At 67.1% G+C, this 55958-nt stretch carries 56 protein-coding genes (2 of these 56 cut by a window edge); 12 read left to right on the forward strand and 44 right to left on the reverse strand.

Annotation, left to right across the window (positions count from 1 at the left end):
- From OM960_RS04835 to OM960_RS04845, 3 genes are all read left to right on the forward strand, one after another.
- A protein-coding gene (locus OM960_RS04835) for an MOSC domain-containing protein (RefSeq protein WP_263333342.1) crosses the window boundary here: on the forward strand, positions 1-347 show its 3' portion. Its footprint begins 226 nt before the window's first position; 347 of the gene's 573 nt are visible here — the last part of the coding sequence; the start codon falls outside the window, past its left edge; the stop codon is at positions 345-347.
- A 110-nt stretch (positions 348-457) separates the two neighbouring features.
- Complete coding sequence (locus OM960_RS04840) at positions 458-1279, forward strand: universal stress protein (RefSeq protein WP_264771223.1); 822 nt, start codon at positions 458-460, stop codon at positions 1277-1279.
- A 41-nt stretch (positions 1280-1320) separates the two neighbouring features.
- Positions 1321-2925, forward strand: coding sequence for a peptide chain release factor 3 (locus tag OM960_RS04845; protein WP_264771224.1), 1605 nt, complete (start codon positions 1321-1323; stop codon positions 2923-2925).
- A gap of 9 nt (positions 2926-2934) precedes the next feature.
- On the opposite strand, the gene OM960_RS04850 is transcribed toward OM960_RS04845, so the two are convergent.
- Positions 2935-3732 carry a glycosyltransferase family 25 protein gene (locus OM960_RS04850; protein ID WP_263333348.1) on the reverse strand — a complete coding sequence of 266 codons (798 nt, stop codon included), beginning with the start codon at positions 3730-3732 and terminating at the stop codon, positions 2935-2937.
- A 222-nt stretch (positions 3733-3954) separates the two neighbouring features.
- Here OM960_RS04850 and OM960_RS04855 point away from each other — a divergent pair, with 222 nt between their 5' ends.
- Positions 3955-5532 (forward strand): DEAD/DEAH box helicase, encoded by a 1578-nt coding sequence (locus tag OM960_RS04855; RefSeq protein WP_264771225.1) that lies wholly within the window; start codon positions 3955-3957, stop codon positions 5530-5532.
- A gap of 28 nt (positions 5533-5560) precedes the next feature.
- Here the strand turns inward: OM960_RS04855 and OM960_RS04860 are convergent, their stop codons facing one another.
- From OM960_RS04860 to OM960_RS05010, 31 genes are all read right to left on the reverse strand, one after another.
- The gene (locus tag OM960_RS04860; RefSeq protein ID WP_264771226.1) at positions 5561-6142 is read right to left on the reverse strand and encodes a GNAT family N-acetyltransferase; all 582 of its coding nucleotides are present in this window, start codon (positions 6140-6142) and stop codon (positions 5561-5563) included.
- A 69-nt stretch (positions 6143-6211) separates the two neighbouring features.
- A complete protein-coding gene (locus OM960_RS04865; protein WP_264771227.1) occupies positions 6212-7894 on the reverse strand; it encodes a ribonuclease J in 1683 nt (560 codons plus the stop codon).
- Positions 7891-8664, reverse strand: coding sequence for a type III pantothenate kinase (locus OM960_RS04870; RefSeq protein WP_263333355.1), 774 nt, complete (start codon positions 8662-8664; stop codon positions 7891-7893). The genes OM960_RS04865 and OM960_RS04870 overlap by 4 nt, the downstream gene beginning before the upstream one ends.
- Positions 8665-8678: 14 nt before the next feature.
- The gene (locus OM960_RS04875; RefSeq protein ID WP_263333358.1) at positions 8679-9452 is read right to left on the reverse strand and encodes a biotin--[acetyl-CoA-carboxylase] ligase; all 774 of its coding nucleotides are present in this window, start codon (positions 9450-9452) and stop codon (positions 8679-8681) included.
- The gene (gene nuoN, locus OM960_RS04880; RefSeq protein ID WP_264771228.1) at positions 9442-10881 is read right to left on the reverse strand and encodes an NADH-quinone oxidoreductase subunit NuoN; all 1440 of its coding nucleotides are present in this window, start codon (positions 10879-10881) and stop codon (positions 9442-9444) included. The genes OM960_RS04875 and nuoN overlap by 11 nt, the downstream gene beginning before the upstream one ends.
- A 12-nt stretch (positions 10882-10893) precedes the next feature.
- Positions 10894-12432, reverse strand: coding sequence for an NADH-quinone oxidoreductase subunit M (locus tag OM960_RS04885; RefSeq protein WP_264771229.1), 1539 nt, complete (start codon positions 12430-12432; stop codon positions 10894-10896).
- Entirely contained in the window at positions 12432-14594 is a 2163-nt protein-coding gene (nuoL, locus tag OM960_RS04890) for an NADH-quinone oxidoreductase subunit L (protein WP_264771230.1), read from the reverse strand. The genes OM960_RS04885 and nuoL overlap by 1 nt, the downstream gene beginning before the upstream one ends.
- Positions 14595-14600: 6 nt before the next feature.
- On the reverse strand, positions 14601-14906 hold the full coding sequence (nuoK, locus tag OM960_RS04895) for an NADH-quinone oxidoreductase subunit NuoK (protein WP_263333366.1): 306 nt from the start codon (positions 14904-14906) through the stop codon (positions 14601-14603).
- Positions 14907-14973: 67 nt separating this feature from the next.
- Complete coding sequence (locus tag OM960_RS04900; protein WP_264771231.1) at positions 14974-15582, reverse strand: NADH-quinone oxidoreductase subunit J; 609 nt, start codon at positions 15580-15582, stop codon at positions 14974-14976.
- Complete coding sequence (locus OM960_RS04905; RefSeq protein ID WP_263333368.1) at positions 15579-15986, reverse strand: carboxymuconolactone decarboxylase family protein; 408 nt, start codon at positions 15984-15986, stop codon at positions 15579-15581. Before OM960_RS04905 ends, OM960_RS04900 begins: the two co-directional genes overlap by 4 nt.
- On the reverse strand, positions 15983-16477 hold the full coding sequence (nuoI, locus tag OM960_RS04910; protein WP_263333369.1) for an NADH-quinone oxidoreductase subunit NuoI: 495 nt from the start codon (positions 16475-16477) through the stop codon (positions 15983-15985). Before nuoI ends, OM960_RS04905 begins: the two co-directional genes overlap by 4 nt.
- A 1-nt stretch (position 16478) precedes the next feature.
- Positions 16479-17516, reverse strand: coding sequence for an NADH-quinone oxidoreductase subunit NuoH (gene nuoH, locus OM960_RS04915; RefSeq protein WP_263333371.1), 1038 nt, complete (start codon positions 17514-17516; stop codon positions 16479-16481).
- Positions 17517-17540: 24 nt separating this feature from the next.
- Complete coding sequence (locus OM960_RS04920; RefSeq protein ID WP_264771318.1) at positions 17541-17813, reverse strand: YNQ4 family lipoprotein; 273 nt, start codon at positions 17811-17813, stop codon at positions 17541-17543.
- A 2-nt stretch (positions 17814-17815) separates the two neighbouring features.
- Positions 17816-19834, reverse strand: coding sequence for an NADH-quinone oxidoreductase subunit NuoG (nuoG, locus tag OM960_RS04925; RefSeq protein ID WP_264771232.1), 2019 nt, complete (start codon positions 19832-19834; stop codon positions 17816-17818).
- Between the two features lie 2 nt (positions 19835-19836).
- Entirely contained in the window at positions 19837-20118 is a 282-nt protein-coding gene (locus OM960_RS04930) for a hypothetical protein (protein ID WP_263333375.1), read from the reverse strand.
- 131 nt (positions 20119-20249) lie between these two features.
- Positions 20250-21545, reverse strand: coding sequence for an NADH-quinone oxidoreductase subunit NuoF (gene nuoF / locus OM960_RS04935; RefSeq protein ID WP_263333377.1), 1296 nt, complete (start codon positions 21543-21545; stop codon positions 20250-20252).
- A 9-nt stretch (positions 21546-21554) separates the two neighbouring features.
- Positions 21555-21776 carry a DUF5337 domain-containing protein gene (locus OM960_RS04940; protein ID WP_264771233.1) on the reverse strand — a complete coding sequence of 74 codons (222 nt, stop codon included), beginning with the start codon at positions 21774-21776 and terminating at the stop codon, positions 21555-21557.
- Between the two features lie 5 nt (positions 21777-21781).
- The gene (locus tag OM960_RS04945; RefSeq protein ID WP_490372111.1) at positions 21782-22438 is read right to left on the reverse strand and encodes a helix-hairpin-helix domain-containing protein; all 657 of its coding nucleotides are present in this window, start codon (positions 22436-22438) and stop codon (positions 21782-21784) included.
- A 23-nt stretch (positions 22439-22461) separates the two neighbouring features.
- Positions 22462-23529, reverse strand: a complete 1068-nt coding sequence (gene nuoE / locus OM960_RS04950) for an NADH-quinone oxidoreductase subunit NuoE (RefSeq protein ID WP_264771235.1) — start codon at positions 23527-23529, stop codon at positions 22462-22464.
- Positions 23529-24749: an NADH-quinone oxidoreductase subunit D gene (locus OM960_RS04955; RefSeq protein ID WP_263333385.1), complete on the reverse strand. Its 1221-nt coding sequence runs from the start codon at positions 24747-24749 to the stop codon at positions 23529-23531. The genes nuoE and OM960_RS04955 overlap by 1 nt, the downstream gene beginning before the upstream one ends.
- Positions 24749-25354: an NADH-quinone oxidoreductase subunit C gene (locus OM960_RS04960; RefSeq protein WP_263333388.1), complete on the reverse strand. Its 606-nt coding sequence runs from the start codon at positions 25352-25354 to the stop codon at positions 24749-24751. The genes OM960_RS04955 and OM960_RS04960 overlap by 1 nt, the downstream gene beginning before the upstream one ends.
- 10 nt (positions 25355-25364) lie before the next feature.
- Positions 25365-25898 (reverse strand): NuoB/complex I 20 kDa subunit family protein, encoded by a 534-nt coding sequence (locus OM960_RS04965; protein WP_263333390.1) that lies wholly within the window; start codon positions 25896-25898, stop codon positions 25365-25367.
- Positions 25889-26254 carry an NADH-quinone oxidoreductase subunit A gene (locus OM960_RS04970; protein ID WP_263333392.1) on the reverse strand — a complete coding sequence of 122 codons (366 nt, stop codon included), beginning with the start codon at positions 26252-26254 and terminating at the stop codon, positions 25889-25891. The genes OM960_RS04965 and OM960_RS04970 overlap by 10 nt, the downstream gene beginning before the upstream one ends.
- 201 nt (positions 26255-26455) lie before the next feature.
- Positions 26456-27238, reverse strand: a complete 783-nt coding sequence (locus tag OM960_RS04975; protein ID WP_264771236.1) for a crotonase/enoyl-CoA hydratase family protein — start codon at positions 27236-27238, stop codon at positions 26456-26458.
- Positions 27239-27266: 28 nt separating this feature from the next.
- Complete coding sequence (locus tag OM960_RS04980) at positions 27267-28118, reverse strand: hydroxymethylglutaryl-CoA lyase (RefSeq protein ID WP_264771237.1); 852 nt, start codon at positions 28116-28118, stop codon at positions 27267-27269.
- On the reverse strand, positions 28111-28767 hold the full coding sequence (locus OM960_RS04985) for a glutathione S-transferase family protein (protein WP_263333397.1): 657 nt from the start codon (positions 28765-28767) through the stop codon (positions 28111-28113). The genes OM960_RS04980 and OM960_RS04985 overlap by 8 nt, the downstream gene beginning before the upstream one ends.
- The gene (locus OM960_RS04990; RefSeq protein ID WP_263333398.1) at positions 28764-30692 is read right to left on the reverse strand and encodes an acetyl-CoA carboxylase biotin carboxylase subunit; all 1929 of its coding nucleotides are present in this window, start codon (positions 30690-30692) and stop codon (positions 28764-28766) included. The genes OM960_RS04985 and OM960_RS04990 overlap by 4 nt, the downstream gene beginning before the upstream one ends.
- 85 nt (positions 30693-30777) lie before the next feature.
- Positions 30778-31215 (reverse strand): ASCH domain-containing protein, encoded by a 438-nt coding sequence (locus OM960_RS04995; protein WP_264771238.1) that lies wholly within the window; start codon positions 31213-31215, stop codon positions 30778-30780.
- The gene (locus tag OM960_RS05000; protein WP_264771239.1) at positions 31215-31778 is read right to left on the reverse strand and encodes a thermonuclease family protein; all 564 of its coding nucleotides are present in this window, start codon (positions 31776-31778) and stop codon (positions 31215-31217) included. Before OM960_RS05000 ends, OM960_RS04995 begins: the two co-directional genes overlap by 1 nt.
- 3 nt (positions 31779-31781) lie before the next feature.
- Positions 31782-33386, reverse strand: a complete 1605-nt coding sequence (locus OM960_RS05005; protein WP_264771240.1) for a carboxyl transferase domain-containing protein — start codon at positions 33384-33386, stop codon at positions 31782-31784.
- 45 nt (positions 33387-33431) lie between these two features.
- Positions 33432-34595 (reverse strand): isovaleryl-CoA dehydrogenase, encoded by a 1164-nt coding sequence (locus tag OM960_RS05010; RefSeq protein ID WP_264771241.1) that lies wholly within the window; start codon positions 34593-34595, stop codon positions 33432-33434.
- A gap of 288 nt (positions 34596-34883) precedes the next feature.
- Here OM960_RS05010 and OM960_RS05015 point away from each other — a divergent pair, with 288 nt between their 5' ends.
- Positions 34884-35588: a phytochelatin synthase family protein gene (locus OM960_RS05015; protein WP_263333408.1), complete on the forward strand. Its 705-nt coding sequence runs from the start codon at positions 34884-34886 to the stop codon at positions 35586-35588.
- A 134-nt stretch (positions 35589-35722) separates the two neighbouring features.
- Here the strand turns inward: OM960_RS05015 and OM960_RS05020 are convergent, their stop codons facing one another.
- Together OM960_RS05020 and OM960_RS05025 are read right to left on the reverse strand one after the other, a co-directional pair.
- On the reverse strand, positions 35723-36949 hold the full coding sequence (locus OM960_RS05020) for a DegT/DnrJ/EryC1/StrS family aminotransferase (RefSeq protein WP_264771242.1): 1227 nt from the start codon (positions 36947-36949) through the stop codon (positions 35723-35725).
- A gap of 119 nt (positions 36950-37068) precedes the next feature.
- Complete coding sequence (locus OM960_RS05025; RefSeq protein ID WP_263333412.1) at positions 37069-37731, reverse strand: HAD-IA family hydrolase; 663 nt, start codon at positions 37729-37731, stop codon at positions 37069-37071.
- Between the two features lie 110 nt (positions 37732-37841).
- On the opposite strand from OM960_RS05025, the gene glmU reads away from it, so the two are divergent.
- The 3 genes from glmU to OM960_RS05040 are packed head-to-tail and all read left to right on the forward strand — an operon-like array spanning position 37842 to position 41676.
- The gene (gene glmU / locus OM960_RS05030; protein WP_263333414.1) at positions 37842-39188 is read left to right on the forward strand and encodes a bifunctional UDP-N-acetylglucosamine diphosphorylase/glucosamine-1-phosphate N-acetyltransferase GlmU; all 1347 of its coding nucleotides are present in this window, start codon (positions 37842-37844) and stop codon (positions 39186-39188) included.
- Between the two features lie 2 nt (positions 39189-39190).
- A complete protein-coding gene (gene glmS, locus OM960_RS05035; RefSeq protein WP_263333416.1) occupies positions 39191-41005 on the forward strand; it encodes a glutamine--fructose-6-phosphate transaminase (isomerizing) in 1815 nt (604 codons plus the stop codon).
- Positions 41002-41676: a DNA alkylation repair protein gene (locus OM960_RS05040; RefSeq protein WP_264771243.1), complete on the forward strand. Its 675-nt coding sequence runs from the start codon at positions 41002-41004 to the stop codon at positions 41674-41676. Before glmS ends, OM960_RS05040 begins: the two co-directional genes overlap by 4 nt.
- A gap of 85 nt (positions 41677-41761) precedes the next feature.
- Here the strand turns inward: OM960_RS05040 and OM960_RS05045 are convergent, their stop codons facing one another.
- Positions 41762-43369: an AMP-binding protein gene (locus tag OM960_RS05045; RefSeq protein ID WP_264771244.1), complete on the reverse strand. Its 1608-nt coding sequence runs from the start codon at positions 43367-43369 to the stop codon at positions 41762-41764.
- A gap of 107 nt (positions 43370-43476) precedes the next feature.
- Here OM960_RS05045 and moaA point away from each other — a divergent pair, with 107 nt between their 5' ends.
- Positions 43477-44478, forward strand: a complete 1002-nt coding sequence (gene moaA, locus OM960_RS05050) for a GTP 3',8-cyclase MoaA (RefSeq protein WP_264771245.1) — start codon at positions 43477-43479, stop codon at positions 44476-44478.
- A gap of 5 nt (positions 44479-44483) precedes the next feature.
- Here the strand turns inward: moaA and OM960_RS05055 are convergent, their stop codons facing one another.
- Both OM960_RS05055 and OM960_RS05060 read right to left on the reverse strand, forming a co-directional pair.
- Entirely contained in the window at positions 44484-45605 is a 1122-nt protein-coding gene (locus OM960_RS05055; protein WP_263333422.1) for a DUF8173 domain-containing protein, read from the reverse strand.
- A 111-nt stretch (positions 45606-45716) separates the two neighbouring features.
- Entirely contained in the window at positions 45717-46703 is a 987-nt protein-coding gene (locus OM960_RS05060; RefSeq protein WP_263333424.1) for a GlxA family transcriptional regulator, read from the reverse strand.
- A gap of 147 nt (positions 46704-46850) precedes the next feature.
- Here OM960_RS05060 and OM960_RS05065 point away from each other — a divergent pair, with 147 nt between their 5' ends.
- Positions 46851-47858, forward strand: a complete 1008-nt coding sequence (locus OM960_RS05065; protein WP_264771246.1) for a GlxA family transcriptional regulator — start codon at positions 46851-46853, stop codon at positions 47856-47858.
- Between the two features lie 88 nt (positions 47859-47946).
- On the forward strand, positions 47947-48372 hold the full coding sequence (locus tag OM960_RS05070; RefSeq protein ID WP_264771247.1) for a DUF1810 domain-containing protein: 426 nt from the start codon (positions 47947-47949) through the stop codon (positions 48370-48372).
- A gap of 14 nt (positions 48373-48386) precedes the next feature.
- On the opposite strand, the gene OM960_RS05075 is transcribed toward OM960_RS05070, so the two are convergent.
- The 7 genes from OM960_RS05075 to OM960_RS05105 all read right to left on the reverse strand — a co-directional run bounded on the left by OM960_RS05075 (position 48387) and on the right by OM960_RS05105 (position 55770).
- A complete protein-coding gene (locus OM960_RS05075; protein WP_264771248.1) occupies positions 48387-49145 on the reverse strand; it encodes a glutamine amidotransferase in 759 nt (252 codons plus the stop codon).
- Entirely contained in the window at positions 49142-50305 is a 1164-nt protein-coding gene (locus OM960_RS05080) for a M20 aminoacylase family protein (RefSeq protein ID WP_264771249.1), read from the reverse strand. The genes OM960_RS05075 and OM960_RS05080 overlap by 4 nt, the downstream gene beginning before the upstream one ends.
- Before the next feature lie 106 nt (positions 50306-50411).
- Positions 50412-51743: an NAD(P)/FAD-dependent oxidoreductase gene (locus OM960_RS05085; protein ID WP_264771250.1), complete on the reverse strand. Its 1332-nt coding sequence runs from the start codon at positions 51741-51743 to the stop codon at positions 50412-50414.
- 14 nt (positions 51744-51757) lie between these two features.
- Positions 51758-52576: an ABC transporter permease subunit gene (locus OM960_RS05090; protein ID WP_263333435.1), complete on the reverse strand. Its 819-nt coding sequence runs from the start codon at positions 52574-52576 to the stop codon at positions 51758-51760.
- Positions 52573-53463 (reverse strand): ABC transporter permease subunit, encoded by an 891-nt coding sequence (locus OM960_RS05095; RefSeq protein ID WP_264771317.1) that lies wholly within the window; start codon positions 53461-53463, stop codon positions 52573-52575. Before OM960_RS05095 ends, OM960_RS05090 begins: the two co-directional genes overlap by 4 nt.
- Before the next feature lie 16 nt (positions 53464-53479).
- The gene (locus tag OM960_RS05100) at positions 53480-54622 is read right to left on the reverse strand and encodes an ABC transporter ATP-binding protein (RefSeq protein ID WP_264771251.1); all 1143 of its coding nucleotides are present in this window, start codon (positions 54620-54622) and stop codon (positions 53480-53482) included.
- Between the two features lie 65 nt (positions 54623-54687).
- Positions 54688-55770 carry a polyamine ABC transporter substrate-binding protein gene (locus tag OM960_RS05105; protein ID WP_264771252.1) on the reverse strand — a complete coding sequence of 361 codons (1083 nt, stop codon included), beginning with the start codon at positions 55768-55770 and terminating at the stop codon, positions 54688-54690.
- Positions 55771-55944: 174 nt separating this feature from the next.
- Here OM960_RS05105 and OM960_RS05110 point away from each other — a divergent pair, with 174 nt between their 5' ends.
- Positions 55945-55958, forward strand: partial view of a GntR family transcriptional regulator gene (locus tag OM960_RS05110; protein ID WP_263333440.1) — the start only. Its footprint extends 664 nt past the window's final position; 14 of the gene's 678 nt are visible here — the first part of the coding sequence; its start codon is at positions 55945-55947; the stop codon falls past the right edge of the window.

Consider the following 55958-nt stretch of genomic DNA (forward strand, 5'->3'; position numbering starts at 1 on the left):
AGCCCCATCCCGACGTCCAGATCTGCATGATGAACGCGCGCTGCATCGAGGCGATCGCGGGCGAGCCCGAAAACTGGGCGCCAGCAGGCGACAACCTCTTCATTGACATGGACCTTTCGCCGGCCAATCTGCCGCCCGGAACGCGGCTGGCGCTCGGGACCGTCGAACTCGTGACGACCGACAAGCTCCATGCAGGCTGCCAAGATTTCATCGACCGCTACGGCCGCGACGCCTGCCTGTTCGTGAACACGGGCGAGGGAAAGACGCACCGGCTGCGTGGCATCTACGCGCGGGTGACGAAGGACGGCACCGTGAAACGCGGCGACCGGATGCGCAAGATCGGCTGAACCGGCCAATCTCGCACGGTTGATCTGGCGCAGATCGTTTGGCGGCGGCTTCCGCTATGGTTCCACCGAACGGCCGCCCCACCCGGCGGCCCGGCACAACGGAGCACGCCATGCCGGTTTACCTCGTCGCCACCGACCTTTCCGCCCGCGGCGACCGCGCCGTGCGCCGCGCCTTCGCGCTCGCCCGCGCGCATCAGGCCCGCCTGATCGTGGCCAGCGCCGTCGACGACGACCTGCCACAGGCGCTAGCGGCCGAACTGGCGGCGGGTGCCGAGCGGACGCTCGCCGACGTCGTCGCAGTCGATCCCGACCGGGACGCGGTGGAGTACGAGACACGGATGCTGCGCGGCGATCCGAGCCTCGCCATCGCCACGCTGGCCGCGACGGAGGCGGTGGATCTCCTCATTCTTGGCGCTCACCGCGTGCGCCCGGTCGCCGACATCTTCCGCGACACCACGATGCTGCGGATCCTGCGCCAGGTCACCTGCCCGGTCCTTCTGGTCCGCAATCCGGTCGCCCATCCCTATCGCGGCATCCTCGCCGCGACGGATTTCTCGCCCGCTTCGGCGGCGGCGCTGCGTACGGCGGCCGCGCTTGTCCCGGACGCTTCCATCGCGGCGATCCATGCGTTCCACGTGCCGTTCAAGGGGCTGATGCCGCGCGAGACCGCCGCCCCCTTCCTCGCCGAGGCGCGCTCTCACGAGGCGGAGTGGCGCGGGCGCGAACGCCTGCCCGAGCGGCTCGGCCCGGTGACCTTCGAAGAAGGCCCGGCGACCGAGGTGATCTCCGAAGCTCTCGCCGCGACCGGCGCCGACCTGATCGCGGTCGGGGCGCACTCCCGCGCCGGGATGGCCGCGCGCCTGCTCGGCAGCTTCGCGACCATGCTCATCGAGGCCGCGCCGACCGACCTGATCGTGGCCCGCCCCGGCTAGCGCCATTGCGGCGGCCCCGCGCCGCCGCTATATCGCGCGCCATGATGGACCAGCCGAACCGCCCCGCCCTTCCCGCCGAAATCGCCCGGCGCCGCACCTTCGCGATCATCTCGCATCCGGATGCGGGCAAGACCACGCTGACAGAGAAGTTCCTCCTGTTCGGCGGCGCGATCCAGATGGCCGGCCAGGTCCGCGCCAAGGGCGAGGCGCGGCGCACGCGCTCGGACTTCATGAAGCTCGAACAGGACCGCGGCATCTCGGTCTCGGCCTCGGCGATGTCTTTCGACTTCGGCCCCTACCGCTTCAACCTCGTCGACACGCCAGGCCACTCGGACTTCTCCGAGGACACCTACCGCACGCTGACCGCCGTCGATGCCGCGATCATGGTGATCGACGGGGCGAAGGGCGTCGAAAGCCAGACGCGGAAGCTCTTCGAGGTCTGCCGCCTGCGCGACCTGCCGATCCTCACCTTCTGCAACAAGATGGACCGCGAGGCGCGCGACACGTTCGAGATCATCGACGAGATCCAGGAAAACCTCGCCATCGACGTGACGCCCGCAAGCTGGCCGATCGGCATGGGGCGCGACTTCCTCGGCTGCTACGACATTCTCAATGACCGGCTCGAACTGATGGACCGCGCCGACCGCAACCGGGTCGCGGAATCGATCCGGATCGCCGGGCTGGACGATCCGAAACTGGCCGAACACGTCCCCGCCGAGCAGTTGAAGAAGCTTCGTGAAGAGCTTGAAATGGCGAGGGAACTCCTGCCACCCTTCGACCGTCAGGCGTTCCTCGAAGGCCATCTGACACCGATCTGGTTCGGTTCGGCGATCAACTCCTTCGGCGTCAAGGAACTGATGTCCGGCATGGGCGATTACGGCCCCGAGCCGCAGCCGCAGAAGGCGACCGAGCGCCAGATCGCGCCCGAGGAGGGCAAGGTCGCGGGCTTCGTCTTCAAGGTTCAGGCCAACATGGACCCCAAGCACCGCGACCGGGTGGCCTTCGTGCGCCTCGCCTCGGGCCATTTCGAACGCGGCATGAAGCTTCTCCATGTCCGCTCGAAGAAGCCGATGGCGATCTCCAACCCTGTCCTGTTCCTCGCCGCCGACCGCGAGCTGGCCGAGGAGGCCTGGGCGGGCGACATCATCGGCATCCCGAACCACGGCCAGCTCCGCATCGGCGACGCGCTGACCGAGGGTGAGGCGCTGCGCTTCACCGGCATCCCCTCGTTCGCGCCCGAGCTTCTGCAAACCGTGCGCGCGGGCGATCCGCTGAAGGCCAAGCATCTCGAAAAGGCACTGATGCAGTTCGCCGAGGAAGGGGCCGCCAAGGTCTTCAAGCCCGCCATCGGCTCGGGCTTCATCGTCGGCGTCGTCGGTGCCCTCCAGTTCGACGTGCTCGCGAGCCGGATCGAGATTGAATACTCGCTCCCCGTGCGCTTCGAAAGCTCGCAGTTCACCTCGGCCCGCTGGGTCACCGGCCCGAAGGCGGACGTGGAGAAATTCGTCAACGCCAACAAGGGCCATATCGCCCACGACCATGACGGCGACATCGTCTACCTGACGCGGCTGCAATGGGATATCGACCGGATTACCCGCGACCATCCCACGCTGAAGCTGTCGGCGACGAAGGAAATGATGATCTGACGCAGGGGTTTACCCGGCGAAGTGCATCTCGACACGGACACTCTTGCCACGGCCAAGCTCGGCCTCCTGCCGCTTCCGGTGGCGGTGGTCCCTGAGCCGCCGGCGCCAGCCGCGCGGCCCGTTCATGCCCGCCTCGCGCTCGGCGCCGATATCGGAACCAAAGGTTTCCACGTCATGCAGGACCGGCGCGGGGTTGAGAAAACCCGGCCTGAGCAGCCGATATCCGCGCCCCGCCTCGGCGCCGAACAGGAAATGGTCGACCGGCACGCCGAGCCTCGGATAGCGCGTCAGCAGGCGCTCCGCCGCCTCGCGGGTCACGACATAGCCGCAAGTGCCGAGAAAGCTGCTCCGCATCCGGAAAAGCCCCGTCCCGCTTTCGACCGGGCCGAGCGCCTCGCCCAGGGGGAATCGGCGACTGCGCTGCGGGCCGGGCCAGAATTCGAGCTTCAGAGCCCCCATCCCGTTCCGCTCCATCAGCCCGGCGAGATCGCAGGCGGCGAGCGCCGCGAAGCCCGCCGCCAGCCGGGCATCGTCCTCGAGCACGATCGCGGCCTCGGCCTCGCCGCCGGCGATCTCGCCCCAAAGGCACTGATGGGTAAGCGAGCAGGCCATGTCGCCAAGCGTTGCCGGAAACATCCGCGCGAGAGGTCCCGCGCCGAACGCGCGGGCAAGCGTCGCAGGGTCGCTCTCTGCTGAGTCGATGGCCTCTACCCGCTGCCATGGTAGGCCGAGCCCGTCGAGTTCCGCGCCGATCCGCACCAGCCGGTCCGGCCGCCGGGCAAGGTTGATGACATGGATTGGCAGCATCCGCTCCGCCCTTTGCCGGCCCCGTTTTCCGCAGCCTAGACCGCGTCCGGACAAGTTGGAACTGGCATTTCAGAGCATGGGCCAGAAACGGCTTGCGCTGATTGACCTTTCGGCGGCTTTGCAGTAGGGCCATGAGGCCTGCATCCGGCGGGCACTCGCCGGGGCGCCCGGAAGTCGCGTCCCTTCACCCTTGCGGTGCCATACCGCATTCGATGGACGCTGATGACCAAGTTTTCCGATCTGAAGCTGGACCCCAAGGTCCTGCAAGCCATTGCCGAAGCCGGCTATGAGACCCCCACCCCGATCCAGGCGGGTGCCATTCCCCACGCGCTCGAAGGCCGCGACGTGCTCGGCATCGCCCAGACCGGGACCGGCAAGACCGCCTCGTTCACGCTACCGATGATCACGCTCCTCGGCCGCGGCCGGGCGCGGGCGCGGATGCCGCGCAGCCTCGTGCTGGCGCCGACGCGCGAACTCGCCGCCCAGGTGGCGGAGAACTTCGACACCTACTCGAAGCACACCAAGCTCACGAAGGCGCTCCTCATCGGTGGCGTCAGCTTCGCCGAGCAGGACAAGCTCATCGACCGCGGCGTCGACGTCCTGATCGCGACGCCGGGCCGCCTGCTCGATCATTTCGAGCGCGGCAAGCTCCTCCTCACCGGCGTGCAGATCATGGTGGTGGACGAGGCCGACCGGATGCTCGACATGGGCTTCATCCCGGATATCGAGCGGATCTTCCAGCTCACGCCCTTCACCCGCCAGACGCTCTTTTTCTCGGCCACGATGGCGCCCGAGATCGAGCGAATCACCAACACCTTCCTGCACAACCCGGCGAAGATCGAGGTCGCGCGCCAGGCGACGACCTCCGAGACGATCGAGCAGCGGCTGATCGAGCTCACGCCCACCCGCAAGGACCAGTCGGCCAAGCAGAAGCGCGAACTTCTGCGCGCGGTGATCGACGCCGAGGGTGAGGCCTGCACCAACGCGATCCTCTTCTGCAACCGCAAGACCGAAGTCGATATCCTCGCGAAATCGCTGAAGAAATACGGCTACAACGCGGCGCCGATCCACGGCGACCTCGACCAGAGCCAACGGATGAAGACGCTCGACGGCTTCCGCGACGGGAGCTTGCGCTTCCTCGTCGCCTCCGACGTCGCCGCGCGCGGGCTCGACATCCCGGCCGTCTCCCACGTCTTCAACTTCGACGTGCCCTCCCATGCCGAGGACTATGTCCACCGGATCGGCCGCACCGGCCGCGCCGGCCGCAAGGGCGTAGCCGTGACCATCGCCACTCCGGCCGATCAGAAATATCTCGACGCGATCGAATCGCTGGTGAAGAAACCGATCCCGCGCGGCGCGATCCCCGAGGGGTTCGAGATCAGCGAAGCCGCGCAGCGCCCCGCGCGCAAGGACGACGACAAGGGCAAGGGTCGCGGACGTGGCCGTGGTGGCCGCGAGGACCGCAAACCGCGTCCGGTGAAACCGCATGGCGAAGAAGCCTCGATGGCGCCGCTCGAACAGCCGGTGGCCGCCGCGAAAGCCGAGACCAGACCGGAACCCCGGCCCGAGCCGGCGGCCGAACCGCGGCCCGAGCCGGCGGCCGAACCGCGGCCCGAGCCGGCGGCCGAACCGCGGCCCGAACGTGCCGAGCGTCCCGAGCGTCGCGACGATCGCAAGTCTGACCGCAAGGGCAAGGGCGAGGGCCGCGGCCGCCGCGAGGACCGCGACGCGCCAGTGGTCGGCATGGGCGACCATGTGCCCGACTTCCTGATGCGCGGGCTGAAGAGCGAAAAGGCGTAACGCCGCTATTGCCGGTGGGCGGCGCGGGTCACCGCGCCGGTCGGCACATCGGATAGCGGCAGGGCGCGCCGTCGATCCGCACTTCGGCCAGAAGCTCGAACCCGTGGCGCTGGTAGATCGTGAGGTTCCTCCGGTTGGTCGATTCCAGGTAGACCGGCAACCCGTGCCGGTCGCAGGCCGCGAGACCGTGTGCCAGAAGCCGACTGCCGAGCCCCTTCCCACCCTGCACCGGATCGACTGCGACCAGCGACAGGTGCCAGTGCGGCTCGTCGAGGTGATAGGGCTCGCAAGCCTCAATCAGCGCCTGAAAGAGCGGCAGCCGATCCGGCTGGAAGGTGCGCGCCGCGTTCTCCGCCAACGCCTCAGCGTCGGGCACCACTCCCGGCGGGCGCCAGATCGCCATGCCGAGGCCGTCGCCGATAATATGGTTGGCGCCGTCGGCGAAGCCCGGTTCGGCATTGATCCGCGCGTAGCCGTAGTTCGACAGCGTGAACCGGTGCGGATCGGGCAGGATCCAGCGCGCGAAGGGGTCGCCCGCGAAGGCGACAGTCAGAAGCGCCCCCATCCGATCGAGATCGGCCGGTAAGGCGGCGCGAATATCGGCGTCCATCCCCTCGCTCCCTGCCGGTTTGCGAGGAAGAGTAACCCGGGATGCGCGCGGGAAGAAGCCGGACGCCGCCTATTCGGCGACAAGCCGGCTCGTCACCACGGTGACCTCGGGCTTCTTGCCGATCTCCTCAAGCGAGACCTGGCGGACGATGCGCTTGACCGCCTCCGCCAGCTTGTCGTCGTCCCTCAGCACCTTGTCGGCGGCCGAGCCGAGGTATTCGTTCACCTCCGCCTCGATCATGTCGGCAAGGTCGGCACCACGGCGCGTCGTCTCGGACAGACCCTTGAGCTCGACCCAGGCGTCGCCCAGAGGTTCGTCGTCCTCGTCGATGATCAGGCTCGCCATCACATGGCCGTTCAGCGCCATGCGGATCCGGTCCCGCACCACTCCGTCAAGCGCTCCGATCAGCACGCTGCCGTCGAGATAAGTCCGCCCGGTTTCGATGTATTCGACCACCTTGGGCTCATCGCCGGTCAGATCGACCACCGTGCCGTTCACCGCGAGCTCCGCTGCGATCCCCTTCTCGATGGCGATCCGGCAGTGCTCCCTCAGATGGCGGTGCTCGCCATGCATCGGCAGGAGTATCTTCGGCCTCAGGAGATCGTGCACCGCCTCGAGGTCCGGCCGGTTGGCATGGCCCGAGACGTGATAGAGCCCGCCGCGGTCATCGACCACGTCGACCCCCATCTCGGAAAACGCGTTCATCACCCGGATCACACCGCGTTCGTTGCCGGGAATGGTCTTGGAGGAGAAAAGGAACGTATCCCCCTCCTTCATCTCCAGCCCGAGATACTTGCCGCGCGCCAGCTGCGCCGAGGCCGCGCGCCGCTCGCCCTGGCTGCCGGTGACGATCAGCATCAGTTTGCGGCGCGGCATTTCCACGGCTTCCTCGGGCGGGATCACCGCCGGGAAGTCGGTCAGCACGCCGGTTTCCGCCGCCGCCGTGATCATCTTCTTCATCGCCCGGCCGAGCATGCAGACCGAGCGGCCCGCCGCCCGTCCCGCCTCGGCCAGCGTCTTCAGCCGCGCCACGTTCGAGGCGAAGGTGGTCGCGACCACCATCCCCTCCTGCGCCGCGATCAACTCGGACAAGGGCGCGGCCAGCGAGGCCTCGGACCGGCCCGGAAGCGGCGAGAAGACGTTGGTCGAGTCGCAGGTCAGCACCTTCACGCCCACGCCTTCGTTGGCGATCTCGTGCCACTGGTTGGGGTCGAAAGGCTCGCCCACAATGGGCGTGCCGTCGAGCTTGAAATCGCCCGAATGGACGATCCGCCCCGCCGGCGTGTCGATGACGAGTGCCGCACTTTCGGGGATCGAGTGGCTCACCGGCACGAACTGGACCTTGAACGGCCCGGCCTCGACCGTCTCGGGGCGGGGCTTGACGACGCGGATCACGTCAAGCGGGTTGCCCTGCTCCTCCATCTTCAGATTGGCGATGGCGGCGGTGAAGGCCCGGGCATAGACCGGGGCCTTGATCTGCGGCCACAGAAGCCCGAGCGCGCCGACATGGTCCTCGTGCGCGTGGGTGATGAAGATCGCCTCGATACGGTTCGCATTCTCGGCGAGCCAGGCGATGTCGGCCATGATCAGGTCGACACCCGGCGAGGTCTCCATGTCCGGGAAGGTCACGCCGAGGTCGACGACGATCAGCCGTTCCTTGCCCGATGGCCCGTAGCCATAGACATAGGCGTTCATGCCGATCTCGCCGGCGCCGCCGAGCGGCAGATAGATCAGGCGGTCTTTCGAGCTCATCCGTTTTCCTTGTTGAATGCGTGGATGACCGTCAGGCCATGCATGGTCAGGTCGTCCTCGACCCAGTCGAAAACATCGGTGGCCTGCGCGAACAGGGGCGTGAGCCCGCCGGTGCCGATGATCTTCATCGGCCGGCCGAACTCCGTTCGGATCCGTGCGCAGATCCCCTCGACGAGGCCGATGTAGCCCCAGAACACACCCGACTGCATGCAGGCGACGGTGTTCTTGCCGATCACCGCCTCTGGCATCGAGACATCGACATGCGGCAGGGCCGCCGCTGCCATGTGCAGGGCTTCGAGGCTGAGGTTGACACCCGGCGAGATCACCCCGCCGATATAGGCGCCGTCCGCATCGACCACGTCGAAGGTCGTCGCGGTGCCGAAGTCCACCACCACGAGATCGCCGCCGTGGCGGTCGAAGGCGCCGGCGGCGTTGACCAGCCGGTCGGGGCCGACCTGGGTGCCCTGATCGACCCTCGGCGGCGCCGGCAGGAGGCAGTCGGGCTTGCCGACGACGAGCGGCCGGCAGCCGAAATAGCGGTCGCAGAGGACGCGCAGGTTGAACACGACCCGCGGCACCGTCGAGGAGATGATGCAGGCGTCGATGTCAATGGCGATCTTGCGATGCGCCATCAGCGTCGAGAACCAGACGAAATACTGGTCCGCCGTGCGCTGATGCTCGGTCGCGGTCCTAAGCGTACAGAGGAAGGTCGTCCCGTCCCAGACCGAGAAGACGGTGTTGGTATTGCCGCAGTCGATGCACAGGAGCATGGGACCCTCCTTCCTCAGAAGAACACGTCGGCGGCCGGGATATTGCGCCGCCCCTGCGACGTGGCGATGACGAGCGCGCCGTCCTCGGCGATGGTCTCGAACGTGCCCTCGATGGTCTCGGACGCGGTCCGCGCGGTGATCCGCTGGCCGAGCTTGGCCGCGCGGGCAAGCCAGGCGGTGCGGATCGGTCCGAAGCCGTAGGTGGCAAGCTGCGCCTCCCAGCGGGCGAAGGCGTTGGCGAGATAGGCGAGGAACTCCTCGGGCGCGATCCTCACACCGGTCTCGCCGAGGACCGAGACCGGCAGCGTCGCCTCGGGCTCGACCGCCTCCCTCGGCGGCGCGGCCACGAGGTTGACGCCGATGCCGACGGCAAGATGACTCACATCGGCGCCGCGGCCCGCGCTTTCCAAGAGAATCCCCGCGACCTTGCCGCCGTTCAGGAGCACGTCGTTCGGCCATTTGAGCGACAACGTCGCACCGGGCCCGCAGACCGTCTCCAGGGCGTCGGCGAGCGCCAGCGCGGCGACGAAGCTTCTGAGCGCCGCCCGCGCGGGATCGCCCGTGGGCCGCATCACCAGCGTGGCAGCGAAATTGCCCTCGGGGCTGATCCACTCCCGGCCCCGCCGCCCGCGCGCCGCTGTCTGGCGGCGGGCGAGGATCCAGGTCGGCTGGGTCAGGCCGGGCGCGAGCCGCTGAGCCTCGGAATTGGTGCTGTCAACCTCGGCGAGGACGTGGCGCGCCACGCCCTCGGGCCAGGCCGAAGGGTCACCCGTCCGCTCAGCGGACAAGAACTTCGGCCGCCAGCGCCGCGGCCCCCTCGATGCCGAAGAGGTTGACGACGCCCACCACCATCACCACCGCCGAACCGACCAGCAGGAGCCACTGCGCCGGTACCATGCGGCTGTCGAGCGCGTCGGTCTCGGTGCCGAAGTACATGTAGTAGACGATGCGGATGTAGTAGAACGCGCCGATCACCGAGGCGACCGCGCCGGCCACCGCGAGCCAGACCATGCCGGCATTGACCGCGGCCAGCAGCACGCCGTACTTCGCGAAGAACCCGAGCATCGGCGGCACCCCGGCGAGCGAGAACAGGAGCACCAGCATGGCAAGTGCCTTCACCGGCTCGCGCTTCGAATAGAGGTTGAGCGCGTTGATGTCGGTCACCGGGGCGCCGTCGCGCTCCATCGACAGGATGAAGGCGAAGGTGCCGATGTTCATCGTCACATAGATCGCCATGTAGATCAGCATCGCCTGCACGCCGGCCTGCGTCCCCGAGGCGAGGCCCACCAGCGCGAAGCCCATGTGGGCGATCGAGGAATAGGCCATCAGCCGCTTGATGTTGCGCTGGCCGATCGCCGCGATCGCGCCGAGGAACATCGACAGCGCGGCGAGCAGCGCGATCACCTGGCTCCAGTCGGCGACGGCGGCGCCGAAGGCGTCATGGACAAGCCGCGCGAACAAGGCCATCGCCGCAACCTTGGGCGCGGTGGCAAAGAAGGCGGTGACCGGCGTCGGCGAGCCTTCGTAGACGTCGGGCGTCCACATGTGGAACGGCACGGCCGAGACCTTGAAGGCGAGGCCCGTGATCAGGAACACGAGGCCGAACAGCAGGCCGATGGAGACATGGCCGTCCTGAATCGTCTCTATGATGCCCGAGAAGAGCGTCGTACCGGTGAAGCCGTACGTCAGCGAAGCACCGTAGAGGAGAAGCCCCGAAGAGAGAGCGCCTAGGACGAAGTATTTCAGACCGGCTTCGGTCGACTTCACGCTGTCGCGGCGGAGCGCAGCGACGACATAGAGCGAGAGCGACTGCAGCTCGAGCCCCATGTAGAGCGACATGAGGTCCCCGGCCGAGACCATGACCATCATGCCCGTCACCGCGAAGGCGACGAGGATCGGGAACTCGAACCGCGCGAGGCCGCGGCGCGCCATGTAGTCCTGGCTCATGACGAGGACCGCGGCGGCGGACAGAAGCACCGTGACCTTGGCGAAGCGCGCAAAGGCGTCATCGGCGAAGGAGCCGGAGAAGGCCATCGCGTCGGCCGAAGACGAGAGCCCGATCCAGGAGGCGATCGCCACGAAGATCGCGGCGGTGGTCCATGTCAGGAGGCCGGTCAGTTCGTCCTTGCCGGAATAGACCGCGCCAATGAGCGCGGCCATGCCGTAGACGATCAGCACCACTTCGGGAAGGACGGCGGAGAAATCGGAAGCGATCATCGCGGGTTTTCCTCAGTGGCTGGCCAGCTGCACCGACGAGTCGGCGGGGATGGCGGCATGGTAGTCGGAGACGAGCGCCGCGACCGAAGGTCCGATCATGTCGGTCACGAGGCTCGGGTAGACGCCGAGGATCAGCGTCATCGCGACCAGCGGCGCGAAGATCGCCTTCTCGCGGCGGGTCATGTCGGTGATGGTCTTCAGGCTCTCCTTGATGAGATCCCCAAAGACGACCCGGCGGTAGAGCCAGAGCGCATAGGCGGCAGAGAGGATCACGCCCGAAGTCGCGACCGCGGCAGCCCAGGTGTTGACCTGGAAGATGCCCATGAGGGTCAGGAACTCGCCGACGAAGCCGGAGGTTCCCGGCAGGCCGACATTGGCGAGCGTGAAGAACATGAAGATCAGCGCATAGGCGGGCATCCGGTTCACGAGCCCGCCATAGGCGTCGATCTCGCGGGTATGCATCCGGTCGTAGATCACGCCGACGCAAAGGAAGAGCGCGCCGGAGATGAAGCCGTGGCTCAGCATCTGGAAGATCGCGCCGTCGATGCCCTGCTGGTTCGCCGCGAAGATGCCCATCGTGACGTAGCCCATGTGGGCGACCGAGGAATAGGCGATCAGCTTCTTCATGTCCGACTGCGCGAGCGCCACGAGCGAGGTGTAGACGATCGCGATCGCCGACATCCAGAAGATGAGCCCGGCGAGAAGGTCCGAGGCGATCGGGAACATCGGCAAGCTGAAGCGCAGGAAGCCGTAGCCGCCCATCTTCAGAAGGATCGCCGCCAGCACGACCGAGCCCGCCGTCGGCGCCTGGACGTGGGCGTCCGGCAGCCAGGTATGGACCGGCCACATCGGCATCTTCACCGCGAAGGAGGCGAAGAAGGCGAGCCACAGAAGCGTCTGCATGCCGCCGACGATGCGGAAACCAAGCACGTTCAGCGTCTCGGAGGCGAACTGGTGCGTGAGCAGCGTCGGGATGTCGGTCGTGCCGGCATCGACATACATCGCGATCATCGCGACCAGCATCAGGACCGAGCCGAGGAAGGTGTAGAGGAAGAACTTGAAGGCCGCGTAGATCCGGTCCTTGCCGCCCCAGATGCCGATGATCAGGAACATCGGGATGAGGCCCGCCTCGAAGAAGAGGTAGAAGAGCACGAGATCGAGCGCCACGAAGACGCCGATCATCAGCCCTTCGAGGACGAGGAAGGCGACCATGTATTCCTTTACCCGGGTCTCGACCTCCCAGCACGACAGGATCGTGATCGGCATCAGGAACGTGGTGAGCAGCACGAACAGGATCGAGATCCCGTCGACGCCGACCTTGTACTTGAAGCCCATGATCCATTCCCGCTCTTCCACGAACTGGAAGCCGGTGTCGTTCGGATTGAAGCCCGAGATGAGAAACAGCGAGACGAGGAACGTCACCGTGGTCGCGAGCAGCGCCACCCATTTGGCGTTCTTGCGCGCCGCGGCGTCGTCGCCCTTGAGGAACAGCGCCAGGATCGCTGCCGCGATCAGGGGCACGAAGGTGATGATGGAAAGCAGGTTTTCCATTAGTGCGCGCCCCCCGAGAGCGTCATCCAGGTGATCAGAAGCGCGATGCCGATGACCATCGCGAAGGCGTAGTGGAAGAGATATCCGGACTGCGCCCGGTTCACGATCCGCGTCAGCGTCGGGATGAAGCCCATCGCCACGCCGTTGATCGTGCCGTCGATGACATTGCCGTCACCGCGCTTCCACAGGAACGTGCCGAGCCGCTTCGCCGGATTCACGAAGATCGCGTCGAAGATCTCGTCGAAGTACCACTTGTTGAGCAGGAACCGGTAGAGGATCGGCTGCTGCGCCGCGAGGCGGCCGGGTATCGAGGGATCCTTGATGTAGAAGACCCAGGCGGTGAAGAACCCGATCAGCATCGCCACGAAGGGCGAGACCTTGACCCAGGCCGGTGCGTGGTGCGCCTCGTCGAGGACCGTGTTCGAGGCCTCCGACATGTAGATCGCCCCTTCCGGCGCATGGCCGGCGGCCGCAACGGCATGGCCCTCCTCGGCCGGTGCCTCGGCAGTGGCCGCGGCCTCGCCGTGACCCTCGGTCGCGGTCGCTTCCGCTGTCGTTGCCTCACCGTGGCCTTCGGTGGCCGTGGCCTCGGTCGCAGCCTCGCCGTGCCCGGCTTCGGCGCCGGCTTCGGCATGGGCGGGCATCGCGAAGAAGGTGACCATCCGGTCGTGATCGCCGAAAAATGGCTTGTACCAGAGCATGCCGGCGAAGACCGCGCCGAGCGCCAGCACGCCGAGCGGCGCGATCATCGTCATCGGGCTCTCATGGGCGTGGTCATGGGCGTGGTGATCGCCGCGCGCCTCGCCGTAGAAGGTCATGAAGATGAGCCGCCAGGAGTAGAAGCTCGTGAAGAGCGCCGCGATGACAAGCGCCCAGAAGGCGAAGGAATTGCCGCTCGCGAACGCGCTCTCGATGATCGCATCCTTCGACAGGAAGCCCGCGAAGCCGATCGAGGTGAGCGGGATGCCGACGCCGGTGATGGCGAGCGTCCCGATCATCATCGCCCAGTAGGTATAGGGGATCTTCGTGCGCAGGGCGCCGTAGTTCCGCATGTCCTGCTCGTGGTGCATCGCGTGGATGACCGAGCCGGCACCGAGAAACAGCATCGCCTTGAAGAAGGCATGCGTGAAGAGGTGGAACATCGCCGCGCCGTAGACGCCCGCGCCCGCGGCCACGAACATGTAGCCGAGCTGCGAACAGGTCGAATAGGCGATGACGCGCTTGATGTCGTTCTGAACGAGACCCACCGTCGCCGCGAAGAACGCCGTCGCCGCGCCGATATACATCACGAAGGTCTTGGCCTCCGGTGCGTATTCGAAGAGGGGCGACATGCGGCAGACGAGGAACACGCCCGCCGTCACCATGGTCGCGGCGTGGATGAGCGCGGAAACCGGCGTCGGGCCCTCCATCGCGTCCGGCAGCCAGGTGTGCAGGAAGAGCTGCGCCGACTTGCCCATCGCGCCGACGAAAAGAAGGAACGCGAGGAGGTTCGCGGCGTTCCACTCGGTCCAGAGGAAGGTGAGCTGCGTCTCGGCCAGCGTCGGCGCGGCGGCGAAGACATCGTCCATGTTGATACTGTCGACGAGGTAGAACAGACCGAAGATGCCGAGCGCGAAGCCGAAGTCACCGACCCGGTTGACCACGAAGGCCTTGATCGCGGCGGCGTTGGCCGAGGCCTTCCGGTAGTAGAAGCCGATCAGCAGGTAGGACGCGACGCCCACGCCCTCCCAGCCGAAGAACATCTGGACGAGGTTGTCAGAGGTCACGAGCGCGAGCATCGCGAAGGTGAAGAACGAGAGATAGGCGAAGAAGCGCGGTTTGTAGACCTCCCCCTCGCGCCAGTTCTCGTCATGGGCCATGTAGCCCCAGGAATAGAGGTGGACGAGCGCCGATACCGTCGTCACCACGATCAGCATGATCGCGGTCAGCCGGTCGAGCCGGATCGCCCAGGAGGTGTCGAGCGAGCCAGACCGGATGAAATCCAGCACATGGACGTGGCTCGTCGTGCCATCGAAGGTGAAGAACACGATCCAGCTGAGAAGACAGGCGAGGAACAGGAGGCCCGTCGTCACCGCCATCGCGCCGGTCTCGCCGATCACGCGCCAGCCGAAGCCGCCGATGATCGCGCCGACGAGGGGGGCAAGAAGGATGATCGTTTCCATTTGCCGTTACCCTTTCATCACGTTGACGTCTTCGACGTCGATGGTGCCGCGGTTGCGGAAGAAGCAGACGAGGATCGCGAGCCCGATCGCGGCCTCGGCGGCGGCGACGGTCAGGACGAACATCGTGAAGACCTGGCCGACGAGGTCGTGGAGGAACGACGAGAAGGCAACGAAGTTGATGTTGACGGCGAGCAGCATCAGCTCGATCGACATCAGGATGACGATGACGTTCTTCCGGTTGAGGAAGATTCCGAAGATGCCGATCACGAACAAGGCGGCGGCAACGCCGAGGTAGTGAGTGAGACCGATCATTTCATTGCCCCCGTCCGATTGCGATTCTTCGGCGAAAAATCGAGCAAATTTTCGCAGAAAATTTGTGTCACAGCCCCTGCCCCGGCTTCACGTCCTTGAGCTCCATCGCCTTGGCCGGATCGCGCCACATCTGGGCGAGCACGTTCTGGCGCTTGACGTCCTTGCGGTGCCGCAGCGTCAGCACGATCGCGCCGATCATCGCCACGAGCAGGATCACCCCGGCGAGCTGGAACAGGAGGATGTACTTGTCGTAGATCAGCAACCCGAGCGCGGCGGTGTTCTGCACTCCCTCAGGCGTCACCGCGCCGCGCATGGCCTCGGCCGTCTCGGCCGTTTCCCAGGCGCCGAAGGCGATGCCGAGCTGCATCAGGATCACCACGCCGATGAGAAGCCCGAGCGGCATGTAGCGCGCCATCTCACCCTTCAGCTCGGCGAAATCGACGTCGAGCATCATCACCACGAAGAGGAACAGCACCGCGACCGCGCCGACATAGACGATCATCAGGAGCATCGCCACAAACTCGGCCCCGAGGAGCACGAAGAGCCCCGCCGAGGAGAGGAAGGCGAGGATCAGCCACAGCACCGAATGGACCGGGTTGCGGGCCATGACCACCATCAGGCCCGCGGCCACCGCCGTGATGGCGAAGAGGTAGAAGGCGAAGACCAGAACGCTCATGCGTCATCTCCCATCTCATCGAAGACCCGCTGCGCGATCTCCAGCGCGCGGCTCATGGCGGGCACCCCGCCGAACATGCTCATCTGGTAGATCACTTCCGCGATCTCCCGCTTCGTCGCCCCGGCCTCAAGCGCGTGGCGGATCGTCAGTTTCATCTGCGGCTCGGCCTGCGCGCCGAGAACCGTGAGCGCCGCCACGGTGACCAGGAGCCGCGTCCGGGCGTCGAGCCCCTCGCGGTTGAAGGTCTTGCCGAACCACATCTCCATCATGTCCTTCGACATGGTGGGGAAGAGCTTGTCGAGATCGGCGCCCTTGAAATTCTCCAGCGCAGGATTGAAGGCGCGGGCCATTTCCTGGCCCTGCTCCATCATCTGCTGGAAGAGTTTACCGAAGGCGTCGGTCATCTGTAGGGTGCATCCAGTTCGAGGTTGCGGGCGATTTCGGCTTCCCAGCGCTCGCCATTGGAGAGGAGCTTGGCCTTGTCGTAGAACAGCTCTTCGCGCGTCTCGGTGGCGAACTCGAAGTTCGGCCCCTCGACGATGGCGTCGACCGGGCAGGCCTCCTGGCAGAAGCCACAGTAGATGCACTTCGTCATGTCGATGTCGTAGCGCGTGGTGCGGCGCGAGCCGTCCTCGCGCGGTTCGGCGTCGATGGTGATCGCCTGCGCCGGGCAGATCGCCTCGCAGAGCTTACAGGCGATGCAGCGCTCCTCGCCATTCGGATAGCGGCGGAGCGCATGTTCGCCGCGGAAGCGGGGCGAGAGCGGCCCTTTCTCGTGCGGGTAGTTCAGCGTCGCCTTCGGCGCGAAGAAGTACTTCAGCCCAAGCCCGAAGCCCTTGATGAAATCGGCGAGCAGAAAGTACTTCGCCGCGCGGTTGTAGTCGATATTCGCCATATCAGCCCCCAATCGCCCAGCGGGCCCAGAAGCCGCCCAGCACTTCGAATTTCGCGAGGAACGAGACGATCACCACCCAGCCGATCGACAGCGGCAGGAACACCTTCCAGCCGATCCGCATGAGCTGGTCGTAGCGGTAGCGCGGGACGATCGCCTTCACCATCGCGAACATGAAGAAGAAGACCCACATCTTCGCGACCATCCACCACCAGCCGTCCGGCAGGAACGGGATGGGCGAGAGCCAGCCGCCGAAGAAGAGAAGCGAGATCAGCGCACACATCAGGAAGATCGCGATGTATTCGCCGGCCATGAAGAGGAGGTAGGGAGTCGAGGAATACTCGACCATGAACCCGGCGACGAGTTCCGATTCCGCTTCCGGCAGGTCGAAGGGCGGGCGGTTTGTCTCGGCCAGTGCCGAGACGAAGAACAGCACCACCATCGGCAGATGCGGCAGCCAGTACCAGTTGAAGAGCCCGAGGTTGCCGTCCTGCGCGGCGACGATCGCCGAGAAGTTCATGCTGCCGGTCGAGATGATCACGCCGATGATGATGAGGCCGAGCGAGACCTCGTAGGAAATCATCTGTGCGGCGGAGCGGAGGCTCCCCAGGAACGGGTATTTCGAGTTCGACGCCCAGCCGCCCATGATCACGCCGTAGACCTCGAGCGACGACACCGCGAAGACGAAGAGGATCGCGACGTTGATGTCGGCCAGAACCCAGCCCGGATGGAACGGAATCACCGCCCAGGCGAGGACCGCGAGCACGAAGGAAAGCATCGGGGCGAGGAAGAAGACGAACTTGTCGGACCCGGCCGGGACGACGATCTCCTTGACCACGTATTTCAGCGCGTCGGCCACCGACTGCAAGAGGCCGAAGGCGCCGACGACGTTCGGGCCCTTGCGCATCTGCACCGCCGCCCAGATCTTCCGGTCGCCATAGACGAGGAAAAGCAGCGACAGCATGACGAAGGCGATGATGCCCAAGCCCTGCACCGCGATCAGCAGGAACGTGCCCAGTGGTGTTGCCAGAAATTCCGCCATTCTTTTTTCCTCAGCCCGTCCGATCTAGACCGTTGGTATGCCGCGTTCGGCGCAGTCGGCCACCGCCGTTTCGGCATCGGTGGTCGTCAGCCTCCGGGGCAGCGTCGGCGTGATGCTGTAAACAGCATCCGCGCTCCAAACGCCACCCTCTTCCTTCACTTTCCTGCGCATCTGCTGCGCGAATCTGCCGTACTTTTCCGCCGCGTAGCGGACGTGAGCATCCGCGGCCACGGCGCAGGCCAGGCGCCCGGCGGGACCGCCGGGAACATGTGCCTGACCGTGTGGCGGATGCGTCATGCTCACTCCGCCGCCAGCGGCCGCTCGGCCCGCGCTCTGGCCAGCGCCGAGAGTTCGGCCATGACCTCGGAGGCGCGCGCGATCGGGTTCGTCAGGTAGAAGTCCTTGACCGCGGTCAGGAACTCCGCCTTGCCCGGCGCCCGGAGCTCGAGCGGCTGCCATTCGTTCTGGGCCACCTCGTCGATCGCACCCAGATGCGGATGCGCCTCGACCAGCGCGCGGCGGAGCCCCGCGAGCGTGTCCCAGGGCAGCACCGCGTCCAGCTCGGCCGAGAGCGCGCGCAGGATCGCCCAGTTTTCCTTCGCCTCGCCGGCGCCGAAGCCCGCGCGCATCGCGAGTTGGGGCCGGCCCTCGGTGTTGACGAAGAGCCCGTTCTCCTCGGTATAGGCCGCCGCCGGCAGGATGATGTCGGCGCGGTGCGCGCCGCGGTCGCCGTGGCTGCCCTGGTAGATCACCGTGGCACCCTTGGCGATCTCCACCTCGTCGGCGCCGAGATTGTAGATGACCTCCGCGCCCTCGAGCGCCGCGACAAGCCCGCCCTCGGTCACCGCGCCCACGTCCATCGCACCAACGCGGGAGGCCGCGGTGTGCAGGACGAGGAGCTTCGACTCGGTCATCTCCGCGAACTTCATCGCATGGGCGAGCACCGCCTCGCCGTCGGCTTCGCGCAGCGCGCCCTGGCCGACGATGACCAGCGTCTCCTTGCCGAGCGCATCCTCATGCGGCTTCGAGGTCAGTTCCGTCAGCGCCTCGCGCCCGGTGCCGAGATGGAAATAGTCGTAGGTCAGATCCATCTTCGGCCCGATCACGCCGATCTTAGCGCCGTTGATCCAGGCCTTGCGGATGCGCGCGTTCAGCACCGGCGCCTCGATCCGCGGATCGGTGCCGATCAGCATGATCGCGCGGGCCGTGTCGATGTCCTCGATCTTCGCGGTGCCGACATAGGCCGAGCGGTTGCCGGCGGGCAGACGCGCGCCGTCGGTGCGGCATTCGACCGTGCCGCCCTGCCCCTCGACGATCGCCTTGAGCGAGAACGCCGCCTCGACCGGGGCGAGATCGCCCACGAGGCCCACGACCTTCCTGCCCTTCATCGCGGCGGCAGCAGCGGCAAGCGCCTCGCCCCACGACGCCTTGCGCAGCTTGCCGTTCTCTCGGACATAGGGCGTGTCGAGCCGCTGGCGGCGCAGGCCGTCCCAGACGAAGCGGGTCTTGTCGGAGATCCACTCCTCGTTCACGCCGTCATGGTTGCGCGGCAGGATGCGCTTCACTTCGCGGCCCTTGGTGTCGACCCGGATGTTCGAGCCGAGCGCGTCCATCACATCGATCGTCTCGGTCTTGGTCAGTTCCCACGGACGCGCGGTGAAGGCGTAGGGCTTCGAGGTCAGCGCGCCGACCGGGCAGAGGTCGATGATGTTGCCCTGAAGGTTCGAATCGAGCGTGGTGTTGAGATACGAGGTGATCTCCGAATCCTCGCCGCGCCCGGTCTGGCCCATCTGGGTGATGCCCGCGACCTCGGTCGTGAAGCGCACGCAGCGGGTGCAGGAGATGCAGCGGGTCATCGTCGTCGCGACCAGAGGCCCGAGATCGAGATCCTCCGAAGCCCGCTTAGGCTCCCGGTAGCGCGAGAAGTCCACGCCGTAAGCCATTGCCTGGTCTTGCAGATCGCACTCCCCGCCCTGGTCGCAGATCGGGCAGTCGAGCGGGTGGTTGATCAGGAGGAACTCCATCACTCCCTCGCGGGCCTTCTTGACCATCGGCGAATTGGTCTTGATCACCGAGGGTTCGCCGTTCGGCCCCGGCCGCAGGTCCTTGACCTGCATCGCGCAGGAGGCGGCGGGCTTCGGCGGGCCGCCGACCACTTCGACCAGACACATCCGGCAGTTGCCGGCGATGGAAAGACGCTCGTGATAGCAGAAGCGCGGGATCTCGACCCCAGCCTCCTCGCAGGCCTGGATCAGCGTCATCGAGGGATCCACCTCGACCTCGATATCGTCGATGATGATCTTGCGGAGGTTGGACATCGTTATTTCTCCGTGGAAGTTCGGTCGGCCGGTGCGCCCACCGGCGGCCAGGCCATGAAGGCCAGAACGAAAAGCGGCGCGAGCGACAGCGCCGTCGGAATCAGGAACGCGAAGACCATGCCGCCCTCCATGTGGAGCGTGCCGATCAACGCGCGAGAGAGCAGCAGGCCGAGCACGGGCGCCGCGCAGACCGAGAGGATCGGCCCGCGAAAGCCCGCCTTCTGGAAGACGACGACGTAGAGGACCGAGGCGACCAGCGGACCGAGGAAGGAGAGGACCATCATTCCGCCTTCTCCCCTCTGGTGCTGTGAAAACTAGACAGACCCATGGACACCACCGCGCGCGGATCATTCGGCAGGCGCCGGAGCTGCCCGCTGGTCGGTTCCGCGATATGGTGGCCGGTCGGGTGCATGGGTTATTCCGCCGCCATCGCGCCCGTGCGGCCCGTACGCTTCGCCTTGATCCGGTCCTCGATCTCGCCGCGGAAATGGCGGATGAGGCCCTGGATCGGCCAGGCGGCGGCATCGCCGAGGGCGCAGATCGTGTGGCCCTCGACCTGCTTGGTGACGTCGAGGAGCATGTCGATCTCCTCGACCTCTGCCTCGCCCTTCACCAGCCGGTCCATGACCCGCATCATCCAGCCGGTGCCTTCGCGGCAGGGCGTGCACTGGCCGCAGGACTCGTGCTTGTAGAACTTCGAGAGCCGCCAGATCGCCTTGATGACGTCGGTCGACTGATCCATCACGATCACGGCGGCGGTACCGAGGCCCGAGCGCTGCTCCCTGAGCCAGTCGAAGTCCATGATCGCGTCGTCGCACTGGGCCGCGGTCAGCATCGGCACCGAGGAACCGCCGGGGATCACCGCCTTGAGGTTCTTCCAGCCGCCCCGGACCCCGCCGCAGTGCTTCTCCAGAAGCTCCTTCAGCGGGATCGACATCGCCTCCTCGACGACACAAGGGTTGGCGACATGGCCGGAGATGCCGAAGAGCTTGGTGCCGGTGTTGTTCGGCCGCCCGAAGGAGGCGAACCAGTCCGCGCCGCGGCGCAGGATCGTCGGCACGACGGCGATCGATTCCACGTTGTTCACCGTGGTCGGGCAGCCGTAAAGCCCCGCGCCGGCCGGGAACGGCGGCTTCATCCGCGGCATGCCCTTCTTGCCTTCGAGGCTTTCCAGAAGTGCCGTTTCCTCGCCGCAGATATAGGCGCCGGCGCCGTGGTGGACGTAGATGTCGAAGTCGAAGCCCGACTTGCAGGCGTTCTTGCCGACGAGCCCGGCGTCATAGGCCTCGTCGATCGCCGCCTGCAGCGCCTCGCGCTCGCGGATGTATTCGCCGCGGATGTAGATGTAGCAGGCGTTCGCGCCCATCGCGAACGAGGCGATCAGGCAGCCCTCGATCAGCGTATGGGGATCATGGCGCATGATCTCCCGGTCCTTGCAGGTGCCGGGCTCGGATTCGTCGGCGTTGACGACGAGATAGGACGGGCGGCCATCCGACTGCTTCGGCATGAAGGACCACTTGAGGCCGGTGGGGAAGCCCGCCCCGCCCCGGCCGCGCAGGCCCGACGCCTTGATCTGGTCGATGATCCAGTCGCGGCCCTGCTTCAGGATGCCGGCGGTGCCGTCCCAGTGGCCGCGCTTCTTCGCGCCGGCCAGGGTCCGGTCATGCATCCCGTAGAGGTTGGTAAAGATCCGGTCCTGATCTTTCAGCATGTCAAATCCTCATTCCCCCTGGCGCTTTTGACGCCGCCAGATCCGCCAGGTTACAACCAGCGCCCAGAAGAACGCGGCCAAAGCTGCCAGGTCGAACAGAACGGCGTAACGGTCGCCCGGCCCGACCAGCCATTGCGCGCCGAGCCACAGAAGACCCGTGGCGGCGATCACCACCGCCACCCCCCGCGCTTCCCGCGCGAGCCCCTGGTCCTTCTGGTTCGGTGCGCCCATCGAACTCACTCACCGCGCGCCGCGCTCGCGGCGCGCTCTGAAAACTCGGTCTGGCCGCCACGGGCCAGGATCTTTGCCTGCTTCACCCACTCGTCGCGGGTGATGCGGCCGTGAAAGCCGACCATCAGGCTGTCGACGAAGGCGATATCCCGTGCCTTCCACGACGCGATCTGGTCGAAGTGCCAGATCCCGATCTCGTTCAGCTGCTCTTCAATCGCCGGCCCCACGCCCTTGATCAGCTGCAGATCGTCAGCCCGCCCGCGCCGCGGGGCCGCGAGCCGTTCCGGCGACGCGGCCGGCACCCGCTCCTTCGACTTGGCGAGCGCCGCATCGAGCCCCGTGCTCGCCGCGGAAACACCCTGCGCGACCTTCCGCAGATCGTTGGCCACCGGCCGGGTCTCAACGGGCTCGTCCTCTTTCGCGTCCTTCTCAGGCTCCGGCCTTGCGTGCGTGACCGGCACGGCCGCGACCTGCTCCGCGCGGCCGCAGAATGACCAGACGAAGACCAGACCGAGCGCGGCGAAGACAGCGAGCCCCGCAACGAGGGAACCGGCGACGGGAATCTGCGCCACATACACGAGCACCAGCGCCACGAGCACACCGCCCGCGGCCGCCACGGCCCATGTTGTGCGGCGGCAAGCCGCCCGTGCAGTCCCCGACATCGCTCCCAATCCCGTCACGATCCCTAGTAGACGTCGCCCTTCTCGACCCGCGCCGAGAACTCGGTATCACCGCCCGCGGCCAGAAGCTTCGCCTGCTCCACCCAGCCGTCGCGGCTCGCCCGCCCCTTGAAGCCCTCGAGGTTCTCGTCGACCCAGGCCAGTTCCTCGGCCGTCCAGGCGGCGATCTGGTCGAAATGGTAGAAGCCGAGGCTGTTCAGAAGCTCCTCGAGCTTCGGCCCGACGCCCTTGATCTTCTTGAGGTCGTCCGCCCCGCCCTCCCGCGCAACGTCGAGCGCCTGCGGCCGTTTCGCCGCGCCGGCAGCTTTCGCGGGCGCCGGTTTCGCTTCGGCCTTGGCGGCGGCCTTTGAGGCGGGCTTCGCTGCCTTGCCGAGCCACGGCGTCAGGAGCGGCACCTCGGTCCCGTCGATCCGCTTCAGCGTGTCGCCGATATCGGTCGCGAGCTGGACGGAGGCGTTGTGCTTCGCCTTGCCGGCCTCGTATTCGGTGAGGCTCGTCAGCCCCGAAAGCGGCTCGGAGGCGTAGCGGCCATTCTGCGGACCCGGCACCGGCACCTTGCCGGCGGCCATGTCGTCGAGGAGCTTCGCGAAGCTCTCCGCCGTCAGGTCCTCGTAATAGTCCTTGCCGATCTGGGCCATCGGCGCGTTGGTGCAGGCGCCAAGGCACTCGACCTCTTCCCAGGAGAACTTGCCGTCGGCCGAGAGCTGATGCGCCTGAGGCGCGATCTTCTCCTTGCAGACCTTGATCAGGTCCTCGGCCCCGCAGATCATGCAGGACGTGGTGCCGCAGATCTGGATATGGGCAACAGAGCCAACGGGTTGCAGCTGGAACATGAAGTAGAACGTGGCCACTTCCAGCGCCCGGATATGCGCCAGCCCCAGCATGTCGGCGACATGCTCGATGGCTGCGCGGGAAAGCCAGCCCTCCTGCTCCTGCGCGCGCCACAGGAGCGGGATGACCGCCGAGGCCTGCCGGCCCTCGGGGTATTTCGAAATCTGGCCCTCCGCCCAGGCGAGGTTCGCGGGCGTGAAGGCAAAGCTGTCCGGTTGAACCGGGTGAAGACGGCGCAACATCAGCGATCCACCTCTCCGAAAACGATATCCATGGTGCCGATGATCGCGGCGACGTCCGCCAGGAGATGGCCCGAGGCCATCCAGTCGATCGACTGCAGATGCAGGTAGCCCGGCGCGCGCAGCTTGGCGCGGTAGGGCTTGTTGGTGCCGTCGGCGACGAGGTAGACCCCGAACTCGCCTTTGGGCGCCTCGACGGCGGCATAGACCTCGCCCGCCGGCACGTGGAAGCCCTCGGTGTAGAGCTTGAAGTGGTGGATCAGCGCCTCCATCGAGCGCTTCATCTCGCCGCGCTTCGGCGGGCTGAGCTTGCCGCGGGCGAGCACGTCGCCCTTGCCCTCGGGGGCCCTGAGCTTGGCGATCGCCTGATGGATCATCGAGGTCGACTGGCGCATCTCCTCCATGCGGCAGAGATAGCGGTCATAGCAGTCGCCGTTCTTGCCGACGGGGATCTTGAAGTCGAACTCGTCGTAGCATTCGTAGGGCTGGGCGCGGCGCAGGTCCCAGGCCATTCCCGAACCGCGCACCATGACGCCGGAATAGCCCCATTTCAGCGCGTCTTCCTCGGTCACGATGCCGATATCGGCATTGCGCTGCTTGAAGATGCGGTTCTCGGTCAGAAGCCCGTCGAGATCGTCGATGACCTTCGGGAAGGCATGCGCCCATTCCTCGATGTCGTTCAGGAGATCGTCGGGCAGGTCCTGGTGCACGCCGCCGGGGCGGAAATAGGCGGCGTGGAGCCGCGCTCCGCACGCGCGCTCATAGAAGACCATGAGCTTCTCGCGCTCCTCGAAGCCCCAGAGGGGCGGCGTCAGCGCGCCGACGTCCATCGCCTGCGTGGTGACGTTGAGGAGGTGGTTCAGGATGCGGCCGATCTCGGAGTATAGCACCCGGATCAGCGAGCCCCGGCGCGGCACCTCGACCCCGGTCAGCTTCTCGATCGCGAGGCACCAGGCATGTTCCTGGTTCATCGGCGCGACATAGTCGAGCCGGTCGAGATAGGGCAGGTTCTGCAGGTAGGTGCGGCTCTCCATCAGCTTCTCGGTGCCGCGGTGGAGAAGGCCGATATGGGGATCGCACCGCTCCACCACCTCGCCGTCCAGCTCCAGCACAAGGCGCAGAACGCCGTGCGCCGCGGGGTGCTGCGGACCGAAGTTGATGTTGAAGTTGCGGATCCGCTGTTCGCCCGTCTGGGCGTCGTCATAGCCTCTGGAGCCGTCCATCATTTCGCCCCCTGTTTCTCGTCGCCCGGAAGGATGTATTCCGCGCCCTCCCAGGGGCTCATGAAATCGAACTGCCGGTAATCCTGGGTCAGCTTCACCGGCTCGTAGACCACACGCTTCAGCGCCTCGTCATAGCGCACCTCGGTATAGCCCGTGGTCGGGAAGTCCTTCCGAAGCGGATGGCCCCGGAAGCCGTAGTCAGTGAGGATGCGGCGCATGTCGGGATGGCCGGTGAAGATGACCCCGAACATGTCGTAGACTTCCCGCTCGAACCAGTTGGCGGACGGATGGATGCCGATGATCGAGGGCACCATCTCGTCCTCTCGGACCTGGACGCGGACGCGGATGCGGGCGTTCTGGTACATCGAGAGGAAGTGGTAGACGACGTCGAACCGCTGGGCGCGCTCGGGATAGTCCACCGCGGTGATGTCGACGAGCGTCGAGAAGCGGCAGTTGCGGTCGGCGCGGAGGAACTCGACGAAGTTGACGAGACCCGCGACGGTCACGGTGACGTTGAGTTCGCCATACGCGATCTCGGTCGCGACCACCTCGTCGGGGCGCTTGAGCTCGATATGGAGGCTGAGTTCCTGAAGGTCTTCGGTCATGGAACTCTCCTCAGCGAACGAGCGTGCCGGTGCGGCGGATGCGGCGCTGCAGTTGCAGGATGCCGTAGAGAAGCGCCTCGGCGGTCGGCGGGCAGCCCGGGACGTAGATGTCGACCGGCACGATGCGGTCGCAGCCGCGCACCACCGAGTAGCTGTAGTGGTAATAGCCCCCGCCATTTGCGCAGGAGCCCATCGAGATGACGTAGCGCGGTTCGGGCATCTGGTCGTAGACCTTGCGGAGCGCGGGCGCCATCTTGTTCGTCAGCGTACCGGCGACGATCATCAGGTCCGACTGGCGCGGGGAGGCGCGCGGTGCGGTGCCGAACCGCTCGAGGTCGTAACGCGGCATCGAGGTGTGCATCATCTCGACGGCGCAGCAGGCAAGGCCGAAGGTCATCCAGTGCAAGGAGCCGTTCCGCGCCCAGTTGATGATGTCCTCGGTCGTGGTCAGCAGAAAACCCTTGTCCTGCAGCTCGCGGTTCAGCGCCTGGGTCGCGACCTCGCGGTCGGCGCCGGCGGTGTTGGCACCCGTCATCACGCCCATTCCATCGCCCCCTTCTTCCACTCATAGGCAAAGCCGATCGTCAGCACGGCGAGGAACACCATCATCGACCAGAACCCGACCGTCGAGACGTCCTTGAACGCCACCGCCCAGGGGAAGAGGAAGGCCACTTCGAGGTCGAAGATGATGAACAGGATCGAGACGAGGTAGAAGCGCACGTCGAACTTCATCCGCGCGTCGTCGAAGGCGTTGAAGCCGCATTCGTAGGCCGAAACCTTCTCCGGATCCGGGTTGCGGAACGCGATCACCGCGGCCGCGAGGATCAGCACGAGGCCAAGGCCGATGGCCATGGCGAGGAAGATGAGGATGGGAAGGTATTCTCGCAGCAGCTCGTCCACCGTTGGCTCCTTCGTCTCGCGCGGGGATCACCGGCGCGTGATATGGCTCCGGCCCGTTTACTCCCCCGCCCTGACGGGGTCAACCGAAGGAGGCCGCCAATATGTCGCGGACGGTGCGGAAAATGTCGGACGTGATGGACAGTTACCGCTAGCTGGCCAAGTCATCGGCAGGCCTCCGACCGTCAATGCCCTTGTCGCCGTTCAACTCTTCCACGATGGCGCGCGCTTGTCGAAGAAGGCCGCGATTCCCTCCGCCGCCTCGGCGCTTTCCCAGCGCCGGACCAGCGCCTCGATCGTCTCGGCGATCACCGCCTCGTCGATCCGCGGCCCGAGCCTGCGGGCCAGCGCCTTGGCCTCCGCGACTGCGCCCGGAGCACAGGCGAGATAGGGCGCGACCTCGGCCTCGACGGCACCGTCCAGATCCTCCGGCGCGACCGCGCGGGCGAGAAGCCCGAGCGTCACCGCCTCTTCGGCGCCGAAAAGCCGCGCGGACATGAAGACGCGCCGCGCCATCGCCTCGCCCAACCGGGCCAGCACATAGGGCCCGATCGTCGCGGGAATCAGGCCGAGCTTCGTCTCGGTCAGGCCGAACCGCGCCTGCGCCGCGCCGATCGCGACGTCGCAGACCGCGGCCATGCCGACGCCGCCGCCGAAAGCGTTGCCCTGGATCCGGCCGATCACCGGCTTCGGGCAGGTGTTGAGCGTGTTCAGCATCATCGCGAGCTTGGTGGCCTCGCGCGCCCGAGTCGCACCGTCCGCTGCGATCTGCTCGCGCATCCAGCCAAGGTCGCCGCCCGCGCAGAAGGTCTCCCCGGCTCCGGTCAGGATGACCGCCCGCACCGCGGGATCGCGCCCGAGCTGCCCCGCGGCCTCGGTCAATTCAGCGATCATCTTGGCCGAGAGCGCGTTGTGCTTCTCGGGCCGGTCGAGCGTGAGCCGCGCCACTCCCCGGTCGTCACAGTTGAGGCTGATCGTCTCGTACATTGCCGTCTCCCGTTCCATGCCGCCCCAGTCACCCGCGCATCGCGCGCGCCATGGCCGCCGCCTTCGCGAGGCAGTCGCAGTCGAGCCCTGTCGCGTAGCCGAGCGCCCGAAGCCGCGCCTCGACCGCCTCGGTCGCGACATTGCCCGCAGCACCAGGCGCGTAGGGGCAGCCGCCCAGACCGCCGACGGCGGCGTCGAAGACCCTGAGGCCCCGCGCCAGCGACGCCTCGATATTGGCGAGCGCCCGGCCCGCCGTGTCGTGATAGTGCCCGGCAAGCCGCTCCGCTGGCAACTCCTCAAGCACCGCGGCCAGCATCGCGTCGATCGTCTCCGGGCGCCCCTGGCCGATCGTGTCGCCGAGGCTGAGTTCATAGCAGCCCATGTCGCGCAAGGCCCCGGCCACCTTCGCCACCGCGGCCGGCGCAATGGCGCCGTCATAGGGGCAATCGGTCACGACCGAGACATAGCCCCGGACCGGGATCCCGTCGGCCCGCGCCGCCTCGACCACCGGGCGGAAGCGATCGAGGCTCTCGGCGATGGTGCAGTTCAGGTTGGCTTTTGAAAAGCCTTCCGATGCCGAGGCGAAGATCGCCACCTCGTCGGCCCGGGCGGCCTTCGCCGCCTCGTAGCCCTTCATGTTCGGCGTCAGCGCCGCATAGGACACGCCCTTCGCCCGCGTGATCCCCGCCAGCACCGCGGCGCTGTCGGCCATTTGCGGCACCCATTTCGGGGAAACGAAGCTCGCCACCTCGATCCGCCGGAACCCGGCGCGGCTGAGGCAGTCGACGAGCGCGATCTTCTCCTCCGTCGGAATGATCCGCTTTTCGTTCTGGAGCCCGTCGCGCGGCCCCATTTCGACGATCTCGACGCGTTCAGCCATCCCATGCCTCGTAGAAGTCGCGCTTGTAGAGCAGTTCGGCCCGCTTCGGCGGCAATGCCTTCTTGAAGGCGGGCCGCGCCGTCACCCGGTCGTACCAGGCGGCGAGCGTCGGGAACGCCTCGAGCCGGGCGAAGTGGCGCGCCATGTAGAGCGCCTGACCCACGCCGATATCGGCGGCCGAGAAGCCGCGGTCCAGGAGATGCGTGCGCCCAAGCAGCCGCCGCTCCAGCGCGCCGTAGCATTTTTCCAGCCGCTTCGCCTCGATCCGCATCACCACAGGGCTGCGCATCGCGTCGTCATAAAGCGCGATATGCTGCTGCGTGAGCGCAGCCGTGTGCTGGCTGATCGTCTCGGCGAAATGCACCCAGATCAGCCAGTCGATCCGCTCCGGATCCCCCGGCGCGCGGCCGAGTTCGGGCTCCGGGAACCGTTCGCAGAGATATTCGGTGATGGCGCCGCTCTCCCAGATCACCCTTTCGTCGATCTCCAGCGCTGGCACCCTGCCGGCCGGGTTCACCGATAGATAGTCGAGCGAGCGCAGCGATCTATCGAATGGATGCAGCACCACGTGGAATTTCAGATCAAGCTCGTTGAGCAGCCAGAGCGAACGCATCGAGCGCGTCTGGTGGCAATGGTGGAGGCGGATCACGCCTCCTCCTCCTCGAGCCGCACCAGCGCGGCGCCGGCCTCGACCTGGGTTCCGGCCGCGACCAGCACCTCGGCCACCGTGCCGTCGCGGGCGGCGGTCAGGGTATGCTCCATCTTCATCGCCTCGAGCACCGCGAGCCGATCGCCAGCCGCGACCGCCTGCCCGGCGGTGACGAAGACCGCCTTCACGAGACCCGGCATCGGCGAGAGCGTGAGCCCACCACCGGCATCGGCGCTCTGCCGGTCGAGGGGATCGGTCAGGCCGAAATGCCAGGCGCCGGGACCGAAGATGCTGACGGTGCCCGGCGTCAGCACGATCCGCGCGCCGGCGGGACGGCCGTTCACCCACCAGGCGCCGGAATGCAGCGCGCAATCGGCGACGTCGCCTTCGATCGTCACCCGCGCCCGGCCGGGGCCGAGCGCCTCGACCACCGCGTCGAACCCGTCGAGGGTCACCGTCCGGCGCAAGGGTGCCCAGAGCGCGAAGCCCGCCATCGCGGCGCCGCCATCCGCGAGCCCGGCCGCGCCGAGCGCGGCCAGCGCCTGCACGGCAAGTCCCGGCGCGGCCGCAGCGGTCAGCGCGGCGAGGTCGCGGGCGATGAGGCCGGTATCGACGTCGCCCGCGCGGAAACCCTCGTGGCGCGCGAGCGCGGCAAGGAACGACAGGTTCGTCACCGACCCGGCGACCTCGGTATCCTCGAGCGCGGCGGTGAGTTTCGAGAGCGCTATGGCGCGGGTCGGCCCGTGGACGATGATCTTGGCAATCATCGGGTCGTACCAGGGGCTGATCGTGTCGCCGGGGCGCACGCCGGTATCGGCGCGCGCGCCGTCGGGGAAATGCAGGTGCGAGAGCGTCCCGGTCGCCGGCAGGAAGCCCGCCGGCACGTCCTCGGCATAGAGCCGCGCCTCGAAGGCATGGCCCGCAAGGCGGATATCCTCCTGCCGCGAGGTCAGCGGTTCGCCGGAGGCGACGCGGAGCTGCCATTCGACGAGGTCGATGCCGGTGATCGCCTCGGTCACCGGGTGTTCGACCTGCAACCGCGTGTTCATCTCCATGAACCAGAAGCGGTCGGGCCGCAGGCCTTCGGACCCGTCGACGATGAACTCGACCGTGCCCGCGCCCTTGTAGCCGATCGCCTCGGCCGCGCGCACCGCGGCCTGGCCCATCGCCTGGCGCATCTCCTCGGTCATGCCGGGCGCGGGCGCCTCCTCGATCACCTTCTGGTGGCGGCGCTGGAGCGAGCAGTCGCGCTCGAAGAGGTGGACGGCGCGGGTGCCGTCGCCGAAGACCTGCACCTCGATATGGCGCGGCTTCTCGATGTATTTCTCGATCAGCACGGCGGGATTGCCGAAGGCGGTCTGCGCCTCGCCTCGCGCGCTTTCGAGCGCGTCGGCGAAGTCCTTCGCCCGCTCCACGAGCCGCATCCCCTTGCCGCCGCCGCCCGCGACCGCCTTGATCAGCACCGGATAGCCGATCGCGTCGGCCGCGCCGGCAAGGTGCTCCGGATCCTGGTTGTCACCGTGGTAGCCGGGCACGACGGGCACGCCCGCCTTCTCCATCAGCGCCTTCGCGGCGTCCTTGAGACCCATCGCCCGGATCGCGGCCGAGGACGGGCCGATAAAGACCAGCCCCGCCTTCTCGACGGCGTCGACGAAGTCCGGGTTTTCCGAAAGAAACCCGTAGCCGGGGTGGATCGCCTCTGCACCCGTGGCCAGCGCCGCCGCGATGATCGCGTCGCCCCTGAGGTAACTGTCGGCCGGGCGGGGGCCACCGACATGCACCGCCTCGTCGGCCATCGCGACATGGCGCGCAGTGGCGTCGGCATCGGAATAGACCGCAACGGTGGCGACGCCGAGCTTGCGGCAGCTGTCAATGACGCGGGCGGCGATCTCGCCCCGGTTCGCGATCAGGATTTTCGAGAACATGCGTTCGTCCTTCTGGCACGGCCGGGGGTTTCACACCCCCGGACCCCCGTGGGGTATTTGGGCAATGAAGAAAGGCGGGAGGATGTCATGAGCCGAGATCCTCGATCAGCCGGAAGCGCTCGCAGACGAGATCCATATCCGTATCGAAGCCGCCATTGCGTTCGAAGAAGCGGCGATGGCCGGCGCGCCAGCCTTCGAGCGTGTCGTTCTCTCCCTCGGCGAGCGCGAAGTCCTCACCGATGTCGCGGAATCGCCGGATCGCGACCTCGCGGGTTTCGATCACCAGAGCGGGCGCGCCGTCCCAGTCGAGCGCGATATCGCGCCGACCGACGACCGGCATCGGGTCCGCTCCGGCTTCGAAGTCCCGAAGCGCGCCGCAGGTCGCGGTCTTGGCCCCCGAACGGACGAGCGCCAGGAGCCTATCGCAAAGCGCGCGGCTGTCGCCGAAGGTGAAGGTCTCGGCGCCCGGATACCGCGCTTTCGCGGCCTGAAGCGTGAGGATCGTGTTCGGTTTCGCCGCCATCACGCGCACCATCCGGCGCGCCGGCCGCCCGCATAGGGGCGGGCGTGGCCGTCCTCGATCATCCGCCGCTGGACCGGTTCGCCATCGACGATGAGCGCGACCAGCGCGCGGCCGTAGCGATCCTCGCCCTCGCGGACCAGTTCCACCGTTTCGGCCCGCCATATCGCCTGGCGCAGCGCCCATTTCGCGCGGATCGCGGCGGCGAGTTCGGAAGGGCAGGACGGCGAGAAGAGCTCGGGCGTGTCGTAGCCGGTGAGCCGCGCCGGCGTCTCTCCTCCGTCCGCGCACCACATCCGGACCGTATCGCCGTCGACGACGCGGTAGATGCGGCAGGCGCCGCCTGTCGAGGCGACCGGTCGCGTCACCGCGAGGGTCGCGTCGGCGACGCCCGGCAAGAGGATGAGCCCGACCGACGCGACCACGATCACCGCATTCAGGTAGACGCGCGGATCGGCGAGCCGCCGGGACCGGCTCTTCCGGTGCGGCGGCACACCCGCGCTCCGCCTGAGCGGCCGTCGGTAGTCCCGGCTGAAGCGGATCAGGTTATTGCGCCGTTTCGCCATCGCTCACATCCGGAAGACGCCGAAGCGGGTCGGCTCGATCGGCGCGTTCAGCGCCGCCGAAAGGCTGAGGCCCAGCACCTCGCGGGTCTTTCTCGGGTCGATGATGCCGTCGTCCCAGAGCCGGGCCGAGGCGTAGAGCGGATGCGACTGTTCCTCGAACATCTCGATGGTGGGGCGCTTGAACTCGGCCTCTTCCTCGGGACTCCATGTGCCCCCTGCCCGCTCGATCCCGTCGCGCTTGACGGTGGCCAAGACGCCCGCCGCCTGTTCGCCGCCCATCACCGAGATGCGGGAATTGGGCCAGGTCCAGAGGAAACGGGGGCTGTAGGCGCGCCCCGCCATGCCGTAGTTGCCGGCGCCGAAGGAGCCGCCGACCAGCATGGTGATCTTTGGCACATTGGTGGTGGCCACCGCCGTCACCATCTTGGCGCCGTGCCGGGCGATGCCCTCGTTCTCGTATTTGCGGCCGACCATGAAGCCGGTGATGTTCTGGAGGAACACCAGCGGGATGCCGCGCTGGCTGCACAGTTCCACGAAATGCGCGCCCTTGATCGCGGATTCGGAGAAGAGCACGCCGTTGTTGGCAACGATGCCGACGGGGCAGCCCTCGACATGGGCGAAGCCGGTCACCAGCGTCTCGCCGAAGCGCGGCTTGAACTCGTCGAAGCGCGAGCCGTCGACCACGCGCGCGATCACCTCGCGGATGTCGTAGGGGGTGCGCAGGTCGGCGGGGACGAGGCCGAGGATCTCCTCGGGATCGTAGGCCGGGGCTTCGGGGCTCTGCCACTGCACGGTTGCGGGCTTTGCCCGGTTGAGGTTGCCGATGGCGCGGCGGGCGAGCGCCAGCGCATGGGCGTCGTCCTCCGCGAGGTAGTCGGCGACGCCGGAGAGTCGGGTGTGGACATCGCCGCCGCCGAGATCCTCAGCGCTGACCACCTCGCCGGTCGCGGCCTTCACGAGGGGCGGCCCGGCGAGGAAGATCGTCCCCTGCTCCTTCACGATGATCGAGACGTCCGACATGGCCGGGACGTAGGCGCCGCCGGCGGTGCAGGAGCCCATGACAACCGCGATCTGGGGGATACCCTTGGAGGACATCCGGGCCTGGTTGTAGAAGATCCGGCCGAAATGGTCGCGGTCGGGGAAGACCTCGTCCTGGTTCGGAAGGTTGGCGCCGCCCGAATCCACGAGGTAGACGCAGGGCAGACGGTTCTCCTCGGCGATCTCCTGCGCGCGGAGGTGTTTCTTCACGGTCATCGGGTAGTAGGTGCCGCCCTTCACGGTGGCGTCGTTGGCCACCACCATGACCTCCTGGCCATGCACCCTGCCGATCCCGGCGATGACCCCGGCGGCGGGGGCGTCGCCATCGTACATGCCGTGGGCGGCGGTGGCACCGACTTCGAGGAAAGGCGAACCGGCATCGAGCAGGTTCGCCACCCGCTCGCGCGGCGGCATCTTGCCGCGAGCGACGTGGCGGGCGAGAGACTTCTCGCCGCCGCCGGCGGCGGCACGCTGGGCGGCCTCGGCAATGGTCGCCAGCATCGCCTCATGCGCCGCCCGGTTGGCGCGGAAGGTGTCGGAGGTGGAGAGGACGGAGGAAGTCAGACGCATCGGTCAGGCCTCGAAAGTAGGTTGCAGGGCGCAGCGGGGCTTGGCTCAGGCCATCGCCCCCATCAGCTCGCGGCCGATCAGCATTCGGCGGATTTCGGATGTTCCGGCGCCGATCTCCATCAGCTTCGCATCGCGGAAGATGCGGGCGACGGGAGTCTCGTTCATGAAGCCCATGCCGCCCATCGCCTGCACCGCCTGGTGGGCGACGACCATCGCCTCCTCGGAGGCGTAGAGCACGCAGGCCGCCGCGTCCTGGCGGGTGACCTCGCCGCGGTCGCAGGCCTTGGCGACCTCGTAGATATAGGCGCGGGCCGAGTTCATCTTGGTGTACATGTCGGCGATCTTGCCCTGCATGAGCTGGAAGTTCCCGATCGGCTGGCCGAACTGCTTGCGCTGCGCGAGGTAGGGCATGACCTCGTCTAGGCAGGCCGCCATGATGCCGGTGCCGATGGCCGAGAGCACGACGCGCTCGTAGTCGAGCCCGGACATGAGGACGCGGACGCCCCTGCCCTCCTCGCCGAGGATGTTCTCGAACGGCACCTCGACATCGTCGAAGATCAGTTCGGCGGTGTTGGAGCCGCGCATGCCGAGCTTGTCGAAGTGCTTCGAGGTCGAGAAACCCTTCATTTCCTTCTCGATCAGGAAGGCGGTGATGCCCTTCGATCCGGCCTCTGGGTCGGTCTTGGCATAGACGACGAGGGTATCGGCGTCCGGCCCGTTGGTGATCCAGAACTTGGTGCCGTTCAGCACGTAGCGGTCGTTCTTCTTCTCGGCTCGGAGCTTCATCGAGACGACGTCGGACCCTGCCCCGGCCTCGGACATCGCGAGCGCGCCGACATGCTCGCCGGAGATCAGGCGCGGCAGGTACCTGCGCTTCTGCTCGTCGGTGCCGTTGAGCTTGATCTGGTTGACGCAGAGGTTGGAATGCGCGCCGTAGGAGAGGCTTACCGAGGCCGAGGCGCGCGCGATCTCCTCGACCGCGACGCAGTGGGCGAGATAGCCCATCCCCGCACCGCCGTATTCCTCCGGCACCGTGATGCCGAGAAGGCCAAGCTCACCCATCTCTTTCCAGAGTTCGGCGGGAAACTCGTTCGACCGATCGATCTCCGCGGCCATCGGCTTGACGCGCTCCTGCGCCCAGCGGTGGACCATGTCGCGGAGCGCCTCGATCTCCTCGCCAAGGTGGAACTTCATGGATGCGGTGAACATCGGCGCCTCCGTGTAAATGAACGTGCGTTCAATTCATAGATCGAAAGGGTGAGTCGGGTCAATGGGGTGCTGCGGCAAGGGACGCGCAGCGGCGTTGGGAATCGGCTCCGCTCTGCATCCAGGGGAAAAGACCTCGATGGATCGCCGAACATCTGCGGTCGGCATGACAGGAATGTTCGATCGGAGCGAAGGCCGAAGACGGTGCGACCCGCCGGATCCCCCCGGTCATTGGTCCACATGGAACTTCATGGCATTCTGTATCCCTACGGATCAATATCGGGGGATCGAATGCGACAGACACTCTTCGGCCTTCTATGCCTTGGCCTCTGCGGTCAGGCGACCGCCGAGACCCTCCCCCTCCCGGAAAGCCTGATCGCCCTGAACAGCGACAACGGTCAGGCGTTGCTGATCGAGGCAGAGGCCCGGGCCGATTACTTCGACCTTGCCATCCATTTCACCAACCAGGTGCATCCGGCCTTCTGCGGTCCGGCTTCAATCGCGATGGTCCTCAATGCTCTCGACGTCCCGCGTCCGGCGTCTGACATGACCCTCGGACTCGGTATGTTCGATCAGGAGAATGTCTTCACGCCTGCCACGGAGGCCGTGAAGCCCCGGGCCCGGATCGAGAGGGCCGGCCTCACGCTCGACGAGCTCGGCAGGATGTTCGAAGCCCATTCCGTGGCGGCGAGCGTGCATCATGCCGCCGACTCCTCGCTCGAGGAGTTCAGGCGCGCCGCGATCGACAGCATCGGGGACGCGGAGAGCTTCGTTCTGGTCAACTATCTCCGCTCCAGTCTCGGACAGGAACGCGGCGGTCACATCTCGCCGCTCGGCGCCTATGATGCGGAGACCGACAGATTCCTCATACTCGACGTGACCCGCTACAAGTACCCGCCTGTCTGGGTCGATGCTGCGGCGTTGTTCGATGCGATGAACACGCCGGATTCCGACAACGACGATCGCTCGCGAGGATACCTGCTCGTCGTTCGATGACCCGGTCTGCCATGGACGCGCCGATGCGATGCCCCGAGCAGCGGACGGCTTTGCGCATTTGCGCCGTCCCGTGACGCGGAAGCGTCCGCTTCAGGATGAAGTGACCGCCGAACCGTAACCGCGCGATGGCAGGGTCAGTCCGCCGCCGGAACAGCTTCGACCGGCCCCGCCTCGCCCTGGTGGACTGCCAGGACTTCGGCCCGGATGATCCGCGCGATGAGGGCTGCGTCGTCGGTGGAGAAGGTCAGGGGCAGGCGCATGTCGATGAGGCCCGCGAGGATGCGGTCGGTGTTCGGCAGCGACTGGGCCTCTGCGTAGCGCCAGCTGTCGTGGCGCGAGGTAAACCCTGTCGGCTCGGCATGGCCGAACCATTTCAGCTCGACCCCGCGGGCGGCGGCGCGGGCGATCAGGGCGCGGACCCTGTCGCCGGACCAGCCCGGCAGCAGGAACTGGAACGAGGAGGCCACGTAATGCTCCTCGGCGGGGCGCGGGATGAGCCGGAGGCCGGGCGTATCGGCCAGCCCCGCCTCCAGCACCTGGTAGAGCGCGTTCCAGCGGGCGCATTGGGCCGGCAGGTCGGCGAGCTGCGGCCTGAGAATCGCCGCGCGCAGGTTGTCCATCCGGCCCGAGACATTGGGGGTGACGTATTTCACCTTTTCGAAGGCCTCGGGTCCGGGCGCGGCGCGGTGACGGGTGTAGAGCATGTAGCTGCCCGAGAGGATGGTCGCGCGGGCCATCAGGTCGGGATCGTCCGAGACGAGGAGCCCGCCCTCGCCCGAGTTCATGTGCTTGTAGGTCTGGGTCGAGTAGCAGCCGGCGATCCCGTGCCGGCCCGAGGGCGTCTGCCGCCAGGCCGCCCCCATCGTGTGGGCGCAATCCTCGATCACCGGGACGCCGGCCGCGTCGCAAAGCGCCATCAGCCGGTCCATGTCGCAGATATGGCCGCGCATGTGGCTGAGGACGAGCGCCTTAGCACCCGGCAGCTTGGCCGCGAGATCATCGATGTCGATTGTCAGGTTCTCGGTCGTCTCGACGAAGGCCGGCGCCGAGCCGACGGCGGCGATGGCGCCCGGCACCGGCGCCAGCGTGAAGGCGTTGGTCAGGACCCGGTCGCCCGGCCCGACGCCGATCGCCCGCAGCGCGCAGCCGATCGCATAGCCGCCCGAGGCTACCGCGAGGCAGTATTTCGCGCCGGTGAAGGCCGCGAATTCCTCCTCGAGGAGCGCGGTTTCGGCGATCTCGTCGGGCGCGGTGTTGTAGCGGTGCAGCCGCCCGTGGCGCAGGACCTTCAGCGCCGCCTCGATCCCTGCCTCGGGGATCGGCTCCTGTTGGGTGAAGCTTCCGGTAAAACGCTCGCTCATCGCATCCTCGTCGGCGGGGCCATGCGAGGGTTGTCCTTCGCCCGGCGCGCGGCGTCAATCCGGCGGGCGGGGTTTCGGTTTCGCGAAATCGGCGGTTCGGGCGCGCGAAACCGCCGGTCTCAGCCGATCAGCGCTTGGACGATCCCGGGAAGCGCATAGAAATCGTCGACGAGCGCCTCGGGGGCGAGCGCCTCGACTCCGCGTCCGGCCGGACCGAAGGTCACAAGCGCGACCGGCACGCCGGCGGCCGTACCGGTGCGCCGGTCGGTTTCGGTGTCGCCGATCAGGAGCGAGCGGCCGACCTCGCCGCCGGCGCGGTCGACCGAGAGGAAATAGGGCGCCGGGTCGGGCTTGCGAACCGGCAGCGTGTCGGCACCGACGAGCGAGCCGAAGAGCCCGCGGACCCCAAGTCGCGTCACCAGGAGCTCGGCCAGCCGCTCTGGCTTGTTGGTGCAGATGCCGGTCGCGTAACCGGCGGACCGCAGCGCCTCGACCGCCTCGGCGGCGCCGGGATAGAGCCGGGTTTCGCGGTCGATCCCCTCCTCGTAGGCGGCGAGAAGCCTGGGGTATTCCAGATCGACCTCGGCCTCGCCGCCGGTGCCGAGCCGCGTAAAGCCGAGCCTGAGCATCGCTCGGCCGCCGTGGAACGCCGTCAGCGCATCGGCGGCCGGATCGAGAAGATCGCCCACGCCGAGCCCGCGAAAACAGGCATTCGCGGCGGCGATCAAATCGGCGGATGTGTCCGCGAGCGTCCCGTCAAGATCGAAGATGACCGTGCGCATGGCTGCATTCCGCCTCTGTAACGCGCAGAAAGGAGTTGTGATCCCCAGCCCCCCTTGCGACCCTCGGGGCCTTGGTTAAAACGGACGGCACCCGAAGGAAAGCACCATTCATGGCCACAGCTCTCATCATTCTCGCCGCCGGACAGGGCACAAGGATGAATTCCGACCTGCCGAAGGTCCTGCACCGGCTCGCCGGCGCGCCGGTCCTCGTCCACGCGATGACCGTCGGCGCGAGCCTTGAGCCCGAGCGCACCGTGATCGTCGCCGGCCACGAGGCCGAAGCGGTGACCAGGGCAGCCAAGGCCCATGACGAGACTGCAGAGGTCGTGATCCAGGCCGAGCAGCTCGGCACCGGCCACGCCGTGGCCCAAGCCCTGCCGGCGCTCAAGGGGTTCACCGGCAAGGTCATCGTGCTTTACGGCGACACGCCGCTGATCCGGCCGGAGACGCTCGACGCGCTCGCCAAGAGCCCGGCCGGCATCACCGTGCTCGGTTTCACCGCGTCGGACCCGCGCCGCTACGGGCGGCTGATCGTGGCCGGCGACCGGCTTGAACGGATCGTCGAGTACAAGGGCGCGACCGAGGCCGAGCGCGCGGTGCGGCTCTGCAACAGCGGCGTCGTGGCCGTCGAGTCCGCGCTTCTGAACGAGCTCGTCGCGGGCCTCACGAACGACAACGCGGCCGGTGAATACTATCTGACCGACATCGTCGCCGCTGCCCGCAAACGCGGCATCACCGCCGACATCGTGATCTGCGACGAGGCCGAGACGCTCGGCGTCGACACCCGCGCCCAGCTCGCACAGGCCGAGGCCGCCTTCCAGGCCCGCGCCCGCGCCGAGGCGCAGGAGAACGGGGTGACGCTGACCGCGCCCGAGACCGTGTTCTTCGCCTTCGATACTGTCGTCGGCCGCGACACGGTGATCAGCCCCAACGTCGTCTTCGGCCCCGGCGTCACCGTGGAATCGGGCGCCGAGATCCTGCCCTTCTGCCATCTCGAAGGCTGCCATATCTCGCGCGGCGCCCGCGTCGGTCCCTTCGCGCGGCTGCGGCCCGGCGCCGAGCTCGCCGAGGATGTCCATGTCGGCAACTTCGTCGAGATCAAGAACGCGATCCTCGACGAGGGCGTGAAGGTCGGCCATCTCACGTATCTCGGCGACGCCCATGTCGGCGAGCACACGAACATCGGCGCGGGCACCGTGACCTGCAATTACGACGGCGTCTCGAAACACCGGACCGAGATCGGCGCGCATGCCTTCATCGGCTCCGACACGATGCTGGTCGCGCCGGTCAAGGTCGGCGCAGGGGCGCTGACCGCGACGGGTTCGGTCATCACCGAGGACGTTCCCGACGACGCGCTGGCCGTGGCACGCAGCCGGCAGGTCACGAAATCCGGCCTCGCCCGCAAATTATTTGATAAAATGAAAGCCGCGAAGGCGAAGCGGCAGAAAGAGATTTAGTAATGTGTGGAATTGTTGGGGTGCTAGGCCACAATGAAGTGGCGCCAATTCTCGTCGAGGCCCTGAAACGCCTGGAATATCGCGGCTACGATTCGGCCGGGATCGCGACAGTGAACCGGGGGCGGCTCGACCGTCGCCGCGCCGTGGGCAAACTCGTCAACCTCTCCGATCTCCTCGTGCACGAGCCGCTCGCGGGCAAGGCCGGCATCGGCCATACCCGCTGGGCGACCCACGGCGCGGCAACGGTGATCAACGCCCATCCCCACCGCTCCGGCCCGGTCGCCGTGGTCCACAACGGCATCATCGAGAATTTCCGCGAACTGCGCGCCGAGCTTGCCGAAAAGGGCCTCGCCTGCGAGACCGAGACTGACACGGAAACGGTCGCGCTCCTCGTCCGCCATCACATGGACCAGGGCCTCTCGCCCCGCGACGCCGCGCGCGAGACCCTGAAGCAGCTCGACGGCGCCTTCGCGCTCCTCTTCCTCTTCGATGGCGAGGAGGACTTGATGATCGCCGCCCGCAAGGGTTCGCCGCTGGCGATTGGCCACGGTCAGGGCGAGATGTTCGTCGGATCCGATGCGATCGCGCTGGCGCCGATGACCGACCGCATCACCTACCTGGAGGAGGGCGACTACGCCTTCGTCACCCGCGCCGGCGTCGAGATCTTCGACGCGGCAGGCCGCCGCGCCAACCGCGACGTCCAGAAGATCCAGCTCGACGCGACCCGGATCGAGAAGGCGGGCTACAAGCACTTCATGGCCAAGGAGATCGCCGAGCAGCCGATCGTTCTGGCCGACGCGATCAAGCATTACTGCCGGGGCGGGAAGATCAACCTGCCCGAGGAGCTCGACTTTGCCACGCTGGACCGGCTGACGCTGGTGGCCTGCGGCACCGCCTCCTATGCCTGCATGACGGCGAAGTACTGGTTCGAAAGCCTGGCAGGCCTGAATTGCGAGGTCGATATCGCCTCGGAGTTCCGCTACCGCGAACCGCCCCTGCCGCAGAACTCCTTCGCCATCTTCGTTAGCCAGTCGGGCGAGACCGCCGACACGCTCGCCGCCCTCCGCTACGCCCGCGACAAGGTCGCGAAGATCGTCTCGGTGGTGAACGTCGCGACCTCGTCGATCGCGCGGGAAAGCGACATCGCGCTTCCGATCCTCGCCGGGGTCGAGGTCGGCGTCGCCTCGACGAAGGCCTTCACCTGCCAGCTCGCGGTGCTCCTGCTCCTGGCGCTCGAAGCCGGCCGCCAGCGCGGCCGGATCGACGACGCGGCGCTCGCCGAACACCTCAAGGCGCTCGCCTCCCTGCCCGGCCTGATGAACCAGACGCTGACCCGCGAGCCGACGATCGCCGCGACCGCCGCCGCCATCGCCGAGGCGCAGGACGTCCTCTTCCTCGGCCGCGGCGCGATGTTCCCGCTGGCGCTCGAAGGTGCGCTGAAACTCAAGGAAATCAGCTATATCCACGCCGAGGGCTATGCTTCGGGCGAACTCAAGCACGGCCCGATCGCCTTGATCGACAAAGCGGTGCCGGTCATCGTCCTCGCCCCGCGCGACGCGCTCTTCGACAAGACCGTGTCGAACATGCAGGAGGTGATGGCGCGGCACGGCAAGGTGGTCCTGATCACCGACGCTAAGGGCGCCGACGAGGCGAGCTACGGCACCTGGAAGACGCTTACCCTGCCCGAACTGCCCGCACTCCTCGCGCCGATCCTCTACGCGCTGCCTGCCCAGCTTCTGGCCTATCACGCGGCCGTCGCGAAGGGCACCGACGTCGACCAGCCGCGAAACCTCGCCAAGTCCGTGACCGTGGAATGACGCTCGATGAGGCCTTGGCCGAGCTCCGGGCCGGGATCGAACCCGGCCGGGCGGCGCAGATGGCGGCCTATCACAAGCAGACCCGCGAGGTTCTCGGCATCCCGAACCCGGTGCTGAACGACCTCGCGAAAACCTGGCGGCAGGCCCTTTCCGTCCCGGACCGGGTCGCGCTCGCCGACCGGCTCTGGCGGACAGACATCTTCGAGGCCCGCATTGCGGCGGCGAAACTGCTCGCGCAGGCGCGGCTGCGGCCGGACGAGGATGCCTGGCGCCTCATCGCCTCCTGGGTGCCCGAATTCGACGGCTGGGCCATCGCCGACCATGCCTGCGACGCCGGCGCGCGCCGGCTCGTGGCCGACTCCTCCCGCATCGACGAGGTCGAGGCCTGGACCCGCTCCGACCACATGTGGGCCCGACGCGCGGCACTCGTCATCACCCTGCCCTGGACCAAGCAGAACCATCCGGGCGAGGAGGACATCGCGATCCGCGACCGCGTGCTCGGCTGGGCTGCGTCCTACGCCGATGACCGGGAATGGTTCATCCAGAAGGCCGTCGCCTGGTGGCTGCGGGACCTCTCGAAACACGACCCCGACCGCGCCCGCGCCTTTCTGGCCACCCACGGCGGCCGGCTCAAGCCCTTTGCCCGCAAGGAAGCCGGTAAATACCTTTGAGCTTCTTCATTGCCGAAGTACCCCGGGGCGCCGGCAGGTTCGCCACCGGTTCAAGAACCGGCCGGCGCGGGCAGCGCCCCGGGTATTACCCCCCGCGGAGCGCCCGCCGCATGATCTTGCCGGTCGCCGTCATCGGCAGATCCTCGCGCCGCTCGACGTAGCGGGGGGCGACATGCGGGCTCACGCGCTCCCGCACCCTCGCAATCAGCGCCTCGGGAAGCCCGTCCCAGACCGCCCCCTTGCGCAGCACGACGTAGGCCTTCACCACCTCGCCCCGGACCGGGTCCGGCACGCCCACGCAGGCCGCCATCACCACATCGGGATGCCCGGTCAGGCAGTTCTCGATCTCCGACGGCCCGATCCGGTAGCCGGCCGACGAGATGATGTCGTCGTCGCGCGCCACGAAGGCGAAATAGCCCTCGCCGTCGCGGGTCCCGAGGTCGCCGGTCCTGAGCCAGTCGCCCGCGTACTTCGCCGCCGTCGCCTCGGGTTTGCCGAGATATTCGAGGAACATCACCGGATGGCCGCGCCTGACTGCGATCTCGCCGGTCTCGCCATCCGGCACCGTCCGCCCCTCGCCGTCGATCACCGCGACCTCCGCGCCGGGCACCGCGCGGCCCATCGCGCCCGGCTTCGTCGGAAACACGCCTTCCGCCGAGCAGACAACGAGGTTGCACTCGGTCTGGCCATAGATCTCGTTGATCGGCGCCCCCAGCGCCGAACGGCCCCAGTCGAGCATATCGGCGCCAAGGCTCTCGCCGCCCGACGACACCGCCCGCACGCCAAGCCCCTCCGGCACGGACGCGCCCCGCATCAGCTTCAGCGCCGTCGGCGGCAGGAAGAGGTTCGTCACGGCATGGTCGCGCATGATCGCGAAGGCTTCGTCGGGGTCGAACCTGCGCATTCGCCGGCAGACGAGCGGCACGCCGTAGTAAAGACAGGGCATCGCCATATCCATGAGCCCGCCGATCCAGGCCCAGTCCGCCGGTGTCCAGCCGACCGCGCCCGGCCGGGGGAAAAAGCCCTGGCTCAACTCGACATTCGGCAGATGGCCGAGCAAGAAGCGATGGGCATGCACGACGCCCTTCGGCGCGCCGGTCGTGCCCGAGGTGTAGATCAGCACCGCCGGATCCTCCGCCGCGACAGGCACCGGCATCAGCCGCTCCGATCCCGCCGTGATCTCGGCCCAGAGATCCCGCTCCGCCGAGGGCTCGATGCAATAGACCTCGCGCAGGTCGGGAAGTGCCGCGCGAATGGGGTCGAGCCGGTCGAGACTGGTCCGGTCCGTCACCACGATCCGCGCCCGCGCATCGGCAAGCCGGTACTGCAGCGCATCCGGCCCGAAGAGCGTGAACAGCGGCAGCACCACCGCCCCGAGCTTCAGCGCCGCGAAATGCGCGACCAGCACCGCCGGCCCCTGCGGAAGAAGCACCGCCACCCGCTCGCCGCGCTTCAGGCCGCGCGCGGCGAAGGCATTGGCGAGCCGGTCCGAGGCCCGCTTCAGCTCGCCATAGGTCCAGCGCCGAACCGCGCTGGCCTCGCCCAGCTCGATCAGCGCAAGCCGCTCCGGCTCCGCCCGCGCCCAGCTGTCGCAACAGGCCTCGGCAATCGAAAACCGCTCCGGCACCCGCCAGCGAAACCCCTGCCTCAGCGCCTGCCAGTCCCGGCCTTCGCCGAGCATCCTGCGGTCCATCCCGGCCCTGTCCCATCCTCGCTCTTGCACGCCCCGAGAGGAGGCGCTTCGCCCTGCCCTGTCAAGTCGCGCTTGTACCCCCTCCTGCCCGGCAGTAAGTTCGACCAATGACCCCGCTCATAGACCCCTTCGCCCGTCCGATCTCCTACCTGCGTGTCTCGGTGACGGACCGCTGCGACTTCCGCTGCACCTATTGCATGGCCGAGCACATGCAGTTCCTGCCGAAGAAGGACCTCCTGACGCTGGAGGAACTCGACCGGCTCTGCACCACCTTCATCCACCTCGGGGTGGAGAAGCTGCGCATCACCGGCGGCGAGCCTTTGGTGCGGCGCGACATCATGACCTTCTTCAAGTCGATCTCCCGGCATCTGGAGACCGGCGCCCTGAAGGAGCTGACGCTGACCACGAACGGCTCACAGCTCGCCCGCTTCGCCGCCGATCTCGCCGCGCTCGGGATGCGCCGCGTCAATGTCTCGCTCGACACGCTCGATCCGGCGAAGTTCCAGGAAATCACCCGCTGGGGCCGCCTGCCGCAGGTCATGGACGGCATCCGCGCCGCGACCGCCGCCGGGCTCCGGGTCAAGATCAACACCGTGGCGCTCAAGGGCTTCAACGAGGACGAGCTGTTCCCGCTTCTCGACTGGTGCGCGAACGAGGGCCACGACCTCACCTTCATCGAGGTGATGCCGATGGGCGAGATGGGCGAGGAGATGCGGCTCGACCAGTACTGGCCGCTGAAGGACCTGCGCATCCGTCTCGCCGAACGCTTCACGCTCACCGAGCTTGCCGAGCGCACCGGCGGTCCCGCCCGCTACGTGCGGATCGAGGAGACGGGCCAGAAGATCGGCTTCATCACGCCGCTCACCCATAATTTCTGCGAAAGCTGCAACCGCGTCCGCGTGACCTGTACGGGCGAGCTCTTCATGTGCCTCGGGCAGGAGGACAATGCCGACCTCCGCGCGCCCTTGCGCGCGAGTTCCGACGACGCACCGCTCGAAACCGCGATCCGCGCGGCGATCGCTCGCAAGCCCAAGGGCCATGACTTCGACTATTCGCGCCAGAAGGTGAAGGGCCAGGTCTCGCGCCACATGAGCCATACCGGCGGCTGATCGGGTCAGGCAGGCGCCAGGAACCGCGGCCGGAACAAGCGTTGTACGACCGCGCCAAGGCCGGTCAGCGTCAGCGCCAGCACGAAGAGCCAGCCGAGGATCGGAACGAGTGCAATGATCCCGGCCGCGAGCGCGCCGACGCCCCCGCAAATTGCCCGCTCGCCGACGCTTTGCGGCTCGGGGCGGCCCACCGCCTGAACGAGCGCCACGCCGAAGGCGTAGACCGCGAGGATGTAGCCCACGAAGCCGCCCGCCAGCGCGACGAGAACCACCGCGGGAACCAGCAGGGCGCCGATCAGCGTCATCGCGAAGAGTACCGCCGAGCCGATCACCGCCGACTGCGCGAGAAAGCCGATCCAGAGGTTCCGCAGCGGCCGCTCAAGAATGCTGCGCCGCATCGCGGCCAGTGTCCGCGGCATCACTGCCGCGACCAGCGCGGCCAGCGCTGCGACTATGATGACGCCAGTCAGGAACCGCCCCACCGCGCGCGTCCAGCTCCAGCCTGTCAGGGGCCGGGCCGCCGCCTCCCATTCCGCGAGGTCACGGCGCTCGATCCGGTCCTCGGACGCGACACTCGTGGGGATCGTCAGCGTGCCCGGCGCTTCCTCGAAGAGGGTGAGCTTCCCGTCGATCCGGGCGCCGTCCGCGAATTCAACCGTGCGCGCGGTGAGGTTGACGTCTCCCTTGATTGCCGCGCCGATCCGCACATCGTCACCGGCGATCAAAGCGTAGCCCGCCACCGGCCCCCCGACCGCCAGCTTGGCGCCGGAGAGCCTCAGGTCGCCGCCGACGGCACCGACCCGGACGTCGTAGCCGGCCAGCGTCGCATCGCCCGCCACCGGCCCCTCCAGCACCACGTCCATCCCGGCCAGGTAGGCATCGCCGCCGACCGCGCCCGTCATCGTCACCCTTCGCCCGGCCAGATGCGCCGAACCTGAGATATCGGCCTCGCCGCGCACGGTTTCGCCGGCCATGAAGAGATCGTCGGTGCCGGCCGCATCCAGGACCACGGTGGCCCCCGCCCGGAAGCTGTCGCCTCCGAAGTCGAAGGTCTGCGCCTTCTCCTCCGCGCTTCCCGGCGCGGCGGTCAGTACAAGCACGGTCATGGCGCGGATGAAGTTTCGCATGACATCCTCCCGGCAAATCCGCCGCCCAGCATAGCCGCAGATCCGCCCGCGGCCCTGCGCAGGATCAATGCGACTTGCCGCCCTCGGTCCCGCTGCGGCCGGGAGTCCCGGTCATCCGCTCCGCTCGCGCCGCCAGGCCTCGGGTGTCACGCCCTCGGCCTCGCGGAAGACGCGGATCAGGTGCGAGACGTCGCAGAACCCGGTCTCGGCGGCGATCTCGGTAACCGATTTCTCGCCCCGCTCGAGCAGCGCCCGCACCTGCGCGAGCCGGATCCGCCGCCCCGCCTCGGCCGGCGTCAGCCCGAGCGCCGCACCGAAATGGCGTTCGAGCTTGCGGCGGCTCACGCCGAGCTGATCGGCGAGCCGCGAGACCGGCAGCGGCGTCTCGGGCATCTGCTGCATCCAAAGAAGCGCCCGCTTCACCAAGGGATCGGAGGCGTTCAGCTCCATCGGCAGGCCGGGCTGCGGCCGTTCGGCGGCAAGCGCCTCGTCCACGATCATGATCGACAGGCTCTTGCGCGCCGCCGCCCGGCCGATGTGGCGGTCGACGAGGAACGCGGCGAGATGCGCGGTCGCGGAGCCGCCGGAACAGGTCAGCCGGTCACGGTCGACGACGAAGATCTGGTCGGTGACCGGAATGAGCCCCTCGAACTCCTCGAGGAAGTCGTCGCGGTGGAACCAGTTCACGCAGCACCGGTAGCCCTGCATCAGCCCTGCCCGGTGCAGCACGAACGCCCCGGTGCAAAGCCCGATCAGCGGCACCTTCGCCGCCGCCGCGCGCTGCAGGTAGGCGATCACGTCGGGATGAAGCCGCTGCGCCTCGCCGATCAGCCCGCCGACGACGGCGATATAGTCGAACCGCGCCGGATCGCCGAGCTTCTCGTCAGGCTGCACCGCGAGCCCGCAGCTGCTGTCCACCGGCTCCAGCGTCGGCGCGATCACCCGCCAGCTGCACAGAATCGGCCGCGAGCGGTCGCCCTCATCGGCCGCGAGACGCAGCACGTCGATGAAATTCGCAAGCGCCGCGAGCGTGAAGCGGCGGGCCGGGATGATGCCCACGCGCAACCTTGGCGACAGATGAGGGGCGGCAGAAACCATCACAGGAAGCCTTTCACGAGGACGCGACGCAAAGATGATGTCTCATTGCCGCATTTATCCAACGAAAACGCGACGAAATCGACAACAAACCATCCACTTTGCGACACTGGCCCGGTCCCGGGCACATTCCTGCCGAGGAGGTCCGCCATGTCCCACCAGTCTCCGATCCGCGCGCTCCACAGGGTTCCGGCCGCCGCGCCCGCGCCGACCCCGGCGAAGTCCAGCTTCGTCTTCCTCTTGCTCGACGGCTTCACCCACATCGCCCTCGCCTCCGCGATCGAGCCGCTGCGGCTGGCGCGCGAGATCCTCGGCCGCGACTCCTATTCCTGGCGGCTGGTGTCGCTTACCGGGGCGCCTGCCACCTGTTCGAACGGAATGACGGTCCTCGTCGAAAGCGGCTTCGCGCCCCTGGCCCGCGGCGAGACGCTGATCGTCGTCGGCGGCCCAGAGACGCGGCGCCAGAACGACGCGCGGCTCAGCGCGCAGCTCCGCCGCGAGGCGGCGCATGGCGTCAAGATCGGTTCGCTCTGCATGGGCGTCTACGCGCTGGCCCGCTCGGGGCTTCTCGACGGCGAGGAATGCGCGGTTCACTGGGACGCGATCGAGGGCTTCGGCGAGGAATTCCCCGAGATCCGGATCAGCCGCAACGCCTTCGTGCTCGGTCGCCGGCCCACGGCACCGGGCGGCGCGGTTGCGGCCGACATGATGATGCACCTTATCGCCGAGACGCACGGCACCGATGTCGCGACCCGGATCGCCGACCAGATGGTCTGCAACGGCGTGCGCAGCCCAAAGTCGCAGCAGAAGGTCTCGATCCAGTCGCGCTACGGGATGCGCAACCCGCGTCTCGTGAAGGTGCTGAACTGCATGGAGCAGAACCTCGAGACGCCGCTCACCGCGCAGGAGATCGCCGATATCGCGGCGATGTCGGTGCGCCAGACCGAACGGCTCTTCGCGCGCTACCTCAACACCACGCCGATGAACTTCTACATGCAGATGCGGCTTGAGAAGGCGCATTCGTTGCTCTTGCAGACCGAGCTTTCGGTCACCGAGATCGCGGTCGCCTGCGGCTACAAGTCGACCTCGCATTTCACCAAGAACTTCCGCGCCGCCTATGACGTGACGCCAAAGAAGATGCGCGCCGTCAGCGCCTGATCCGGGCACCCGACGTTCCCACCGCCCCGCTCCTCCGCTATCCTTCGCCCCGACCCCGACCCTGCATGGCCGGGCAGGAGGAACCGGGATGCCCGATCTGAGCCGCTTTCACGACGCCCAGGGTGAAGCCTACGAAACGGCGCTGGCCGAGCTGCGCGCGGGCGCCAAGCTAAGCCACTGGATGTGGTTCATCTTCCCCCAGCTCAGGGGCCTCGGCCGCTCGCCCACCGCGCAGTATTTCGGCATCGAGGATCTGGCCGAGGCACGCGCCTATCTCGCCGACCCGGAGCTCTTAGCCCGCCTCACGGCCTGCGCCGAGGCGCTCCTTTTGCACGACGACCGCCCTGCCGAGGCGATCCTCGGCCCGATCGACGCGCTGAAACTGCGGTCCTCCGCCACGCTCTTTCGTGAAGCCGCGACGGGGAAGACGGCGCTCCTGATGCAAAGCCTTCTCGACCGCTTCCACGGCGGCCATCCCTGCAGGCGAACGCTTGAGGCGCTGGCGGAACAGTAGGACGCGATTGCCGCTTACGCGGGATCGGCGTCCCGCCGGTAGGTCTCAACGAAGCGGCGCAGGATGATCTCCGGCATGTGCACGTCGCTTTGCCGGCACATCTCGATCAGCCGGTCGGCATCCTCGGGAGGAAAATAGCCCTTGTTGCGGTAAATCCGGATGCGCAGCTCGAACCCGTCGCTGTCGGCCTCGGGGTGGAACTGGGTGGCATAGACGTTCCGCCCGTAACGGATCATCTGGAACGGGCACGGATCGGAGGCCAGCAGGTGAACGGCGCCCTCGGGCAGTTCCTGAAGTGCCTCCTTGTGGCCGACGAAGGCGAGGAACAGCTCCGGCAGCCCCGCGATCAGCGGATCGGCCGCCCCCTCGGGCGTGACCCGGCAGAGCGTGGCCCCGACCGGCTCGCCATAGCGCGCCTTGCTCACCCGGCCGCCGAGGTGGTGGCCGAGCACGCCGATCCCGTAGCAGCAGCCGAGGAACGGAACATCGCGAGCCGTGATCTCGGGCATGATGCCGAGGACCGCCGCCTCGATCCGCGCCTCGACCGGGGATTTCTCCTCCGGCGCGTCGCTGACGCAGCCGGGGCCGCCGCCGACGATGACGCCGGAATAGTCGGACAGATCAAGCCCCTCCGGCAGCGGCTCGAGATCGAGCCGGATCCGGTGCGTCTCCTCCGCGCCAAGCCCGCCCTTGCGCAGGAACGCAGCGAACTCGTCGTCGGCGGCCTCGGTCTCGGGGCGGAGCTGCAGGACGAGGAACGGTTTCGCCGTCATGCCGCCGGCATCCGCTCCTCGATGATGCCCGCCCACCAGGAGCATCCGGCGGGGATCGCCTCGTCGTTGAAGTTGTATTCCGGGTGGTGGACCATCGCGGTATCGCCGTTGCCGACGAGGATATAGGCGCCCGGCCGCTCCTCGAGCATGAAGGCGAAATCCTCGCCGCCCATGATCAGCGGGGCCTTTCCGCAGCTGCCCGAGATCTTCGAGGCCACCTGCGCGGCGAAGCCGGTCTGCTCCTCGGAATTCACCATCACGGGATAGCCGCGCATGTAGTTCACATGCGCCTTGGCGCCATAGGCATCCGCCGTGGCCTCGGCGATCTTGACGAGCCGGGTCTCGGCGAGCTTGCGCACCGCCTTGTCGAGCGTCCGCACGGTCCCCTTCAGCGTCACCTTCTGTGGAATCACGTTGAAGGCCTTGGATTCGGTTTCGAAGCTCGTGACCGAGACGACGACCTGGCTGACCGGATCGACGTTGCGGCTGGCGATGGTCTGGAAGGCGATGACGATCTGGCTCGCCACCACGGTCGTGTCGATCGTCTGATGCGGCTTTGCGGCATGGCCGCCCTTCCCTTCGACGACAATCTCGAACTGGTCGGTCGCGGCGAAGAAAGCGCCGGGGCGGATCGCGAAGGAGCCGACGGGCTGGCCCGGCCAGTTGTGCATCCCGTAGACCTCCTGGATGCGGAACCGCTCCATCATCCCGTCCTCGCACATCTCGCGGCCGCCGCCGCCGCCCTCCTCGGCGGGCTGGAAGATCACGATGGCAGTGCCGTCGAAGTTGCGGGTCTCGGCGAGGTACTTCGCCGCGCCGAGCAACATCGCGCTATGGCCGTCATGGCCGCAGGCATGCATCCTGCCCTTGGTCCTGGAGGCATAGGGCAGCCCCGTCGCCTCGATGATCGGCAGCGCGTCCATGTCGGCGCGAAGCCCGATCACTTTGCCCTTGGTGTCGGTCCGGCCCTTGATCACGCCGACGACGCCGGTGCGGCCGATTCCCTCGACCACCTCGTCACAGCCGAACCCCTTCAGAAGCTCGGCGACCCGTGCGGCGGTGCGGTGGGTGTCGAACAGAAGCTCGGGATGTTCGTGGAAATCGCGCCTCCAGCCGGTGATTTCCGGCAGGAGTTCGGCGAAGCGGTTCTTGACGGGCATGGATGGGCTCCCTCGGGTTCTTCTTGGCGCCTTGCGCTTTGGCCGGCGCGGATCGCGGGCGATCCTCTGCCAAATCGCCGCGCCCCGCAAGGTCTGGGGGGTGTCATCACCTGTCCAGGAAACCGTACCAGGCGTAGGCCGGCGTTAGGAGCGCACGGCGGAACCGGCCGAGCGGAAACCGCGCGGGCGGCCTTGCCATCACCGCGGGCGCGGCACCCCTCCCGGTCGCAAGCCGCGCGAGCAGATGTCCCGCATAGGTTCCCATCGCCACGCCGTTACCGTGATAGGCGAAACCAGCCCAGGCATTTGGCCAATCGCCGATGGGACCTGCATAGGGGGTCAGATACCAGCTCAGGCAGACGAAGCCCGACCAGTAATGCGGCGTCTCGATACCGGCCCAGGCGGGGAACATCGCCTCGAAATCGGCCCGGATCTTGCGGTGCATCGCGTCCTGAGCCACGGCATCGGCACGGATGCCGCCGCGCATCCCGAACAGGAAACGCCGGTTCGGCATCAACCGGAAATAGTGCAGGAGCCGGCGCGTGTCATAGGCCATGAGATCGCTCGACCAGCCCTGCCCGGCAATCTCCTCCGGTGTCAGGGGGCGTGACACCAGCACCGCCGACTGCGTCGGCAGGTAGCGCCCGGCCATCCAGCCCGGCAGATCGTCGCTTGAATAGCCGTTGGTGGCGACGATCAGCTTCTTGGCCTCCAGGACGCCATCGGGCGTGTGAAGCCGATAGCCATCGCCCAAGGGCTCGATCCGTATGACGGGCGAATTCTCATAGAGCCGTGCCCCCGCCTCGCGCGCGGCGTGGGCAAGGCCCAGCACATATTTCAGCGGGTTGAGCGCGAAGCCGAGCGGCAAGCGCAGCGCGCCGTGAAACCCCGGCCCCGAGAGCCCCTCGCCCGCCAGCTCGCCGGGGCCGATGAGCTCGGTCCGAACCCCGTAAGCCCGCTCCAGCTCTGGCGCCTCGGCCCGGAGCGCGGCAAGATCGCGCGGCCGATGCGCGAGCACGACCTCCCCGCCCTTCGAATGAACGTCGGCCGCGATCCCGTGCCGGTCGATGAGATCGCCGACGAGCGCCACCGCCTCCTTCTGCGCGCCATGCCATTCGGCAAGCCCCGCGTCACCGAAGCGGCGGCGGAGCGTCGCCTCGCTGGCCTTGGTACCGCCGATACAGGCGAACCCGCCATTGCGCCCCGAAGCCCCCCAGCCGATCGCCTCGGCTTCGAGGACCGCGACATCGGCGCCCGCGTCGCGAGCGAGGTGCAGGGCCGCCGACAACCCGGTATAGCCGCCGCCGATGACCGCGATCTCGGCCCGTTCGGCACCGACGAGCGCCGGACCTGGACCCGGCCGCTCGACTGTCGTGCCCCAGTAGCAACCCGCAACCGGGCCGCCGCCGTAGCCGTGATCCTCGTAAATGCGCCGCATCGCCAAGGCGCCGTTCAGGTCCGCACCGCCGCCAGTTCTTCGGCACGCTGTCGGGCGATCGACCGCTTGGAGATCAGCGAGGCGCTGATCACTCCGACCGTCACGATCGAGATCAGGATCGTCGAGAGCGCGTTAATCTGCGGATTCACCCCAAGCCGCACCGAGGAGAAGATCTTCATCGGCAGCGTCGTCGCCGAGGGCCCCGCCACGAACTGCGAGATGACAAGGTCGTCGAGCGAGAGCGTGAAGGCGAGAAGCCAGCCCGAGACCACCGCCGGCGCGATGATCGGCAGGGTGACCGACTTGAACGCGTCGAACGGCGTGCAGCCGAGATCGAGCGCCGCCTCCTCCAGCGACCGGTCGAAGGTCGCGAGGCGAGAGGAGACCACGACCGAAACGAAGCACATCGTGAAGGTGATGTGCGCGAGGATGATGGTGAAGACCCCGCGGTCGAGCCCGATGGTGATGAAGAGCAGAAGCATGGCGAGACCGGTGATCACCTCCGGCATGACGAGCGGCGCGTAGATCATGCCGGAAAACATCGTGCGCCCGGGAAAGCGCCCGGCCCGGACGATCACGTAAGCCGCCATCGTGCCGAGGACGGTCGCCACCGTCGAGGAGATGACGGCGACCTTCAGCGTCACCCAGGCCGCGTTCAGGAAGGCCTGATCGCGAAAGAGCTCACCATACCACTTGGTGGAAAACCCGGCCCAGACCGTGACCAGCTTCGACTCGTTGAACGAGAAGGTCACGAGGATGATCATCGGCAGGTAGAGGAACGCGAAGCCGAGCGTGATCGAGGTCGCGTTGAACCAGGAAAAACGGCGGTTCATTGGTCAGCCTCCCTCTGCTTCTGCTCGTTGCGCTGAAAGAGCACGATCGGGATGATCAGGATGAGGAGCAGCACGACGGCCACGGCCGAGGCGACCGGCCAGTCGCGGTTGTTGAAGAACTCCTCGAACAGCACCTTGCCGATCATCAGGGTCGAGGATCCGCCAAGGAGCGAGGGAATGACGAACTCGCCGAGCGCCGGGATGAAGACGAGGAAGCTGCCGGCGATGACGCCGGGGCGCGACAGCGGGAAAGTCACGAGCCAGAAGGCCTGGATCCGCGAGCAGCCGAGATCCTCGGCCGCCTCGATCAGTGATCCGTCGAGCTTTTCCAGCGCCGAGTAGATCGGCAGCACCATGAACGGCAGATAGGTGTAGACGATGCCGATGTAGACGGCCGTATTGGTGTTGAGGATCTGGATGGAGCTGTCGGTCAGCCCGGTCCACATCAGGAGCTGGTTGAGGAAGCCCTCGTTCGACAGGATCGACATCCAGGAATAGACGCGGATCAGGAACGAGGTCCAGAACGGCAGGATCACCAGCATCATCAGCGTCGGACGCCATTCGTCGGGTGCTTGCGCCATCCCGTAGGCGATCGGATAGCCAACGAGCAGCGTAAGGAAGGTCGAGATGATCGCGATCTTCAGGCTCGAGAGATACGCGGTGTAGTAAAGCGCGTCCTCGGCGAGGAAGGTGAAGTTCTCGAAATCGAGCGCGCTCAGGAAGGACTTGAATCCATCCCAGCCCGCCGAAAGATCGAGCACCGGCGTATAGGGCGGAATCGAGATCGCATAGTCCGACAGCGCGATCTTCAGAACGATCGCGAACGGAATGAGGAAGAAGACCAGAAGCCACGCATAGGGTGCGAGGATCAGGAACAGCCGGCGGATATTCATGACGCCCCCCTCAGCTCAGCAGCACGACGCCGGCGGTGTCGGTGAAGGACAGCCACACCCGGTCGTCCCAGCTGATGTCGCGGCGCGAGATGCGGCGGTCGTTGGCGACCTGCGCCTTGATCATCCGCCCGCCCGCAACCTCGACCTTGTAGGTCGAGATATTGCCGAGATAGGCGATGTCGTGGACGGCCCCCTCGATCGCGTTGGCGCGGCCCTCGGGTTTCTCGGTGGTGATCGCCACCTTCTCGGGCCGGATCGCGAAATGCACCCGTGCCCCCTTGGCGACCTGCCCCGCCGGGGTGGCCGCGATCTCCGGCTGACCCTCGGCCCAGGCGATGGCAACCATGCCCTCGCCCTTCGGCGCGGCAGTGCCCTCGATGATGTTCACGTCGCCGATGAAGTCCGCGACATAGACCGAGTTCGGGGTCTCGTAGATTCGGTCGGGCGTGTCGACCTGGATCATCCTTCCGTGGTCCATGACCGCGACGCGGCTGGCGACCGTCATCGCCTCCTCCTGGTCGTGGGTCACGATCACGAAGGTAGTTCCGGTTTTCTCCTGGATGTCCATCAGCTCGAACTGGGTGTCCTGACGCAGCTTCTTGTCGAGCGCGCCGAGGGGCTCATCCAGCAGCAGGAGCTTCGGCGCCTTGGCCAGCGACCGCGCAAGCGCCACGCGCTGGCGCTGACCGCCCGAGATCTGATGCGGCTTGCGCTTGGCGAACTTTTCCAGCCGGACGAGGCGCAGCATCTCCTCGACCCGGGCGCCGATCTTGTCGGCGGGCATGTCCGACCGTTTCAGCCCGAAGGCAATGTTGTCCCAGACCGACAGATGCGGAAACAGCGCGTAGCTCTGGAACATCATATTCGTCGCGCGCCGGTTCGGCGGGATCGGGGCGATGTCCTGACCGTCGAGCAGGATCGTACCCGTCGTCGGCTTCTCGAAGCCCGCAAGCATCCGCATCAGCGTGGTCTTGCCGCAACCCGACGGCCCGAGGAGCGCGAAGAATTCGCGCCGGTAGATGTCCAATGTCAGATCGTCAATTGCGATGAATTCGCCGAATTTCTTCGTCACGTTCTGGAACCGGATCAACGGCTTCTCGTTCGGATCGTTCCAGGGGGCGAAGACCGGGCGGTTGGCGGACTGCTGATCCATTATGTCCTCGTGTGATATGCGAAGCCCCGCGCCGGAAGGGCGCGGGGCAGGATTGGGAGGTGCGCTCAGGTACCCGACTTGACCTTGGTCCAGAGCCGCGTCACGTCGCGGTTGACCTTCGGATCCCAGGTCGTCGTGGTGTAGAGGTTGTTCATCGTCTCCTCGTCCGGATAGATCGCCGGATCGCCGATCACCTCCGGATCAAGGAACTCCTGCGACGCCTTGTTGCCGTTCGGATAGTAGACATAGTTCGAAGCGGCGGCCGCGTTGTTCGCATCGAGGATGAAGTCGATGAACTTGTGGGCGGCGTCCGGGTTCGGCGCGTCGACCGGGATCGCCAGCTGGTCGAACCACATCAGCGCGCCTTCCTTCGGGATGTGATACTCGATCTCGACCCCGTTATCGGCCTCGATGGCGCGGGCCTGTGCCTGGAAGACGTCGCCCGACCAGCCGAAGGCCACGCAGATGTCGCCGTTGGCGAGCGCGTTGATGTATTCGGACGAGTGGAACTTCTGCACGAAGGGCGCGATCGCCGTCAACACCGGCTCGGCCTTGGAGATCGTCTCGAAATCCTGCGCATCCGGGTCTTCGCCGATATACTTCAGCGCCGCCGGGATGATCTCGACCGGCGCGTCGAGCATGTGGATGCCGCAGGACGCGAGCTTTTCCGCGTTCGCGGGATCGAAGACCAGCGCCAGCGAGTTGACCGGCGCATCCTCGCCGAGCACCTCCTTGACCTTCTGGACGTTGATACCGATCCCGGTCGATCCCCACATGTAGTTGATCGAGTACTCGTTGCCCGGGTCGTACTTCTCGGTCCGCTCGGCGATCGCGTCCCAGACGTTGCCGATGTTCGAGAGCTTCGACTTGTCGAGCTTCTGGAACGCGCCGGCCTGGATCTGACGCGACAGGAACGTGCCCGAGGGGACCACGACATCGTAGCCCGAACCACCCGCGAGCAGCTTGGTCTCGAGGATCTCGTTCGAATCGAACACGTCGTAGATCAGGTCGATCCCGGTTTCTTCCTTGAACTTCGCCAGGAGCGCTTCGTCGATATAATCCGACCAGTTGTAGACATGGACCTCCTCGGCCCCCGCCGCGCCGGCCACCGCGATCGCGGCCGCCATCGTCATCCCCGTAAGCTTCATAGTACCTCCTAAGGTCTGTTGGAGTGGACAGCCCAAGGGCCATCCGCAGGGTCTTCGCCTCTTGTTGCGCCATTTTGATCAAATTTTTCGACTCAAATCAACATGGCATTTCCGCAAAGCGCAATCTATTATGGCAGAAACAAAATATCGCACAGCCCCTGTCGAGAAACCCGAATGAAAAACATGAT

The organism is Defluviimonas salinarum (assembly GCF_026013545.1).
Classification (GTDB): Bacteria; Pseudomonadota; Alphaproteobacteria; order Rhodobacterales; family Rhodobacteraceae; genus Albidovulum; species Albidovulum salinarum.

Coding starts and splice junctions, on each gene's coding strand:
- OM960_RS04975 (WP_264771236.1), bottom strand. CDS start 27,238: ATGTACGAGACGATCAGCCTCAACTGTGACGACCGGGGAGTGGCGCGG.
- nuoL (WP_264771230.1), bottom strand. CDS start 14,594: ATGGAAACGATCATCCTTCTTGCCCCCCTCGTCGGCGCGATCATCGGC.
- OM960_RS05105 (WP_264771252.1), bottom strand. CDS start 55,770: ATGAAGCTTACGGGGATGACGATGGCGGCCGCGATCGCGGTGGCCGGC.
- OM960_RS05070 (WP_264771247.1), top strand. CDS start 47,947: ATGCCCGATCTGAGCCGCTTTCACGACGCCCAGGGTGAAGCCTACGAA.
- OM960_RS05085 (WP_264771250.1), bottom strand. CDS start 51,743: ATGCGGCGCATTTACGAGGATCACGGCTACGGCGGCGGCCCGGTTGCG.
- OM960_RS05055 (WP_263333422.1), bottom strand. CDS start 45,605: ATGCGAAACTTCATCCGCGCCATGACCGTGCTTGTACTGACCGCCGCG.
- nuoI (WP_263333369.1), bottom strand. CDS start 16,477: ATGGCGAATATCGACTACAACCGCGCGGCGAAGTACTTTCTGCTCGCC.
- OM960_RS05020 (WP_264771242.1), bottom strand. CDS start 36,949: ATGAGCGAGCGTTTTACCGGAAGCTTCACCCAACAGGAGCCGATCCCC.
- OM960_RS04865 (WP_264771227.1), bottom strand. CDS start 7,894: ATGAGCTCGAAAGACCGCCTGATCTATCTGCCGCTCGGCGGCGCCGGC.
- OM960_RS05010 (WP_264771241.1), bottom strand. CDS start 34,595: ATGTTCACCGCATCCATGAAGTTCCACCTTGGCGAGGAGATCGAGGCG.
- OM960_RS04980 (WP_264771237.1), bottom strand. CDS start 28,118: ATGGCTGAACGCGTCGAGATCGTCGAAATGGGGCCGCGCGACGGGCTC.
- OM960_RS05080 (WP_264771249.1), bottom strand. CDS start 50,305: ATGCCCGTCAAGAACCGCTTCGCCGAACTCCTGCCGGAAATCACCGGC.
- OM960_RS04845 (WP_264771224.1), top strand. CDS start 1,321: ATGATGGACCAGCCGAACCGCCCCGCCCTTCCCGCCGAAATCGCCCGG.
- nuoK (WP_263333366.1), bottom strand. CDS start 14,906: ATGATCGGTCTCACTCACTACCTCGGCGTTGCCGCCGCCTTGTTCGTG.
- OM960_RS04990 (WP_263333398.1), bottom strand. CDS start 30,692: ATGTTCTCGAAAATCCTGATCGCGAACCGGGGCGAGATCGCCGCCCGC.
- OM960_RS05040 (WP_264771243.1), top strand. CDS start 41,002: ATGACGCTCGATGAGGCCTTGGCCGAGCTCCGGGCCGGGATCGAACCC.
- OM960_RS05060 (WP_263333424.1), bottom strand. CDS start 46,703: ATGGTTTCTGCCGCCCCTCATCTGTCGCCAAGGTTGCGCGTGGGCATC.
- OM960_RS04870 (WP_263333355.1), bottom strand. CDS start 8,664: ATGCTCCTGTGCATCGACTGCGGCAATACCAACACCGTCTTCTCGGTC.
- OM960_RS04850 (WP_263333348.1), bottom strand. CDS start 3,732: ATGCTGCCAATCCATGTCATCAACCTTGCCCGGCGGCCGGACCGGCTG.
- OM960_RS04900 (WP_264771231.1), bottom strand. CDS start 15,582: ATGAGCGTTCTGGTCTTCGCCTTCTACCTCTTCGCCATCACGGCGGTG.
- OM960_RS05015 (WP_263333408.1), top strand. CDS start 34,884: ATGCGACAGACACTCTTCGGCCTTCTATGCCTTGGCCTCTGCGGTCAG.
- OM960_RS05065 (WP_264771246.1), top strand. CDS start 46,851: ATGTCCCACCAGTCTCCGATCCGCGCGCTCCACAGGGTTCCGGCCGCC.
- OM960_RS04940 (WP_264771233.1), bottom strand. CDS start 21,776: ATGGGCGCACCGAACCAGAAGGACCAGGGGCTCGCGCGGGAAGCGCGG.
- OM960_RS05025 (WP_263333412.1), bottom strand. CDS start 37,731: ATGCGCACGGTCATCTTCGATCTTGACGGGACGCTCGCGGACACATCC.
- OM960_RS04840 (WP_264771223.1), top strand. CDS start 458: ATGCCGGTTTACCTCGTCGCCACCGACCTTTCCGCCCGCGGCGACCGC.
- nuoG (WP_264771232.1), bottom strand. CDS start 19,834: ATGTCCAACCTCCGCAAGATCATCATCGACGATATCGAGGTCGAGGTG.
- OM960_RS05075 (WP_264771248.1), bottom strand. CDS start 49,145: ATGACGGCGAAACCGTTCCTCGTCCTGCAGCTCCGCCCCGAGACCGAG.
- OM960_RS05090 (WP_263333435.1), bottom strand. CDS start 52,576: ATGAACCGCCGTTTTTCCTGGTTCAACGCGACCTCGATCACGCTCGGC.
- OM960_RS04930 (WP_263333375.1), bottom strand. CDS start 20,118: ATGATGGTCCTCTCCTTCCTCGGTCCGCTGGTCGCCTCGGTCCTCTAC.
- OM960_RS04945 (WP_490372111.1), bottom strand. CDS start 22,438: ATGTCGGGGACTGCACGGGCGGCTTGCCGCCGCACAACATGGGCCGTG.
- OM960_RS05000 (WP_264771239.1), bottom strand. CDS start 31,778: ATGGCGAAACGGCGCAATAACCTGATCCGCTTCAGCCGGGACTACCGA.
- nuoE (WP_264771235.1), bottom strand. CDS start 23,529: ATGTTGCGCCGTCTTCACCCGGTTCAACCGGACAGCTTTGCCTTCACG.
- OM960_RS04860 (WP_264771226.1), bottom strand. CDS start 6,142: ATGGACGCCGATATTCGCGCCGCCTTACCGGCCGATCTCGATCGGATG.
- OM960_RS05045 (WP_264771244.1), bottom strand. CDS start 43,369: ATGGACCGCAGGATGCTCGGCGAAGGCCGGGACTGGCAGGCGCTGAGG.
- moaA (WP_264771245.1), top strand. CDS start 43,477: ATGACCCCGCTCATAGACCCCTTCGCCCGTCCGATCTCCTACCTGCGT.
- OM960_RS04855 (WP_264771225.1), top strand. CDS start 3,955: ATGACCAAGTTTTCCGATCTGAAGCTGGACCCCAAGGTCCTGCAAGCC.
- OM960_RS05100 (WP_264771251.1), bottom strand. CDS start 54,622: ATGGATCAGCAGTCCGCCAACCGCCCGGTCTTCGCCCCCTGGAACGAT.
- OM960_RS04965 (WP_263333390.1), bottom strand. CDS start 25,898: ATGGGCGTGATGACGGGTGCCAACACCGCCGGCGCCGACCGCGAGGTC.
- OM960_RS04995 (WP_264771238.1), bottom strand. CDS start 31,215: ATGGCGGCGAAACCGAACACGATCCTCACGCTTCAGGCCGCGAAAGCG.
- nuoN (WP_264771228.1), bottom strand. CDS start 10,881: ATGATCGCTTCCGATTTCTCCGCCGTCCTTCCCGAAGTGGTGCTGATC.
- nuoH (WP_263333371.1), bottom strand. CDS start 17,516: ATGGCGGAATTTCTGGCAACACCACTGGGCACGTTCCTGCTGATCGCG.
- OM960_RS04955 (WP_263333385.1), bottom strand. CDS start 24,749: ATGGACGGCTCCAGAGGCTATGACGACGCCCAGACGGGCGAACAGCGG.
- glmU (WP_263333414.1), top strand. CDS start 37,842: ATGGCCACAGCTCTCATCATTCTCGCCGCCGGACAGGGCACAAGGATG.
- glmS (WP_263333416.1), top strand. CDS start 39,191: ATGTGTGGAATTGTTGGGGTGCTAGGCCACAATGAAGTGGCGCCAATT.
- OM960_RS04885 (WP_264771229.1), bottom strand. CDS start 12,432: ATGGAAAACCTGCTTTCCATCATCACCTTCGTGCCCCTGATCGCGGCA.
- OM960_RS05005 (WP_264771240.1), bottom strand. CDS start 33,386: ATGCGTCTGACTTCCTCCGTCCTCTCCACCTCCGACACCTTCCGCGCC.
- OM960_RS04920 (WP_264771318.1), bottom strand. CDS start 17,813: ATGACGCATCCGCCACACGGTCAGGCACATGTTCCCGGCGGTCCCGCC.
- OM960_RS04905 (WP_263333368.1), bottom strand. CDS start 15,986: ATGACCGACGCCTTCGGTAAACTCTTCCAGCAGATGATGGAGCAGGGC.
- nuoF (WP_263333377.1), bottom strand. CDS start 21,545: ATGCTGAAAGATCAGGACCGGATCTTTACCAACCTCTACGGGATGCAT.
- OM960_RS04960 (WP_263333388.1), bottom strand. CDS start 25,354: ATGACCGAAGACCTTCAGGAACTCAGCCTCCATATCGAGCTCAAGCGC.